Below are 55,182 nucleotides of genomic sequence, written 5' to 3'. Positions count from 1 at the left end.
CATACACTCGGCCGCACACCTTCTCGGAACGTGCGCCATGTCTTCCATCACCGCCGATGATCTACTCAAGGCCCGCCAGCGCATTGCCGGCCTGGTGCGCCAGACGCCGCTGGAGCATTCGCCCAGCCTGAGTCGCCTGGCCGGTGTGCCGGTGTGGTTGAAGCTGGAGTCGCAGCAGGCTACCGGTAGTTTCAAGCTGCGCGGCGCGAGCAACGCGGTCGCGCAGCTGGATGCCGAGCAGAAGCGCCTCGGCGTGGTCACGGCCTCCACCGGCAACCATGGCCGTGCGCTTGCCTTCGCCGCCTCGCAGCAGGGCGTGAAGGCCATTGTCTGCCTCTCCGAGCTTGTGCCGCAGAACAAGGTGCTTGCCATTCGCGAGTTGGGCGCTGAGGTGGTTATCAAAGGTCGCAGCCAGGACGATGCCCAGCTCGAAGCCCTGCGTATCGCCCGCGAGCAGGGCGCCGCATTTATCCCGCCCTTCGACCACCCGCATGTGATCGCCGGCCAGGGCAGCCTGGGCCTGGAGATTCTCGAACAATGCCCGGACGTCTGCGAAGTGCTGGTACCGCTTTCCGGCGGCGGCCTGTTCGCTGGCGTGGCGCTGGCGATCAAGGCGGCCAGCCCGGCGATTCGTACCCACGGCATCAGCATGCAGCTGGGCGCCGCCATGCATGCCAGCCTCGAGGCTGGTGAGCCAGTCGAGGTGGAGGAGCTGCCGACCCTGGCCGACTCGCTCGGCGGCGGCATCGGCCTGGACAACCGCTTCACCTATTCCATCACTCGCGATCTGTGCGATCAGGTTCACCTGCTCGACGAGGCCTCCATCGCCCGTGGCATCCGCCACGCCTACCGCGAAGAAAGGCTGGTGGTCGAGGGCGCCGCAGCGGTCGGCATCGCCGCTTTGCTCGATGGCCTGATCGAACCGCGTGGCCCGGTGGTGGTGGTGATCAGCGGCCGCAACATCGACATCGACCAGCACCTGCGCGTGCTCAATGGCGCCGACGCCTGAGGAGCTTCCATGGCCAAGACCCTGATTCTCAACCAGGCCGACCTGCGCGACTGCGTCGGCCTCGACAGCGACAGCCTCGAAGTGGTGGAAAACGCCTTCCGCCTGCTGGCCACTGCCGCCGTGGCGATGCCGCCGATCCTGCGTCTGGACGTGCCCGAGCATAACGGCGAGGTGGACGTGAAGACCGCCTACCTGCCCGGTGTGGCGCATTTCGCGATCAAGGTCAGCCCCGGTTTCTTCGACAACCCCAAGCTTGGCCTGCCCAGCCTCAACGGCCTGATGATGTTGTTCTCGGCACAGACCGGCCTGGCCGACGCGCTGCTTTTGGATAACGGCTACCTCACTGCCGTGCGCACCGCCGCCGCTGGCGCCATCGCCGCCAAATGGCTGGCCCGCGAGGACGCCAAGGTAGTCGCCATCCTCGGCGCCGGCGAGCAGGCGCGCCTGCAGTTGCAAGCCCTGCGCCTGGTGCGCGAGGTACGCGAGGTGCGTATCTGGGCGCGTGATCCCGCCAAGGCCCAGGTCATGGCTGCCGAGCTGGACGATGCGCGCATGGTGGACAGCGTCGACGCGGCGCTCGATGGTGCCGATATCGCCATCACCACCACGCCCAGTCGCGAGCCGCTGATCCAGCCGCAACACCTGCGCTCCGGCCTGCATATCACTGCCATGGGCTCGGATGCCGAGCACAAGAACGAGATCGCTCCAGCGGTGCTGGCGCGGGTCGATGCCTATGTCGCCGACCGCCTGAGTCAGACCCGCGTGCTCGGTGAGCTCAATCACGCCATCGCCGCCGGCCTGGTGCATGCCGAGGATGACTTCGCTGAGCTCGGCCAGGTGATCGCCGGCCAGCGCCCGGGGCGCACCGCCAATGACCAGATCACCCTGTGCGACCTGACCGGCACCGGCGCCCAGGACACCGCCATCGCCAGCCTCGCCTACCAGCGCGCCGTCGCGGCCGGCAAAGGCCTAAGTTTCGATTCCTGAAACCTGCGGGCGCGGCACGCCGCGCCTGAATAACCGTTCCATCACGAGGGCAACGCAATGTCCGAAATCGTCGTCAACCTCCCCTTCAGCCGGGAGGAATATGCCCAGCGCCTGGCCAAGACGCGCAGCGCCATGCAGGCCAGGGGCATCGAACTGCTGATCGTCACCGATCCGTCCAACATGGCCTGGCTCACCGGCTATGACGGCTGGTCGTTCTACGTGCACCAGTGCGTGCTGCTGGCGCTCGATGGCGAGCCGGTCTGGTACGGTCGTGGCCAGGACGCCAACGGCGCCAAGCGCACGGTGTTCATGCAGCAGAGCAATATCGTCGGCTACCCCGACCACTACGTGCAGTCCACCGAGCGCCACCCGATGGACTACCTGTCCAAGGAGGTCATCGCCGCGCGTGGCTGGGACAAGCTGACCATCGGCGTCGAGCTGGACAACTACTACTTCAGCGCCGCCGCCTATGGCTCGCTGCAGCGCAATCTGCCCAACGCGCGCTTCGTCGATTCGACTGCATTGGTCAACTGGCAGCGGGCGATCAAGTCGCTCACCGAGATCGGCTACATGCGCGTCGCGGCGAAGATCGTCGAGAAGATGCACGCGGCGATCTTCGACAAGATCGAACCGGGCCTGCGCAAGAACGAGCTGGTCGCCGAGATCTACCGTACCGGCATTCTCGGTGCAGACGGCCATGGCGGCGACTATCCGGCCATTGTCCCGCTGCTGCCCACCGGCGCCGATGCCAGCGCCCCGCACCTGACCTGGGATGACTCGCCGATGATCAGCGGCGCCGGCACCTTCTTCGAGATCGCCGGCTGCTACAAGCGCTACCACTGCCCGCTGTCGCGTACCATCTACCTGGGCAAGCCGCCGCAGCATTTCCTCGACGGCGAGAAGGCCGTGGTCGAAGGCATCGCCGCCGGCCTGGAGGCAGCCAAGCCGGGCAACACCACCGGCGACATCGCCCGCGCCTTCTTCAAGGTGCTGGAGAAGTTCGGCATCCACAAGGACAGCCGCTGCGGCTACCCCATCGGTATCAGTTATCCACCGGACTGGGGCGAGCGCACCATGAGCCTGCGCCCGAGCGACGAGAGCGTGCTGCAGCCGGGGATGACCTTCCACTTCATGCCGGGCTTGTGGTTGGACGACTGGGGGCTGGAGATCACCGAGTCGATCCTGATCACCGACAGCGGCGTGGAAACCTTCTGCGACGTGCCGCGCAAGCTGTTCGTGAAGGACTAATGCCATGACCGACATGCTGCGCGACAACCCCATCAGCCCCACGGTCGATTTCGACCGTGACGGCGTGCAACACGGCTTTCTCAAGCTGCCCTATTCCCGTGACGATTCGGCCTGGGGCGCGGTGATGATTCCGGTGACCGTGGTGAAGAACGGCAGCGGCCCCACGGCGCTGCTTACCGGCGGCAACCATGGCGACGAATACGAAGGCCCGCTAGCGCTGAGCAAGCTGGCCCAATGCCTGCGCGCCGAGGACGTCACTGGCCGGGTGATCATCGTGCCGTTCATGAACACCCCGGCGGTGCAGGCCGGCACCCGCACCTCGCCCATCGACAAGGGCAACCTCAACCGCAGCTTCCCCGGCAAGCCGGACGGTACGGTGACGCAGAAGATCGCCGACTATTTCCAGCGCAGCCTGCTGCCCATGGCCGACGTGGTGCTGGACATCCACTCCGGCGGCAAGACCCTGGACTTCCTGCCCTTCGCCGCCTGCCACATGCTGCCGGACAAGGCCCAGGACGCCGCCTGCGCCGCCGGCATGCGCGCGTTCGCCGCGCCCTACTGCATGCGCATGCTGGAACTGGACGCAGTGGGCATGTACGACACCGCGGCCGAGGAACAGGGCAAGGTATTCGTCACCACCGAACTGGGCGGCGGCGGCAGCAGCACGGCGAAAAGCCTGGCCATCGCCGAGCGTGGCGTGCGCAACCTGCTGATCCACTTCGGCCTGCTACAGGGTGAGATCGAGGCCGGCAAGTCGGTAATGCTGGATATGCCCGACGGCGACTGCTTCGTCGCCAGCGAAGACGATGGCCTGCTGGAAATGTGCCGCGACCTCGGTGATACCGTGGAGAAGGGCGAGGTGATCGCGCGGGTGCACAGTGCGCGTCGTACTGGCGCACCGGCCACCGAGTACCGTGCCAAACGCAGCGGCCTGCTCGCTGCGCGGCACTTCCCCGGGCTGGTGAAAAGTGGTGATACCCTCGCGGTCATTGCCGAGGTGGTGGACTAGAAACGGTCGCGGCTAAAGCCCCTCCCACAGTCTGAGTGTCTCGTGGGAGGGCTTTGGCCGCGATCTGGCCTCTACATCTTTAAACCCTTAGCCAACCGAGAAGCCGATGCACAAGCTCGACCGCTATGACCTGAAGATCCTGCGTATCCTCTCCGAGGATGGGCGGATCACCAAGTCGGCTCTGGCCGAGGCGATCAACCTCTCGGTGACGCCGGCCTGGGAGCGGGTGCGCAAGCTGGAAAGTGCAGGGTTGATCAAGGGCTACCGCGCGCAGATCGACTGGGCGGCGCTATTTCGCAGCCAGCAGGTACTGGTGGAAATCACCCTCGCCCGCCACACCGCGCAGGATATGCGCCGCTTCGAGCAGCGCCTGAGCGAGGCGCCGGAGGTGGGCTTCTGCTACGCCACCGGTGGCGGTGTCGACTACATCGCGATGATCCGCGCTCGCGATATCGATCACTACCAGCGCTTCATCGACCAACTGCTGCTCGAAGACCTGGGCATCGAGCGTTACTTCACTTACATCGTCACCAAGACCATCAAGGCGGACGCGCTGGGTGCGCCCACCGAGCTGGACGACTAGAGCTTGGCTTTCACCGCCGCGAGGCCATCGCCGCCATCGCGGGTTTTCACGCCGTCCAGCCAGCCATCGAGCACCTGCGGGTTGGCCTTGATCCAGTTCTTGATCGCCGTGGCATTGGCCACCTTGCGGTTGAGCACGTCATCCATGATGGTGTTCTCCATCTCCTGGGTGAACTTCAGATTGGTCAGCAGTTTGCCCACGTTTGGGCATTCGGCCACATAGCCTTTGCGCGCCAGGGTATTCACCGAGCCGGTGCTGCCGAAGAACTTCTCGCCGCCCTTGAGGTACTGCATGTCGAACTGCACGTTCATCGGGTGCGGCGTCCAGCCCAGGAACACCACGAATTCATCGCGCTTCACCGCGCGCCCGACCTGCACCAGCATCGCCTGCTCGCTGGATTCCACCAGCTGCCAATCGCCGAGGCCGAACTCGTTGCCGGTGATCATCTGGCGGATGTAGTCGTTGGCCGGCGAGCCCGAACCGATGCCGTAGATCTTCTTGCCGAACTTGTCGGCGAATTTGGCGAGGTCGTTGAAGTCCTTCACGCCGGCTTCATGGGCGTAGGTCGGTACGGCCAGGGTGTATTCGGTGCCGCCCAGGTTTTCCACCACCTTGTCGATCTGCCCGCTGGCCACGTAGCGGTCGTAGTCGTGCTGGCCGGCAGGCATCCAGTTGCCGAGGAACACATCGACCTGCCCTTTCTGCAGCCCGGCGAAGATGATCGGCACGGCCAGGGTGCGCGTCTGCGCTTTGTAGCCCAAGCCATCGAGCAGCAGGCTGGCGATGCCATTGGTCACGGCGATGTCGCTCCAACCGGGATCGGCCAGGGTCACCGTGGAGCAGCTGGAGTTTTCGGTCTGCGCCTGGGCGCCGTGGGCGAGTGCCAGGAGCGAGGCGCCGAGCAGGAAGGCTTTGAGCGTCATGAGTGAATCCTTTCCGAAGATGAGTCGCTCCGCGACCTTAACGGCCGAGGGCCGGAGGCTCAACCTCCGAGTCGTGATTGGACGCGATTGGTCGGGAATACGAAGGCATCAGCGGTAAACCGTTCGTCGGCTCGTCTACTTGGAAATGAACCAAAGACTTTTTCAGGCAGTCCGTCTCCGGGATGGGCAGGAGGCTCGTTTCCGATGCAATGCCTTGATTCGGAAGGGCTTCCGCGCAAAGGCCAATCACCAGGGTCACTGGGTTTGAATAAATTCTTCATGTCATTTTGCCTGGGAGGCGCTCTTTTACTGGGAATTTGTACCCAAGCCTCCGCCACCTTTCGTATCCACACCCTTCCTGCGACCGCGCCAGCGGTCGCGCCCAAACCGTCCAGCGAAGTGATCGACCGCGCCCTAGGCGCGTTGGGCACGCCTTACCGCTGGGGTGGTACCAGCCTGCGCCACGGTTTCGATTGCAGCGGCCTGGTGCAATACGCCTTCAAGACCCAGAACGACCTCGACCTGCCGCGCACCTCCCGCGCGCTGTCGCGCCTGGACGCGCCCTCGGTGAAACGCAGCGACCTGCAGCCGGGCGATTTGCTGTTCTTCCGCATTCGCAGCCGCTCGGTGGATCACGTGGCCATCTACATCGGTGAGGGCCGCTTCGTCCACGCGCCGCGCCGCGGCGCCAACGTGCGTATCGACTTCCTCAACAACTCGTATTGGCAGCGGCATTTCCAGCTGGCCAAGCGGGTGGTGCCGGAAGCCTGAGTCAGCGGCGGCGCGACCTTCCATCCGAGCGGTTTGGTCATCTGCGGGAAAACCTATCCCGCGGGTCAACAACGCGCTAGAATGCGCGCCGCTCGCGGCCATGTCGGCTGCGGCAGTGGGTTCCCTAACCCCACTCCATGAAAAAGGACATCGACATGACCCTGATTCCTGCGTCGGTCAGTCGGCCCGTGCTGGCCGGCCTGATCGCCTTCCATATCCTCATCATCATTGCCAGCAACTACCTGGTGCAGCTGCCGATCACCCTGTTCGGCTGGCATACCACCTGGGGCGCGTTCAGTTTTCCGTTCATCTTCCTGGCTACCGACCTGACCGTGCGCCTGATCGGCAAGCATTCCGCGCGGGTGGTGATTGCCCGCGTGATGCTGCCGGCGCTGGTGGCCTCCTACGTGGTGTCGGTGCTGTTCCACGAAGGCGCTTTTGGCGGTCTGGCGGCGCTGGGCGAATTCAATCTGTTCGTCTTCCGTATCGCCGTGGCCAGCTTCCTGGCCTACGCCTTCGGCCAGTTGCTCGATATTCAGGTGTTCGACCGCCTGCGCAAGATGCGCCAATGGTGGGTCGCGCCGACGGCCTCGACCATCTTCGGCAATCTGCTCGATACCTTCCTGTTCTTCTCGGTGGCCTTCTGGCGCAGCGATGATCCGTTCATGGCCGCCAACTGGGTGGAGATCGCCACCGTGGACTACGTGATCAAGCTGGCCATCAGCCTGATCCTCTTCGTGCCGCTGTACGGCATGTTGCTCAGCGCCATCGTGCGGGCGTTGCCGCAGCGTACTGCCACAGCCTGAGCTGAATCCGTAGCCCGGATGCAATCCGGGAATGTTCTGTGCCCTGCCCCGGATTTCATCCGGGCTACGCCACACGAGAATTCTCCTATTGCCCCGCCACCTTCAGAAAAAACTGCGGTAGCGCCTGCCCGGCTTGGAAAAAACGTCAAGCTGCCCTTCCCTAACATGTCTCCCATGTCCATCGGCCCGGAGACATCGCCATGCCCCTCGACCATCCCCTGCTGTTCAAATCGCTGTGCTATGTCGACGGTCACTGGCTGCACAGTGACGAGGGCGCCAGCATTGCCGTGCACAACCCGGCCGACCAGAGCGTGATCGGCCATGTGCCGATGCTTGGTGAGCAGCAGATCGTAGCCGCAGTGGACGCCGCCCAGCGCGCTTTCGCCGACTGGCGCGAGCAGAGCCTGGAAACCCGCGCGTCGCTGCTGCGGCGCTGGGCCGAGCTGATCCTGCAGCATCAGGAAGACCTGGCGCGCATCCTCAGCCAGGAACAGGGCAAGCCGCTGGCCGAAGCCCGTGGCGAGATCCGCTACGCCGCCAGCTTCCTTCCCTGGTTCGCCGAAGAGGCGCGCCGGCTCTACGGCCAGACCATTCCCAGTCATATCCCTGGTGCCCAGCTCGGTACGGTGAAAGAGCCGGTCGGTGTCTGTGCCCTGCTCACACCGTGGAATTTCCCCAGCGCGATGATCACCCGCAAGGCCGCCGCGGCGTTGGCCGCCGGTTGTACCGTGGTGGTCAAACCGGCACACGAGACGCCCTATTCCGCCTTTGCCCTGGCGCAACTGGCCGAGGAGGCCGGCTTGCCAGCCGGTGTGTTCAACGTGGTATTGGGTGAACCGCAGATGGCCATGGAAACCCTGGTCAAAGATACCCGTGTCCGTTCGGTGAGCTTCACCGGCTCGACTCGCGTCGGCAAGCTGGTGCTACAGGCGGCTGCTGAGGATGTGAAGAAGGTGGCGCTGGAACTGGGCGGCAATGCGCCGCTGATCGTTTGCGCCGATGCCGATCTCGATCACGCCGTGCAGGTGGCGCTGGATGCCAAGTTCCAGACCTCCGGCCAGGACTGCTGCGCCGCCAACCGTATTCTGGTCGAGCGCCCCATTTATGAAGAATTTCTACAGCGCTTCGCCAAGGCCGTGCGCGGCCTGCGCGTCGGCCCTGGGCATGACGCGCGCAACCAGATCGGTCCGCTGATGCACCAGGCTGCGCTGGACGTGACGGCCGCACGGGTTACCGATGCCATCGAACAGGGCGCGCGCCTGCTGGCCGGTGGCGAACCGCATGCGCTGGGCGGTTGGTTCTGGCAGCCGACGCTGCTGGCCGACGTCACTGACAGCATGCGCATCTACCGCGAGGAGAACTTCGCCCCCATCGCTGGCGTGCGCGCCTTCGACACGCTGGACGAAGCCGTGGCCATGGCCAATGACACCGAATACGGCCTGGCCGCCTACATTTGTTCCAACCGCGTGGATGTCGTTCATCCGCTCATCCGCCGCCTCGACCACGCTATGGTCGCGGTCAACGGCACCAAGTTCACCGGCCACCCGATCCCCTTCGGTGGCATGAAAGCTTCCGGTCTCGGCCGTGAGGGCGGTACGGAAGGCTTCGAGCCCTTCGTCGAAACCAAATACTTCTGCATTCATCATCAGGGCCAGCGCTACTGAGCCAAACCGGAGGATTTTCCATGAGCCATTACGACGAGTTGTTCGCCCAGGACCGTGCCCACTTCATGCACCCGTCCACCCACGCTCACGACCACGCCAGCGGCGCACTCAAGGGGCGTATCATCACCGGCGCTTCCGGCATCCGTATTCGCGACCACGAAGGCCGCGAGCTGCTCGATGCATTCGCTGGCCTGTACTGCGTGAACATCGGCTACGGGCGTACCGAAGTGGCCGAGGCCATCTACAAGCAGGCCAAGGAGCTGGCTTACTACCACACCTACGTCGGCCACTCGACAGAGGCCATCATCGAGCTGTCGGCGCGCATCATCGATTGGGCGCCCAAGGGGATGAAGAAGGTCTACTACGGCCTGTCCGGCTCGGACGCCAACGAGACCCAGATCAAGCTGGTGCGCTACTACAACAACGTGCTCGGCCGCCCGGCGAAGAAGAAGATCATCTCCCGCCAGCGCGGCTACCACGGCTCGGGCATCATGACTGGCAGCCTCACCGGCCTTGCCAGCTTTCATCAGCACTTCGACCTGCCTCACGCGGATATCAAACACGCCGTCTGCCCGCACTTTTACAAGGCGCCGGCCGGCATGGATGAAGCGGCTTTCGTGCGCCACTGCGCCGAGGATCTGGAGCGTCTGATCCTGGCTGAAGGCCCGGACACTGTTGCCGCCTTCATCGGTGAACCGGTGATGGGCACCGGCGGCATCATCGTGCCGCCCAAGGGCTACTGGCAGGCGATCCAGGCGGTACTAGCGAAGTACGACATCCTGCTGATCGCCGACGAAGTGGTCTGCGCCTTCGGCCGTCTGGGTACGCCGATGGGCAGCCAGATGTTCGGCATGCAGCCGGACCTGATCACCACCGCCAAGGGTCTGACCAGCGCCTACGCGCCGCTGTCGGCGGTGATCGTCGGCGAGAAGGTGTGGAACGTGATCGACGAGGCTTCCAGTCGCGATGGCGCAATGGGCCATGGCTGGACTTACTCAGGTCATCCGATCTGCGCTGCGGCTGCGCTGGCCAACCTGGATATTCTCGAAAAGGAAAATATCTCCGCCAACGCCGCCGATGTCGGCGCCTACCTCAACCAGCAACTGCGCCAGACCTTCGAAGGTCATCCCCTGGTGGGCGAAGTGCGCGGTGTCGGCATGCTCGCGGCGCTGGAGTTCATGGCTGACAAGGAGGCGCGCACGCCCTTCGATGCCGCGCTCAAGGTCGGCCCGCGCGTCTCTGCCGCCTGCCTGGAGCGCGGCATGATCGCCCGCGCCATGCCGCACGGCGACATCCTCGGCTTCGCCCCGCCGCTGGTGCTAACCAAGGCCGAGGCGGACGAGGTAGTGGGGATCGCCAAGGCGGCGGTGGATGCGGTGGCCAGCGAGGTGCTCTGAGATCTACCGCTGGAAGGACTTCAGCCATGAAGGCTGAAGTCCTTCTCCAGCAGGCTGTTTTTAACGACGGCCAGGCATCGCAGATAGTTTTTCAACAGCCTGCTAGCTCGGTGCGCACGGCGCACCCTACAAAACCGCTATGAACCGTAGGGTGCGCTGTGCGCACCGAGTCGATCAGCGTTGCTTGTCCTGCTTGCGCAGAAACACGCTCATTTCCTTCTCGGCCTGCTTGTCGCCCTTGGCCTGGGCGGCAGCGATGCCCTGCTGCCAGGTCTGGCGCGCGCCGTCGAGGTCGCCTTCGGCCTGCAGCGCCTTGCCCAGCAGCTTCCACGCCGCCGAATAGGTGGGGTCGAATTCCACGCAGCGTTGCAGGTGTTCTGCCGCCTGCGCCGCATTGCCGACATCCAGGTGGGCTTTGCCCAGCCCGAAACGCAGCAGGGCGTTGTCCATGCCCTTGGCCAGCATTTTTTCCAGCGCATCTGTACTCATGATCCTTCTCCGCGGGTGTAGCCCGGATTGCATCCGGCTACGGCTTTGTTCAGAAGAACGTCAGACCGGCCTGGAACAGGCGCTCGACGTCGCGGATGTACTTCTTGTCGACCAGGAACAGGATCACGTGGTCGCCGGACTCGATCACCGTGTCGTCGTGGGCGATCAGCACCTGTTCGTCGCGGATGATGGCGCCGATGGTGGTGCTCGGTGGCAGGGCAATGTCTTCGATGGCGCGGCCGATCACCTTGCTCGATTTAGCGTCGCCATGGGCGATCACTTCCAACGCCTCTGCCGCACCACGGCGCAGGCTGTGCACGCTTTCGATATCGCCGCGACGCACGTGGGTCAGCAGGGTGCCGATGGTAGCCAGCTGCGGGCTGATGGCGATGTCGATCTCACCGCCCTGCACCAGGTCGACATAGGCCGGGTTGTTGATGATGGTCATCACCTTGCGCGCACCCAGGCGCTTGGCCAGCAGCGACGACATGATGTTGGCCTCGTCGTCGTTGGTCAGGGCGAGGAAGATGTCGGCATCGTTGATGTTCTCTTCCACCAGCAGATCGCGATCCGAGGCGCTGCCCTGCAGCACGATGGTGCTGTCGAGGTTCTCCGACAGGTAGCGGCAGCGCGCCGGGTTCATCTCGATGATCTTCACCTGGTAGCGGCTTTCGATGGCTTCGGCCAGGCGTTCGCCGATATTGCCGCCACCGGCGATCACCACGCGCTTGTAGCTGTCCTCGAGGCGACGCATCTCGCTCATCACCGCGCGGATGTGCGCTTTGGCAGCGATGAAGAACACTTCGTCATCGGCCTCGATCACGGTGTCGCCCTTGGGCATGATCGGCCGGTTGCGGCGGAAGATCGCCGCGACGCGGGTGTCGACGTTGGGCATGTGCTGGCGCAACTGGCGCAGTTGCTGACCCACCAGCGGGCCGCCGTAGTAGGCCTTGACCGCGACCAGCTGAGCCTTGCCTTCGGCGAAGTCGATCACCTGCAGGGCGCCGGGATATTCGATCAGGCGCTTGATGTAGTTGGTTACCACCTGTTCGGGGCTGATCAGCACATCGACCGGGATCGCTTCGTTGTCGAACAACGCCTCGCGGGTCAGGTAGGCCGATTCGCGCACCCGGGCAATCTTCGTCGGGGTGTGGAACAGGGTGTAGGCCACCTGGCAGGCGATCATGTTGACTTCGTCGCTGTTGGTCACCGCCACCAGCATGTCGGCATCGTCGGCGCCGGCCTGGCGCAGCACGGTGGGAAAGGAGCCCTTGCCCTGCACGGTGCGGATGTCCAGGCGGTCGCCCAGATCGCGCAGGCGGTCGCCGTCGGTATCGACCACGGTGATGTCGTTGGCTTCGCTGGCGAGGTGTTCCGCCAGAGTGCCGCCCACCTGGCCGGCGCCGAGAATGATGATTTTCACTGATCGCTCCGTTAGCTGTGGTTGGTCACAGCCGTCTTTATCAGCTTGGCATAGTAGAAGCCGTCATGACCGTCCAGCTGCGGCAGCAACTGGCGACCGTGCACTGGTTGCAGGCCAAACTCGCCGGCGATGGTGACTTCCTGCGCGTCCGGGGTGCGAGTGAGGAATGCGGCGATGGTCTCGCTGTTTTCCGTGGGCAGCACCGAGCAGGTGGCGTAGAGGAGGATGCCGCCCGGCGCGAGGGTCGGCCACAGCGCGTCGAGCAGTTCGCCCTGCAACTGCGCCAGGGCGGGAATGTCTTCGGGCTGGCGGGTCAGCTTGATGTCCGGATGGCGGCGAATCACGCCGGTGGCCGAACAGGGCGCGTCGAGCAGGATGCGTTGGAACGGCTGGCCGTCCCACCAGGCCGCTGTATCGCGGCCATCGGCGGCGATCAGCGTGGCCTCCAGGCGCAGGCGCTCGAGGTTCTCGCGCACGCGTGCCAGGCGCTTGGCTTCCAGATCGACGGCGACCACTTCGCTGAGTCCCGGCTCGACTTCCAGCAGGTGGCAGGTCTTGCCGCCCGGTGCTGCGCAGGCATCCAGTACGCGTTGGCCTGGCGTCAGTTCGAGCAGATCGGCGGCCAGTTGCGCAGCTTCGTCCTGGACGCTGACGCGGCCTTCCTTGAAGCCGGGCAGGCTGGTCACATCGCACGGCTGCAGCAGGCGCGCGCCGTCACGGCTGAAAGCGCAGGGTTCGGCATCGATGCCGGCGCTGCGCAGTTCATCGAGATAGGCGTCGCGGCTGCCGTGGCGGCGGTTGACCCGCAGGATCAGTGGCGGATGTGCGTTGTTGGCGGCGCAGATGGTTTGCCAGTGCTCGGGCCAGAAGGCCTTGAGCTGTTTTTGCAGCCAGCGCGGGTGCGCGGTGTGTAGCACCGGGTCGCGATCCAGTTCGGCGAAAATCGCTTCATGCTCGCGTTGGGCGCGGCGCAGCACGGCGTTGAGCAAGCCCTTGGCCCAGGGCTTTTTCAGCGCTCCGGCGCAGCCTACTGTCTCGCCGATGGCGGCATGCTCCGGGATGCGGCTGTGCAGCAACTGATAGAGGCCGATCAGCAGCAGCGCTTCCACGTCCTTGTCGGCAGCCTTGAAGGGCTTTTCCAGCAGTTTGTCGGCCAGCAGTTGCAGGCGCGGTTGCCAGCGTGCGGCGCCGAAGGCCAGATCCTGTGCCAGGGCGCGGTCGTGGTGTTCGACCTTGTCCAGTTGCGGCGGCAGGCTGCTGCCCAGAGAAGCCTTGCCGGAGAGCACGGCAGTCAGGGCGCGGGCGGCGGCCAGGCGCGGGTTCATTGACCGAGTACCAGACCGGGGGCGAACTGCTCGCGGCGGCTGTTATACAGGTCGGCGAAGGCCAGCGGCTTGCCGCCGGGCAACTGCAGGCGGGTCAGGCGCAGTGCACCCTCGCCGCAGGCCACGGTCAGGCCCTGCTTGTCGGCGGCGAGGATGGTGCCCGGCTCGCCCTTGCCTTCTCCGATCTCGGCCGCATGCACTTTCAGCGCATCGCCGTTCAGCGTGGTGTGGCAAATCGGCCAGGGATGGAAGGCGCGCACCAGGCGCTCCAGCTCCACGGCCGGGCGGCTGAAGTCGAGGCGCGCCTCATCCTTGTTCAGTTTGTGTGCGTAGTTGGCCAGGGCATCGTCCTGCACTTCGCCCTTAAGCGTGCCGGCAGCCAGGCCATCGATGGCTTTCAATACGGCCTGCGGACCAAGCTCAGCCAGGCGGTCATGCAGGCTGCCGCCGGTGTCGTCAGCACTGATTGGCGTGTTGACCTTGAGCAGCATCGGCCCGGTATCGAGGCCGGCCTCCATCTGCATCACGGTGACGCCACTCTCGGCATCACCGGCCTGCACCGCGCGCTGGATCGGCGCTGCACCACGCCAGCGTGGCAGCAGGGAGGCGTGGCTATTGATGCAGCCAAGACGCGGGGTATCGAGCACCACCTGCGGAAGGATCAGGCCATAGGCGACCACCACCATCAGATCCGGCTTGAGAGCTGCCAGCTCGGCCTGTGCTTCTTCATTACGCAAGCTGGCCGGTTGGTAGACCGGGATACCGTGCTCGACGGCGAGTTGCTTGACCGGGCTCGGCATCAGCTTCTGGCCGCGACCTGCCGGGCGATCCGGCTGGGTGTAGACGGCAATGATCTCGTACGGGCCGGCCAGCAGGGCCTTGAGGTGTTCGGCGGCGAATTCCGGGGTGCCGGCGAAGACGATACGCAATGAGTCAGACATGAGAGCTCGCTAAAAGAAAAAGGCTTGCCGTGGCAAGCCTTCTGAATCGGGCGTCAAGCGCGCTGGCGATGCTGCTTTTCCAGCTTCTTCTTGATGCGGTCGCGCTTGAGGTTGGACAGGTAATCGACGAACAGCTTGCCGTTGAGGTGATCGCACTCGTGCTGGATGCACACGGCAAGCAAGCCTTCGGCGATCAGCTCGTAGGGCTGGCCATCGCGATCCAGCGCCTTGATCTTGACCTTTTGCGGGCGGTCGACGTTCTCGTAGAAGCCGGGCACCGACAGGCAGCCTTCCTGGTACTGGTCCATTTCATCGGTCAGCGACTCGAACTCGGGGTTGATGAACACCCGCGGTTCGGACTTGTCCTCGGACAGGTCCATGACCACCACGCGCTTGTGCACGTTGACCTGCGTCGCCGCCAGGCCGATACCGGGTGCGTCGTACATGGTCTCGAACATGTCGTCGACCAGTTGACGGATGGAGTCATCCACGACGTCCACCGGTTTGGCGATGGTACGCAGGCGTGGATCAGGAAATTCGAGGATATTCAGGATCGCCATATGCGTTTGTGATGCACTTGTGGAATAAAGTCAAAATCCGCTGCTAAGATGATGAACAGCATTGAAAAACGGCTTCACGCCGCGTATTCAGCGGGTTTGGCACGCGGCGCTAGGGCGCTTCACGTGAAGGCACATAATAAAGGGATTCACCGTATGAGGAAATCACTACTCGCCCTGCTCTTTGCAGCGGGCGGACTGGCCCTGACCAGCTTGGCTCAGGCCGCAGTGCAACTCAAGGACGGTCACCCGGACCGCTACACAGTGGTCAAGGGCGATACCCTCTGGGACATTTCCGGCAAGTTCCTGCGCCAGCCGTGGAAATGGCCGGAGATCTGGCACGCCAACCCGCAGGTGGCGAACCCGCACCTGATCTATCCCGGCGATACCCTCAATCTGGTCTACGTGGACGGTCAGCCGCGCCTGATGCTCAACCGCGGCGAGTCGCGCGGCACCATCAAGCTGTCGCCGCAGGTACGTAGCACGCCGATGGCCGAAGCGATCCCGACCATCCCGCTGGAGGCGATCAACAGCTTCCTGCTGAGCAACCGTATCGTCGACACCCCGGAAGAATTCAACGGCAAGCCTTATGTCGTTGCCGGCAACGCCGAGCGCGTGGTCAGCGGTGCCGGCGATCGCGTCTACGCCCGTGGCGAGTTCGACGAACAGAACCCTGTCTACGGTATCTTCCGTCAGGGCAAAACCTACGTGGACCCTGAAACTCAGGAATTCCTCGGCATCAACGCCGATGACGTCGGCTCTGGCGAGATCGTGGCCGAAGAAGGGGATGTGGGTACGCTGCTGCTCAAGCGCTCGACTCAGGAAGTACGCCTGGGAGATCGCCTGTTCCCCACCGAGGAGCGTGCGATCAACTCCACCTTCATGCCTAGCGAGCCGATCACCGACATCGATGGTTTGATTCTCGATGTACCGCGTGGCGTCAGCCAGATTGGTCAGTTCGATGTTGTCACCCTGAACAAGGGGATACGCGACGGCCTGGAGATCGGCAACGTGCTGGCGGTGTTCAAGACCGGCGAGACCGTACGTGACCGCGTTACTGGCGAAAACGTGAAAATCCCGGACGAGCGTTCCGGCCTGCTGATGGTGTTCCGCACCTATGACAAGCTCAGCTATGGCCTGGTACTGCAGGCCAGCCGCCAGCTGGCGGTGATGGACAAGGTCCGCAACCCATAATGCCCAACGAGCCCCGCACTAGCGGGGCTCGTGCTTTCAGGCCGCCAGGATGGCGGTGCAACTGCTCAGGGACGAATCGCCATGCCTGCATCCTCCTCGCTTTCCCCCGCCATCTCTCCTGCCGAACTTGAAGCTCGTCTGCGTCTGCATCTGTTGCCGGAGCTGGGACCGCGGCGTTTTCGCAAGCTCCTGAGTGCTTTCGACAGCGCCTCGGCTGCGCTCAGTGCGCCGGCCAGTGCCTGGCGCGCGTTAGGGTTGCCGGCGGCGTGCGCCGAGCCACGGCGTGATGCGGACATTCGCGAGCGAGCGGCTGCCGCCCTGCAATGGCTGGATGAGCCTGGTCAACATGTGCTGATGTGGGACGATCCAGGCTACCCGGCTCTGCTCGCCGAGTTGGCGGATGCGCCGCCGCTGTTGTTCGTAGCGGGCGAGCCGGGCGTGCTGGAGGCGCCGCAACTGGCCATGGTCGGCAGTCGGCGGGCCTCGCAGCCCGGGCTTGATAACGCGCGTGCTTTTGCCCGCAGCCTGGCGGGCGGCGGTTTCGTCATCACCAGTGGTCTTGCGTTGGGGATCGATGGCGCTGCACATCAGGGGGCGCTGGAAAGCGGCGGCAAAACGGTGGCCGTGCTGGGCACCGGCTTGCAGTGTCTGTATCCGCGGCGGCATGTGAGGCTGGCGGCACAGATCAGCGAGCAAGGCGGTGCGCTGGTCTCCGAGCTGCCGCTGGACTGTCCGCCGCAGGCGAGTAACTTCCCGCGGCGCAACAGGATCATCAGCGGGCTGTCGCTAGGTGTGCTGGTAGTCGAGGCCAGCCCGTCCAGTGGTTCGCTGATCACCGCACGCCTGGCTGCCGAGCAGGGGCGTGAGGTCTATGCCATCCCCGGATCGATCCATCATCCTGGCGCACGGGGCTGCCATCAACTGATCCGAGATGGTGCCACCCTGGTGGAAAGCATCGAGCATATCCTTGAAGCCTTGCGTGGCTGGCAGGCGCCAGCCATCCAGCCCACATCGACGCCGCTCGCTGGTGTCGAGCATCCATTGCTGGCCTTGTTGCATGCCGCGCCGCACAGCACCGAGGCGCTGATGCAGGCCAGCGGTTGGCCGCTGGCTGAGGTGCTGGGAGCTTTGACCGAACTGGAGCTCGATGGCCTGGTGTGCAACGAGTCCGGGCGTTGGATGGCGCGCAGTCGCTAGCAGGCCGTGGCGGGGCCTGATCGGCTTGGATAGACTGCCGCCCATTGATTCAGCGGGAGACAGGCGATGGCCAGCAACTGGCAGATACAGCAAACGGCGCGAGTGGTGCGCGAGGGTGGCGTGATCGCCTATCCGACCGAGGCAGTCTGGGGCCTGGGCTGTGATCCCTGGAACGAAGAGGCGGTGTATCGTCTTTTGGCGCTCAAGGAGCGGCCGATGCGCAAGGGGCTGATTCTGGTTGCCGATGACATAGAGCAGTTCGACTTCCTGCTCGATGATCTGCCAGAGGTCTGGCAGGAGCGCCTGGCCGGCAGTTGGCCAGGCCCGAATACCTGGCTGGTGCCGCATCAGAATCGTCTGCCCGAATGGGTCACGGGCGAGCATGACAGCGTTGCCCTGCGCGTCAGTGATCATCCACTGGTACGTGCGCTGTGCCGCTACACTGGGCCGCTGATTTCCACCTCGGCCAACCCGGCTGGGCGTCCTTCGGCGCGTTCGCGCCTGCGCGTCGAACAGTACTTCCCCGGTGAGCTGGATAAGGTACTCGGCGGCGCACTGGGCGGGCGCAAGAACCCCAGCCTGATTCGTGACCTGCGCACGGGCGATGTGATTCGCCCGTCCTGACTGGCCAAAGCTCGCGGCTAAAGCCCCTCCCACGATTGTGGCAGCTGTGGGAGGGGCTTTTGCCGCGACTGTTTTTACGGCAGCAAGATGGTCGAGCCAGTGGTCTGCCGTGAACTCAGTGCATCCTGCGCGGCGGCGGCGTCCTTAAGTGCGTAGCGGTTGCTGATTTCCACCTGCAGTTTGCCGCTGCTGATCATCGCGAACAGCTCGTCGGCCATGGCTTGCAGGTTCTGCGGCGTATTGGCGTAGCTCGCCAGGGTCGGCCGGGTGACGTACAGCGAGCCCTTCTGCGCCAGGATACCCAGGTTGACCCCGGTGACCGCGCCGGATGCATTGCCGAAGCTGACCAGCAGGCCGCGCGGTGCCACGCAGTCCAGCGAGGTTTCCCAGGTGTCCTTGCCGACGCCGTCGTAGACCACCGGGCACTTGGCGCCGTCAGTCAACTCCAGCACGCGCTGGACGACATTCTCATGGCTGTAGTCGATGGTCTCCCAGGCTCCCAGTTCCTTGGCGAGTGCGGCCTTTTTCGCCGAGCTGACAGTACCGATCAGTTTGACACCCAATGCCTTGGCCCACTGGCAGGCGAACGAGCCGACACCACCGGCTGCAGCGTGGAAAAGAACGGTTTCGCCACCCTTGAGTTCATAGGTCTGGCGCAGCAGGTACTGCACGGTCAGGCCCTTGAGGATGACAGCGGCAGCTTCCTCGAAACTGATGCTGTCCGGCAGGTGCACCAGGTTGTCTGCCGGCAACACATGCAGCTCGCCATAGGAGCCCAGCGGGCCGGTGGCGTAGGCCACACGGTCACCGACGGCGAAGCGGGTGACTTCGCTGCCTACCGCCTCGACCACGCCGGCTGCCTCGGTGCCCAGGCTCGACGGCAGGGCCGGCGGCACGTAGAGACCATTGCGGTAATAAGTGTCGATGAAGTTCAGGCCAATGGCCTTGTTGGCGACCCGTACCTCGCGTGGGCCCGGCGCTGCCGGCTGGTAGTCACGGTATTCCAGCACTTCGCTGCCGCCGTGCTGGCTGAACTGAATACGCTTGGCCATCTCGGATTCCTTATTGGTTTGGAGCCGCTGCATGCGGCGAAAGGCTCTATCCAATCGTCCTGATTGACCGACGTCAACTGCGGATGTGCCTGGGTGAATGCTATGCTGCCCGCCGATTCCGCCCTGCTCTCTGTTCAAGGTGCCGCCGTGACTGACCGTACCGAGGCCGTGAAGGCCTATCTGCTCGACCTGCAAGATCGCATCTGTTCCGCCCTGCAAGCCGAAGACGGCCAGGCCGTTTTCGCCGAGGATGCCTGGCAGCGCCCGGCCGGTGGTGGCGGGCGCACGCGGGTGATTGAGAACGGTGCACTGATCGAAAAAGGCGGCGTGAATTTCTCCCATGTATTCGGCGACAGCCTGCCGCCCTCGGCCAGCGCCCATCGTCCCGAACTCGCAGGGCGCGGCTTCCAGGCACTCGGTGTGTCGTTGGTGATCCACCCGGAAAGCCCCTACGTGCCGACCTCGCACGCCAACGTGCGTTTCTTCAGCGCCGAGAAGGAAGGCGAAGAGCCGGTGTGGTGGTTCGGTGGTGGTTTCGACCTCACGCCCTACTACGCCAATGAAGAAGACTGCGTGCACTGGCACCAGGTCGCGCACGACGCCTGCGCGCCGTTCGGTGCCGAGGTCTATCCCAAGTTCAAGGCCTGGTGCGACCGCTACTTCCACCTCAAGCATCGCGGTGAGCCGCGTGGCATCGGTGGGTTGTTCTTCGACGACCTCAACGAGTGGGATTTCGACACCAGCTTCGCCTTCATGCGTGCCATCGGCGATGCCTACATCCAGGCCTACCTGCCCATCGTCCAGCGCCGCAAACTGACCCCGTTCGGTGAGCGCGAGCGCGAGTTCCAGGCCTTCCGCCGTGGCCGCTACGTCGAGTTCAATCTGGTTTTCGACCGTGGCACGCTGTTCGGCTTGCAGTCTGGTGGGCGCACCGAGTCGATCCTCATGTCGCTGCCACCGCACGTGCGCTGGGGTTACGACTGGAAGCCCGAGCCGGGCAGCGAGGAAGCTCGCCTGACCGAGTATTTCCTGACCGATCGTGATTGGCTGGGGCAGGCCTAGCTTCCATTCTCTCTTGTAGGAGCTGCGCCTCGCAGCGAATGACGGCGGCGTGTGCTACCGCGGCGAAGCAAAGGCTTCGCCCCGAGGTGGGGCTTCTACAGGACGGCGTCAGTTTCGTAGATTTCTACCGTTACAGGACTTTCCATGGACCGCTACTGCGTCTTCGGCAACCCCATCGGCCACAGCAAATCACCGCTGATCCACCGCCTGTTCGCCGAGCAGACTGGCCAGGTGCTCGACTACCAGGCACGCCTGGCTCCGCTGGACGACTTCACTGGCAATGCCCGCGCCTTTTTCGCCGACGGCCTGGGCGGCAACGTCACTGTGCCGTTCAAGGAGGAGGCTTTCCGCCTCTGCGACGCACTCACCGAGCGTGCGCGCCGCGCCGGCGCGGTGAATACCCTGAAGAAACTCGAGGACGGTCGCCTGCTGGGTGACAACACCGATGGTGCCGGCCTCACCCGCGACCTGCAGGACAACGCCGGCTTCAGCCTGGCCGGCAAGCGCATTCTGATCCTCGGCGCCGGTGGCGCCGTGCGTGGCGTGCTCGAGCCCTTCCTGGCGCAGAAGCCTGCGGTGCTGGTGATCGCCAACCGTACCGTGGCCAAGGCCGAGCAACTGGTGCGTGAATTCGCTGATCTCGGCCTGCTGGTCGCCGCTGGCTTCGACTGGATCGATGCGCCGGTGGACCTGATCGTCAACGGTACTTCCGCCAGTCTCGGTGGTGAGTTGCCGCCGATTGCACCAAGCCTGATCCAGCCCGGTCATACCCTCTGCTACGACATGATGTATGGCCGTGAAGCGACCGCCTTCAATCGCTGGGCCGCCGAGCAAGGTGCGGCGCGCTGCCTGGACGGCCTGGGCATGCTGGTCGAGCAGGCCGCCGAGGCGTTCGAGCTGTGGCGCGGCGTACGCCCGGACACCGCGCCGGTGCTGGCCGAGCTGCGTCGTCAACTGGCGGGCTGAACTTCCCGAAGTTCGTGCAGAGCGCCGCTGCGCGCGTGGGTTAGGCGCATGTCGTAGATACCGATGACCCCGCAAGTTCCGATGCGCCGTAACCCACCATTAGTGTCACGCGGGAAGATCGCCTGGTGGGTTACGCGGCGCGCCATCATCGCGCTGTCAGGTCGTTCGTGTATTGCGCTGCTAACCCACGAGTTCGAGGCCGCTCACTCAATCTTCGAACAACACCGGGCAGCTCTCGGCGCCCTCCAGTTTGAGGATTTCCTCCACCACCTGCGGCCGTGCCTGACGCAGCACCAGGCTGCGTTTTAGCGCCTGCAGGCGGCGCGCCTCCTGGTGCAGCATCTCCACGCCTGCGTAGTCGATGAAGTTGATGTGCCGCGCGTCGATTACCAGGCGCTGCCCGCGGCTGCGCTGCAGCAATTGCTGGATGTACTGGCAGGCGCCGAAGAAGATCGAACCGTCGATGCGCAGCACCTCGTCATCACCGTCATGCCACAGGCGCACGCGTGGCTGCGAGGTGCGCTTGAGGTAGAAGAACAGCGAGGCCAGCACGCCGGCATAAATCGCCGTCTGCAACTCCAGCACCAGGGTGGCGGCGAAGGTCAGCAGCATCACCATGAACTCGGCGCGACTGACCCGACGCAGTGCACGGATCGCCGGCAGATCCACCAGCCCCCAGCAGATCAGCAGGATACCGGCCGCCATCACTGGCAGCGGGATATGCGTCAGCAGCGCGGCGCCGAACACCGCGAACAGCGCCACCAGCAGTGCCGAGAACACCCCGGCCAGCGGCGTGCGTGCGCCGGCCTGCAGGTTCAGCGCCGAGCGGGTGAAGGAGCCGGCCGACAGCGAGGCGGAAAACCACGGCCCGAGCATGTTCGACAAGCCCTGGGCGCGTACTTCCTGGTTGGCATCGAGGAACTGGTGCGATTTCACCGCCAGCGCGCGGGCGATGGACAGGCTGGTGACCAGCCCGAGCATGCCGCAGGCTACCGCTGCCGGTAGCAGGCGCAGCACGTCGTCGAGGTCGAAGCTCAGCAGGGTCAAAGGCGGCAGGCCCCCTTCGAACGGCGCCACCAGGGCGATGTCAGCGGTGAAGTGTGCCGGCAGTAACCAGGTCAGCAGGCTGCCGCAGACCAGGCCGATCAGCAGTGCAGGCGCCTTTGGCCAGAGCTTGCGCACGGCCACGCTGAGCAGCAGGGTGAAGGCCGCCAGGGCCAGACTCGGCCAGTGCGCTTCGGGCAGGTGTTGGCCGATCTGCAGCAGGCTGGTCAGGGCCGTGGGTTGGCTGGCGACTTCCACGCCGAGCAGATTGGGCATCTGCCCGATGGCAATCACCAGTGCTGCGCCGAGGGTGAAGCCGAGCACCACCGACTGCGAGATGAAATTCACCAGGGCGCCGAAGCGCAGCAGGCCGAGCAGCCACTGGAACAGCCCGGCAAGAAAGGTCAGCAGCAGGATCAGGGCAATGAATTCGTCGCTACCGATGCGCGCCATGGGACTGACGCTGGTGAACAGGACGATGGAGATGGCTGCGGTCGGTCCGCAGATCAGGTGCCAGGAGGAGCCCCACAGGCAGGCGATGATCACCGGTACGATGGCCGCGTACAGGCCGTATTCAGCCGGCAATCCGGCGATCAGCGCGTAGGCCAGCGATTGCGGCAGAGCCAGGATGGCGCCGGTCAGTCCCACCAGCAGGTCATTGCCGAGGGTCTTGCGGCTGGTGCCAGGCAACCAGCGGAGAAACGGCAGCAGGGTCTGTCGGTCAGGTAGGCGCATGGTTCGGGTCGAGGGTGGGCCGCGTGCGACTCCACCCTACTCATTTGCCGCGGTTAATTCAAAGCCGCGCCTTCACGGCGGCCAGGCCGTCGCCACCGTCGCGGGTGGTCACGCCGTCCAGCCAGCCATCGAGCACCTGCGGGTTGGCCTGCAGCCAGGCCTTGATCGCAGCGTCGTTGCTGGCCTGCTTGCTCAGCACCTGGTCCATGATGCTGTTCTCCATTTCCTGGGTGAAGGCGAGGTTGCTCAGCAGCTTGCCGACGTTGGGGCACTGCGCGGCATAACCCTTGCGCGCCAGGGTGTTGACCTCGCCGCTGTCGCCGAAATATTTCTCGCCGCCTTTCAGATACTTCATGTCGTACTGCACGTTCATCGGGTGCGGGGTCCAGCCGAGGAAGACCACGAACTGATCGCGTTTCACTGCGCGGCCGACCTGCACTAGCATCGCCTGTTCGCTGGACTCCACCAGCTTCCAGTCACCCAGGCCGAACTCGTCGGCGGCGATCATCTGCTTGATCGACTCGTTGGCCGGCGAGCCGGAGGCGATGCCGTAGAGTTTCTTGCCGAATTTGTCGGCGTGCTTGTCCAGATCGGCGAAGGTCTTCACCCCGGCCTCATAGGCATAGGTCGGGACCGCCAGGGTGTACTCGGTGCCTGCGAGGTTCTGCGCCAGTTTGTCCACCTCGCCGCTGGCGACGAACTTGTCGTAGTTGCTCTGCTGCGCCGGCATCCAGTTGCCGAGGAAGACGTCGACCTGGCCCTTCTGCAGGCCGGCAAAGATGATCGGCACGGCCAGGGTCTGGCTTTCCGCTTTGTAGCCCAGGCCGTCGAGCAGGAAGCTGGCGATGCCGTTGGTCACGGCGATGTCGCTCCAGCCCGGGTCACCCAGCTTGACCGTGGAACAGGCGGCGTCTTCGGCCCAGACGTTGCCGGCACTGGTGAGCGCTGCGGTGAGTAGTAGCACGCTGAATCGGTTCATGGCGTCTCTCCTTTTTTCTTCTGTTTTGGGGGCGGCAGTAGGCAAAGGTTCATACCTGAGGAAAACGGGCGCGGCGTTCCAGGTCATCGAGATCGATATGGTTGCGCATGTACTGTTGGCTGGCGTCGACCATTGGCTGGTGATCCCAACTGGTCAGTTTGCCCTGGCTCAGGGCCTCAGCCACCAGGCGGCGGCGGCGCTGGCTGGCCAGGGTGGCGGCGTGGATCGCCGGGATGTCCCAGCGCTCGCGGGCCTCGGCCAGGAAGCCGGCGAGGATGCCTTTGTGCTCGCTGCAGTTGGTGAGGTTGCGGCGCTCCTGCGGGTCGCTGTCGAGATTGAACAGCAGCAGCGGGTCCTGCTCGGAATAGACGAATTTCCAGGGGCCGCGGCGGATCATCATCAGCGGGCTGACCGTGCCTTCGGCCATGTACTCGCCGAGCACTTCGTCGTGGCCGCCCTTGCCTTGCAGGTGTGGCAGCAGCGAGTGGCCCTCCAGCTCCAGGCCATGATCGATCTGGCCACCGGCCAACTCCACCAGCGTCGGCAAGAGATCTAGGGTCGAAACGGACTGGCTGACCCGATGCGCGGCGAAGCGCTTCGGCGCGTGCACCAGCAGCGGCACGCGGGCGGACATCTCGAACCAGTGCATCTTGTACCAGAGTCCGCGCTCACCCAGCATGTCGCCGTGGTCGCCGGAGAAGACGATCAGGGTGTCCTCCGCCAGGCCGCACTCTTCCAGGGTCTTCAACAGCTTGCCGATGTTGTCGTCGATGTAGCTGCAAGCGCCGAAATAGGCGCGACGGGCGTCGCGAATCTTGTCCTCGGGCAGCGGCTTGTCCCACAGGTCGATGACCTTGAGGATGCGCTGCGAGTGCGGGTCCTGCTCGGCCTGCTCGAGGTGTTGGCGCGGTAGAGGAATGTCCACGTCTTCGTAGCGATCCCAGTATTCGCGCGGGATGGTGTAGGGATCGTGCGGGTGCGTCATCGACACGGTCAGACAGAACGGCTGATCCGGTGTCATGCGCACATGGTCGTAGAGGTACTGGCGCGCCTTGAACACCACCTCCTCGTCGAAATCCAGCTGGTTGCTGCGCACGCACGGGCCGGCCTGCAGCACTGAGGACATGTTGTGGTACCAACTGGCGCGCACGTCCGGCTCGTCCCAGTTCACCGCCCAGCCGTAGTCGGCCGGGTAGATGTCGCTGGTCAGGCGTTCCTCGTAACCGTGCAGCTGGTCCGGGCCGCAGAAGTGCATCTTGCCCGACAGCGCGGTGCGGTAGCCGAGGCGGCGCAGGTAATGGGCATAGGTCGGTACATCGGCCGGGAAGTCGGCGGCGTTGTCATAGGCGCCGATCTTTGAAGGCAGCCGCCCGCTGACCAGGGTGAAGCGCGACGGCGCGCAGAGCGGGCTGTTGCAGTAGGCCGAGTCGAACACCACGGCCTGTTCGGCCAGTTTCATCAGGTTGGGCATCTGCACTGGCGAGGCGGCATCGTGCAGCGGCAGGATCGGCGCGGCCATCTGGTCGGCCATGATGAAGAGGATGTTCGGGCGCTTCATGGTGGCGGGTATTCCATACTGTTGGTTTATGCGACAGTGCTGGCTCCATGATTCCGGTAGAACGACAGCAGGGTAAACCCAGCTGCGAGACATGCCTCGGATAAGCAGGGCTTATGTTTAAAGCCATCGATGGGTTGTCGCTCGACGCGCTGCGGGTGTTCGAGTCGGCCGCGCGCCAGCTCAGTTTCACCGCCGCCGCCAGTGAATTGGGCAGCAGCCAGCCCGCCATCAGTCAGCAGATCAAGCGTCTGGAGCAGCAACTGGCCACGCGCCTGTTCGACCGCGTCTATCGCGGCATCGTGCTGACCGAGGCCGGCGAGCTGTTGCTGGCGCATGTGCAGGAGGGACTGGCCAGCCTCGATGCCGGGCTCGTCGCCGTCACCGCGCGCCAGCAGCATGAAGTGCTGCAGGTGGCCACCGACTTCGCCTTCGCTGCTTACTGGTTGATGCCGCGCCTGCAGCGCTTCAACCGCCTGTACCCGGAGGTGGACGTCAGCCTGATCACCAGCGAGCGCGACCCGGCCACGGTACCCAGCGACATCGACGTGGCGATCCGCTTCGGTGACGGCCGTTTCAAGCACGGCGAGGCACACTTGCTGTTTCGCGAGGAGGTGTTCCCGGTGTGCAGCCCGCGCCTGCTCGGCGAGCGTCAGCCGCCGTTGCCGGTTTCAGCGCTGGTCGACCTGCCGCTGCTGCACCTGCGGCCCGAGCACCGTTCGCGCTGGTTTGACTGGGATGGTCTGTTTCGCGCGCTGGGTATCGCCAGCCTGCCAACGCCCTGCGCGCTGCGTTTCGACAACTACACCCTACTGATCCAGGCGGCCATCGCCGGTCAAGGCGTGGCCATCGGCTGGCGCCATCTGGTGGATGAACTTCTGGCTCAGGGGCTGCTCTGTCGTCTGGGTGATGCCGAGGCGCATTCGGCACTTGGCTATTACCTGGTACTACCCGAGCGCAAGCGTCGTCAGCGCCTGACCGCGCGTTTCGTCGACTGGTTGCAGGCTGAGCTGGATTCGTCGGCAGCGAGCGTTTGATCGGGCCATACTGCAACAGCGAGACGTGAGTCTCTATACTGTTCGCCGCCGCTCTAGCCGGTCGTTTTTATCACCTGCCAGCGGCCCCCACACTCCAACCGGTGAAGTGAACCGTGAAACTCCGTCATTCGATTTTGGGCCTGCTGCTGTGCGGCAGCCTTGTTGTTTCGACCCTCCAGGCCGCGCCGGCCCAGCCGAAGCAGGAGCTGGCCGCTGGTAGCGCATTGCTGATCGACCTGAAGACTGGCCAGGAGCTCTATTCCAGTAATCCGGATCTGCGCCTGCCGGTCGCCTCGGTCACCAAGCTGATGACCGCCATGGTGGTGCTCGATGCCAAGCTGCCGCTGGACGAGGTGCTGCCAATCACCATCCGCGACACCCAGGAAATGCAGGGCGTGTTCTCCCGCGTGCGAATCGGCAGCGAGATCACCCGCCGCGAGATGCTGCACCTGGCGCTGATGTCCTCGGAGAACCGCGCCGCCGCCAGCCTCGCTCACCATTATCCGGGCGGCCATGGCGCCTTCGTTGCGGCGATGAACGCCAAGGCCAAGGCACTGGGCATGCGCAACAGCCATTTCGTCGAGCCCACCGGCCTGTCCGAACTGAATGTCGCCACCGCGCGCGACCTGGCGCTGATGGTCAAGGCAGCCAACCAGTATGCGTTGATTCACCAGTTCAGCACCGACTCCGAAGCCACCGTGGCCTTCCGCAAGCCCAACTACACCCTGGGCTTTCGCAACACCAACGCACTGGTGCGCAAGGCGGACTGGAACATCAACCTGAGCAAGACCGGCTTCACCAACGCTGCCGGCCGTTGCCTGGTGATGGCCACCACCATCGCCAACCGTCCGGTAGCGTTCGTCGTGCTCGGCGCCTTCGGCAAGTACACCCACATGGCCGACGCCAACCGTCTCAAGCGCTGGATGGAGACTGGCAAGGTCACTCCGGTGCCGGCTGCGGCACTCAGCTACAAGCAGCAGAAGCTGGCCGAGTGGAGCCTGCAGGCCGCACAGTGACCTCAGGCTGATGATGCAAAAAGGCGACTCGATGAGTCGCCCTTTTTCGTTGTGCTGTCGTGCTGCGTCAGTGCGGGCAGCCCAGCCGTTCGCTGAGAAAATCGAGAAAGCAGGTGATGCGCGACGCCAGCGCGGTGTTGCGGTAGTACACCGCGTTGATCGGCTGACGCACCTCCACGCGCTGCTCGGCCAGCACCTCCACCAGTGCGCCGCTGGCGCGGGTGGCATCGGTCATGAAGTCCGACAGACACACCAGGCCTTCGCCGGCCAGGGCCAGTTCGAGAAGCGTGTCGCCACTGGAGGCCCGCAGGCTCGGGGTGATGCGCCAGCGCTCGCCGAGGGCGTGGCGTAGCGGCCATTCGTTGAGGCTGTCCGGTTCGGTGAAGCCGATAAGGCTGTGTCCGGCCAGGTCTTCGGTGCGCGCCGGGTTGCCGTGTTGGCGCAGGTAGTCGGGGCTGGCCAGTACGCGTCGGCGGCTGTGGTAAAGCGGCCGGGCGTGCAGGCTGGAGTCTGGCAGGTTGCCGATGCGAATGGCCAGGTCGGTGCGGCGTTCCAGCAGGTCGATGATGCGGTCGTCGCTGTTCAGCTCCAGTTCGATCTGTGGATAGAGCGCACGGAAATCGCCAATCAGCGGCACGATCACGTGCAGCATGAAGGGCGAGGCGGTGTTGATGCGCAAGCGCCCGGACGGTGCCTGGCGACGCAGGGTCATCTGCTCCTCGGCTTCCTCGACGCTGGCCAGGATGCGCCGCGCCTGAGCCAGGAACACCTCACCCTCCTCGGTCAGCTCCAGGCGCCGGGTGGTGCGGCGTAGCAAGGTGACGGCGAGTTTTTCCTCCAGCCGGCTGAGGGCACGGCTGACGCCGGACGCGGTTTGCTCCAGCTGCTCGGCGGCGGCACTGATCGAGCCGCAGTCGACCACGCTGATGAAGGCGAGCATTTCTTCCAGGCTGGTCTTCATTGTTGATCTTCAGTCAAAGGTGTTTACTGGCTTGGTAGGCTTTTCCGCATGAGTCTGGCGCGGATACTGCTCCCTCTCAACCCCCGCTCGCCGTTAGACAGAGGGCTGCAACTTTTTCGCGAACCACGAGGCCGAATCTTTCCGTACCCGTTCCGAGCCGATGCTCGGCCAGCGCTTCGCAAGCTATGACGAGATCTTCATGAAGTTCATTCCCCCCTTCGGTCTTGGCACTTTCCGCCTCAAGGATCAAGTCGCCATCGACTCGGTACGCACCGGCCTCGAGCTGGGTTACCGGCATTTCGACACGGCGCAGATCTACGGCAACGAGGCTGCTGTCGGCCAGGCTCTCGCCGACAGCGGCGTGGCCCGTGACGAGTTGTTCGTCACCACCAAGGTCTGGACCGATAACCTCGGCAGTGGCCAAGTTATCCCCAGCCTGCGTGAGAGCCTGCAGCGGCTGGGCCTGGAACGGGTCGATCTGACCCTGATCCACTGGCCGTCGCCGAACGACGAGATTCCCGTGGAGCAGTATCTGGGCGAGTTGCTCGAGGCCAAACGCCAGGGGCTGACCGCGGCCATCGGTGTGTCCAACTTCACCATCGCCCATCTACGCGAGGCCATCGATGCGTTGGGTGTGGAAGAGATCACCACCAATCAGGTGGAAATCCATCCGCTGCTGCAGAATCGCAAGCTGGTGGAATTCGCCCGGCAGCAGGGCATCCACCTCACTGCCTACATGCCGCTGGCCTACGGCAAGGTGCTGGCCGAGCCGGAGATCCAGCGCATTGCCGCTAGCCATGGCGTCAGCCCTGCGCAGGTGGCCCTGGCCTGGTCGCTGCAGCAGGGTTATGCGGTGATTCCGTCCTCGACCAAGCGGGAGAATCTGGCGGCCAATCTGGCTGCTGCCGAGCTGCGCCTGAGCACCGAAGACATGACAGCCATCGAGGCGCTAGATCGTGGCGAACGCGTTGCCAATCCAGGCTTCGCGCCGCGCTGGGATTGAGTACTGCGAGTGTGGCAGGGGCTTTAGCCGCGACCTTGGGCTCTATCGGCCGCCGGCGATATCGATCAGCGCGCCGGTGGTGTAGCTGGCTTTGTCACCGAGTAGCCAGACGATGGCTTCGGCGACTTCCTCGGCGCGGCCGGCGCGGCCCAGCGGTGTCGCCTTGCCCAGGCGTTCGGCGCGATCCGGCTGGCCGCCGCTGGCGTGAATCTCGGTATCGATCAGCCCCGGGCGCACGGCATTGACCCGTACACCCTCGCCGCCCAATTCCTTGGCCAGGCCGCGAGTCAGCACGTCCATCGCGCCCTTGGCGCCGGCATAGTCGACGTACTCGAAGGGCGCGCCTAGACTGGCGGCCACCGACGACACCAGCACCATCGAACCACCCTCGCCACCACGACTACGGGCCATGCGCCGGGCACCTTCGCGAGCGGTGAGATAGCTGCCCAGCACGTTGACGTCGAACATCCGTTGTAGACGCTCGCCGCTCATCTCCAGCAACGGCATGGGCGGGGCGACGATGCCGGCATTGACCACCAGGCCGTGCAGCGGGCCGAACTTGCCCATGGCCGCGAACAGGCGCTGTACATCCTCTTCAACCGCCACATCGCCGGGCAGGGCGATGGCCGTGCCGCCCATGGCCTCGATCTGCGCCACCACCTTATCGGCGGCGTCACGGTCACTGCGATAGTTGATGCCGACCGTCCAGCCGCCAGCGGCGGCCAGCAGGGCAGTGGCGCGGCCGATGCCGCGGCTGGCGCCGGTAATCAGCAGGTTCTTGCGCATTGGGCCTGGCTCCCTGTAATGGTGCCTGCTAAGGCTGCCCGCTTTTCGTCGTCTGCGCTACATCCACCCCAGCCAACGCCACCAGGTCAGGGCGAACACCAGCATCAGCCCGTAGCCAGCCAGCGTCAGCCAGATGCCGGTGCGCAGGAATTGCCGGGCGGTGAAGGTATCGGTGCCGATACAGACCATGTTCTGTGGCGCGTTGATCGGCAACAGGAAGCCGAAGCTGACCACGTAGCCGAGCAGCATGCTCATGCCCAGCGGGTTGATGTCTCCGCCAAGCTGCAGCAGCAGGGCAATCATGATCGGCAGCATCGCCGAGGTCAGCGCCGTGGCGCTGGCAAAACCGAGGTGAATGATGATCAGAAAGCCACCGAGTACGGCGAACACCCAGAATGGCGACAGCCCATCCATGCCCAGATGGGTTACCAGCAGTTTGGCCAGCCAGGTGCCGGCGCCCGTGGCCAGCACCGCACCACCGAGGCTGATGCCAACGCCGAAGACGATCACCGTGCCCCATGGAATGCGTGGCTGTGCCTGCTTCCAGCTCATTACGCCGAGCCCTGGCATCAGCAACGCCGCCAGGCCCACCAGGGTGGTGGAAGCGGTGTCGAAGCTGTGCAGCTTGCCCTCGGTGGCCCAGAAACCGAGCAAGGTGAGGACGATGGCCAGCAGCTTGCGCTCATCGAAGGTCATCGGCCCGAGTTCACTGAGCGCCTTGCGCACGGCCTCCTTGCCGCCTTCGATACGATCGGTTTCCGGTGGCATGACGCGTAGGATCACCCAGTAAAGCACCGCTGACATCAGCAGACTCCAGGGTGCGCCGGCGATCAGCCAGTCAGTCCAGGTCACCGATTGGCCGAGCAGCTTCTGCATGAAGCCGGCGGTAAGTAGATTCTGCGCCGCCGAAGTCTGGATGCCGACGTTCCAGATGCTGGTGGCCTGCGCCACCAGAATCATGATGCCACCAGCGAAGGCCGAGCGCTTGTCCACGCCGAAGGCGGCGATCACCCCCATCATGATCGGCACCATGCAGGCCACCCGCGCCGTTGCGCTGGGTACGATGAAGCTGAGCAGAATGGTCACCACGATGGCACCGAGCAGCACGCGATGGGTGCTGGCGCCGACCTTGGACAGAGTCAGCAGGGCAATGCGTTTGTCCAGCCCGGTCTGGGTCATCGCGGCGGCGATGAACAGTGCCGAAGCCACCAGCGCCAGTGCCGAGTTGGCAAAACCGCTGAGGGCCATGTTCAGGGCATCCTTGGTGCCGATGAGCTTGTCCGGGTCGGCCAGGGTCGGTGCGCTGCCGAGCAGAAAGGCCATCAGCGCCAGGATCATGATGGCGCTGACCTCGTAACTCACCGCCTCGCTGATCCAGACGATCACCGCGAAAGCGAGAATTGCCAGCATGCGCTGCCCGGCCAGCGGTAATCCGGCCTGTTCCGGCAGGAAGATGATCGCCAGGCCGGCAAGCAGCGCGAGCACCAGCCCCCAGGGTAGGCGCAAGGACGGGGAAGCAGCGTTAGCGGACATGCTGGCGAGACTCCGACGAATGGCAAATCCAGACTATGCACCGCTGACGCGGGTCATCCATTGCCTCGGGTCAGTGTTCTGGCCTGATGGGTGTTCGTCAGCGGAGTCGGGGGTTACCATGCCTGCCCTTTCGCTTGACCACACGCTGCTCGCTCATGAAACCCGCCTCCCTACGTGCCGACCTGCTGGCCGGCCTGACCTCGTCCTTCGCCCTGGTGCCCGAGTGCATCGCCTTCGCCCTGGTAGCGCAGGTCAATCCGCTGATGGGACTGTATGGCGCCTTCATCATCTGCACCCTCACTGCGCTGTTCGGTGGCCGGCCAGGGATGATTTCCGGTGCGGCCGGTTCGATGGCGGTGGTGATCGTCGCCCTGGTGGTGCAACACGGCGTGCAATACCTGCTGGCCACGGTGCTGCTCGGCGGCCTGATCATGCTGGCGTTCGGCCTGCTGCGCCTGGGCAAGCTGATCCGCATGGTGCCGCACCCGGTGATGCTGGGTTTCGTCAACGGCCTGGCCATCATCATCGCTCTGGCCCAGCTCGAGCATTTCCAGCACGACGGCCACTGGTTGCAGGGCAAGGCGCTGTACCTGATGCTCGGTCTGGTGGCGCTGACCATGGTCATCGTCTACCTGCTGCCACGCCTGACCCGCGCAGTGCCGCCAGCGCTGGTGGCGATCCTCGGCATCGGCGCACTGGTCTACCTGCTGGACCTGCCGACCCATACCCTCGGTGATATGGCGCATATCGCCGGCGGGTTGCCGAGCCTGATGCTCCCGGACATTCCCTGGAACCTGGAAACCCTCGCCATCATTGCCCCCTACGCCATCCTGATGGCCCTGGTCGGCCTGCTGGAAACCCTGCTGACCCTGAACCTCACCGACGAGATCACCGCCACCCGCGGCCACCCGGATCGTGAATGCGTGGCGCTTGGCGTGGCCAACATGACCTCCGGCCTGTTCGGCGGCATGGGCGGCTGCGCGATGATTGGCCAGACCGTGATCAACCTCAGCTCGGGCGGCCGCGGGCGATTGTCCGGGGTGGTCGCCGGGGTGATGATCCTGCTCTTCGTGTTGTTCCTCTCGCCGCTGATCGAGCGCATCCCGCTGGCGGCGCTGGTTGGGGTGATGTTCGTGGTGGCGCAGCAGACCTTCGCCTGGGGCTCGCTGCGCGTGGCCGGCAAGGTACCGGCCAATGACGTGCTGGTAATCGTCGCGGTGACCGCCATCACGGTCGCCACCGACCTGGCCACCGCCGTACTCTGCGGTATCGTCATCGCCGCGCTCAACTTCGCCTGGCAGCACGCCCGCGAACTGTACGCCGACAGCGATATGCAGGCCGACGGCAGCAAGCTCTACCGCGCCCACGGCACCCTGTTCTTCGCCTCCTGCACTACCTTCCTGACGCAGTTCGAACCGGCGGACGACCCGCAGCAGGTAACCCTGGACTGCCGCCACCTGAGCTTCGTCGACTACTCGGCCATCGCCGCGCTGAAGACCCTGCGTGAGCGTTACGAGCGCGCCGGCAAGCACCTGCGCGTGGTGCATCTGTCCGAGCGTTGCAAGCAGTTGCTCAAGCGGGCTGGCTCAGAACACTGATCGCGTAGGGTGGGTAGAACAACGCGAAATCCAGGCGATAAACCATGAAAAAGCCGCTGACGGATCGCTCCGTCAGCGGCTTTCGCGTATGCCAGAGAGGGTATCAGCGCCGCGCGCCACGCACCCCTTCGGCCAGCTCGCGGCACAGGCCGAGCACGCCGTCGATGGCCTGCTGCGGGCTCTTCGCCTCGGCAATCTTGTCGATCAGCGCCGAGCCAACCACCGCGCCTTCGGCGCGCTTGGCCACTTCGGTGGCGTGCTCCGGAGTGCGGATGCCGAAACCGATGCACACGGGCAGGTCGGTATGGCGACGCAGGCGCGCCACGGCTTCCTCGACGTGATCCATGGTTGCCGCGCCGGCACCGGTGACGCCGGCCACCGACACGTAGTAGACGAAGCCGGAGCTGCCGGCCAGGACGGTGGGCAGGCGGTCGTCGTCGGTGGTCGGCGTGGTCAGGCGGATGAAATCGATACCCGCGCTTTGCGCTGGCTCGCACAGCTCGTCGTTATGTTCCGGCGGCAGGTCGACCACGATCAGGCCGTCGACACCGGCCTCTTTGGCGTCACTGATGAAGCGTTCGACACCGTAAACGAAGATCGGGTTGTAGTAGCCCATCAGCACCAGCGGCGTGCTCTGGTTGCCTTGGCGGAATTCACGAACCATCTGCAGTGTCTGCTGCATGCCCTGCTTGCCGGCCAGCGCGCGGATGTTGGCGAGCTGAATGGCTGGGCCATCGGCCATCGGATCGGTGAACGGCATGCCCAGTTCGATCACGTCGGCGCCAGCGTCCGGCAGGCCCTTGAGGATGCTCAGCGAGGTGGCGTAGTCGGGGTCACCGGCTGTGATGAAGGTCACCAGCGCGGCGCGGTTTTCCGCTTTCAGTTCGGCGAAACGGTTCTGCAGGCGGCTCATGCGTGCTTCTCCTGGTTGTCCTGCATGTGGTGCATCACGGTCTGCATGTCCTTGTCGCCACGACCGGACAGGTTGATCACCATCAGGTGATCCTTGGGCAGCTTCGGCGCACGTTTGAAGGCTTCGGCCAGCGCGTGGGCGCTTTCCAGGGCCGGGATGATGCCTTCCAGGCGGCAGCAGTGGTGGAAGGCTTCGAGGGCTTCGTCATCGCTGATCGGCACGTATTCGACGCGCTTGATCTCGTGCAACCAGGCGTGCTCGGGGCCGACGCCGGGGTAGTCGAGGCCGGCGGAAATCGAGTGGGCATCGGTGATCTGGCCGTCCTCGTCCTGCAGCAGGAAGGTGCGGTTGCCGTGCAGCACGCCCGGCGCGCCACCGGCCATGCTCGCCGCATGCTTGCCGGTGTCGATGCCATGACCGGCTGCCTCGACGCCGACGATCTGCACGCCAGCATCGTCGAGGAAGGGGTGGAACAAGCCGATGGCGTTGGAGCCGCCGCCGATGCAGGCCACCAGCGAGTCGGGCAGGCGCCCTTCCTTCTCGAGGATCTGCTCACGCACTTCGTTGCCGATCACCGACTGGAAGTCGCGCACCATGGCCGGGTACGGGTGCGGGCCGGCGGCGGTGCCGATCAGGTAGAAGGTGTTGTGGACGTTGGTCACCCAGTCGCGCAGGGCCTCGTTCATGGCGTCCTTGAGGGTGCCGGTGCCGGCGGTGACCGGGATCACCTCGGCGCCGAGCAGCTTCATGCGGAAGACGTTGGCCTGCTGGCGGTCGATGTCGGTGGTACCCATGTACACCACGCACTGCATGCCGAAGCGCGCGGCCACGGTGGCGGTGGCCACGCCGTGCATGCCGGCGCCGGTCTCGGCGATGATGCGCTGCTTGCCCATGCGCTTGGCCAGCAGGATCTGGCCGATGCAGTTGTTGATCTTGTGCGCGCCGGTGTGGTTCAGGTCTTCGCGCTTGAGGTAGATCTTCGCCCCGCCGAAGTGCTCGCTCAGGCGCTCGGCGAAATACAGCGGGCTGGCGCGGCCAATGTAGTCGCGCTGGAAGTAGGCGAGTTCTTCGAGGAAGGCCGGATCGCTCTTGGCCTTCTCGTATTCGGCGGCCAGCGAGTTGATCAGCGGCATCAGGGTTTCGGCGACGAACTGACCGCCGAAGCGGCCGAACAGGCCGCGAGCGTCGGGGCCGGTGCGAAATGAGGTCATGGCGTGCTCCTGAGATTTGATGGGCTGGCCGCCAGTTGACGGGCATGGCCGAAGCGTCTGTCGATGGCCGCAGACTAACGCCGCAGGGGGCGTGAGAAAAGCGATAGCTTCGCTCTGACCTGTGAGGAAATATCACGCGTCGATGCCGCGGCCCCTTGGCGGTGGCGCGCACCATGGCAGTCCATGCATGCACTCCTTTGCTCGCCGATGGTGCGTAATGACCCTCCCGTGCTGTGCATTTCTTGCGTCTGGCGGCCTTTTGAAGGGTTGGCATGCTTCATGCCTTTGTAAATTTATTCAAGTCAATTGAATAAATATCCATCTCTTCAAGAAGAGGCCTCGCCATGCATCGCCGTGCCGTGAAAAACCTGACATTCGCCTTGGTCACCCTGCTTGCCAGTTCCCTGGCCCAGGCCGATGACCTGCTGCAACGCATCCAGCAGGCAAAACAGATCACCATCGCTACCGAAGCCCGCTTCGCACCGTTCGAGTCGGTGGAGAACGGCAAGATCGTCGGTTACGGCGTCGATCTTATGAATTACGTGCTCAAGGATCTGCCAGACGTCAAGGTCAAGCAACTGGATCTGCCCTTCCAGGGCATTCTGCCGGGCCTGGATACCGGCAAGTTCGATTTCGTGGTTACCTCGGTCACGGTGAACAAGGCGCGCTTCGATCAGTTCGCCTTCACCGCGCCGATTGCGGAGTCGACCGTGGCGCTGCTCAAGCGTGCCGACGATGCTTCGGTCAGCAGCCTGAGCGACCTCAATGGCAAGATCGTCGGCTCGCAGAGCGGTTCCGGCCAGCTGCAGGTGTTGATGGCTTATGACGCCAAGCTCAAGGCCGAAGGCCAGCCGGGCCTCAGAGGTATTCGTGAGTACGTCAGCTTCGATGAAGCCTATGCCGACCTGGCGCTCGGCCGTCTCGATGGTGTGGCGCAGTCGTTGTCCAACCTGGGGCCGCTGATCAAGTCGCGCCCGGGCCTGTTCGTCACCCTGAATGAAATGCTCGGGCCGAAGACCTACTACGGCTGGGTCGGCCGCAAGGGCGAGGACAGCGCCAGTCTGGTCAAACTGTTCAGCGAAGGGATCGGCCGCGCCAACCGCGACGGCACGATGAAGGCCCTGCAGGAAAAATGGTTCGGTTTCAGCATGGACGTGCCTGCTGACGCCATGCCTGAACCGAGCATCTGAGTCGCCGCTGATGAATGATTTTGGCGCTCGCTTCGCGCTCTACTGGCCGGCTTTGCTTGATGGCGCACTGACGACCTTGTGGTTGTGCCTGGCCGGTATGCTACTGGGCTTCGTGCTCGGCGTGCTGATCTACCTGCTGGGCAATAGCCGCAGCCGTGGCTGCGTGGCGTTCGCCAGGGTCTACGTCAGTTTCTTTCGTGGTACGCCAATGCTGGCGCAGCTGCTATTGCTGTTCTATCTGCCCGCCGGGCTGGGGCTGGACGTTCCGGCGCTGGTCGCGGCAGGCCTGGCCTTGGCGATGAATACCGCGGCCTACCAGTCGCAGATTCTGCGCAGCGGTTTCGCCGCCATCCCGGCCGGGCAACTGGAAGCCGCGGCGGTGTTCAGCATCAGCCGCTGGCGCATGTTGCTGCATATCCAGTTGCCGCAGGTGCTGCGCCTGACCCTGCCGGCGCTGATCTCCGAGCTGATCGACGTGATCAAGGTCTCGGCGGTGGTCTCGGTGATCTCCATCACCGACCTGATGCGGGTCAGCCAGCAGCTGGTATCGCAGACCTACCGACCGCTCGAGGTCTACCTGGTAGCGGCGCTGTTTTACCTGGCGTTGACCAGCCTGCTGGCCCTGCTCGGGCGTGAGCTGGAACGACGCTGGCAGGCCCGCAACTGATGGAGAACTGGATGAACTACCTCCCCGATTTCGGTCAGGCGTTGCTGGTCACCCTGGGCATCAGCTTTGCCGGCGCGGCCTTCGGTCTGCTGCTGGGCTTCGTGCTCAATGCCCTGCGCCTGGCCGTGCCCGGTTTCATCGGCCTGTATCGGCTGTACGTCTGGCTGGTGCGCGGAACACCGTTCCTGGCCCAACTGCTGCTGATCTACTTTGGCCTGCCGGTGCTGGGCCTGACCCTCGATGCGGTGCAGGCCAGCATCCTGGCGCTGGGGTTGTACAGCGCGGCCTATTTCGCCGAACTGCTGCGTTCGGCCTGGGCCAGCGTGCCCAACGGGCAGCTGGAGGCGGCGCGCGTGCACGGCCTCAGTGGCGTGCAGACCTTCTGGCATATCCAGGCGCCGCAGGCCATGGCCTTCGCACTGCCGCTGCTGGGCAACCAGGTGATCCTGACCATCAAGGAAAGCGCGGTGGCGTCGATCATCACCGTGCCGGAACTGACCATGACCGCCGGACAGATCGTGTCCAGCACCTTTTCCTATGTCGTGCCCTATGTGCTGCTGGTGCTTTCGTACTGGCTGCTGACGCTGCTGGTCGGTTTCGTTGCCGCCGGGCTTGGCCGGCGTGCCACGCGCTACCTGCGAGGATGAATCGATGAGCAACCTCCCCCTTCTTGAACTGCGCGGCGTGGGCAAGTCCTACGGCGCCAACCGCGTGCTGCAGGGGTTCGACCTCAGTGTGCACGCGGGCGAGATCGTCTCGCTGATCGGCCCGTCCGGTTCGGGCAAGACCACCGCGCTGCGCTGCATGAATTTTCTCGAGGCCTATGACGAAGGCGAGGTGTGGATCGACGGCCAACTGCTCGGTTACAGCGGCCCGGGTCGCAAACCGCGGGATCAGGACAGCCCCGCGGCCATCGCCGAGGTGCGTCGGCCGCTGTCCATGGTGTTCCAGCAATTCAACCTGTGGCCGCACATGACCGTGCTGGAGAATGTCATGGCGCCCCTGCTGCTGGGCAAGGGCATGAACAAGGGCGAAGCGCGTGCCCTGGCCGAAAGCGCGTTGCAGCGTGTCGGCCTGGCGGCCAAGGCCGATGCCTACCCCGCGCGGCTTTCCGGTGGTCAGCAGCAACGTGTCGGTATCGCCCGGGCGCTGGCGGTGAAACCGCGACTGATGCTGCTCGACGAGCCGACCTCGGCGCTCGACCCGGAGTTGGTCGAGGAAGTGCTGCAGGTGATCCGCAGCCTGGCCGACGATGGCATGACCATGGTCATGGTCACCCACGAGATGAGCTTTGCCGCGCAGATTTCCAGCCAGGTGGTGTTCATGGAGGCCGGGCGCATCGTCGAGACCGGCGCGCCGGGCGAGATGTTCCAGCAACCGGCCACTGAGCGCCTGAAACAGTTTCTCAAGCCCTGGTTCAACCGCAGCCTCAGCCCGCGTGCGGAGGTGACGGCATGACGGCTGTAAGGGTGATGAATGCCGTGCGTGGTGAACGCCTGCAGGGTTTGCTGGCAACCCTGGCCGACTTCGGCGGCCTTGAGGGCGGCGGGATGAATCGCCAGGCGCTTTCGGCGGAGGATCTCGACGCCCGCGCCTGGCTGATCGGCGAAGCCCGGCGCATCGGTTGCCGGGTGTGGACGGATGCCTGCGCCAACCTGTTCATTCGCCGCGACGGCTTGCAAGACCTGCCGCCGGTGATGACCGGCAGCCATATCGATACCCAGCCCAACGGCGGCCGTTATGACGGCTGCTACGGCGTTATGGCCGGGCTGGAATGCCTGCTGGCCCTGCATGACCAGAATCTGCGTACGCGCCGGCCTATCGAGCTGGTGGTCTGGACCAACGAGGAAGGTAGCCGTTTCAGCCCGGGGGCCATGGGCTCCAGTGCCTTCGTCGAGCCACAGCGCATGGGTGCCTATCGCGGCAGCCTCGATGCCAATGGCATCAGCCTGGCGCAGGCGCTGGACGCCCATGCCGAGCGTTTCGCCGACCTGCCGCTGCGCGAGAAGATCGCCGCCCATGCCTTCGTCGAGCTGCATATCGAACAGGGCCCGGTGCTGGAGCGAGCCGAGGTGCCACTGGGGGTGGTGTCCGGTATCCAGGGCGTGCGCTGGTATCAGATTCGCTGCCAGGGCGCCTCGGCCCACGCCGGTACCACGCCGATGGACATGCGCCGTGACGCCATGCTGGAGGCCACGCGTTGCCTGCCGGCCATTGAGGCCTTGGCCGAGCGCCTGGCCGGTGCCCAACAGCGACTGACCTTCGGTCGCTGGCAGGTGAAACCCAATTCGATCAATACCGTGGCGGGCGACGTGACCTTCAGCATCGACTTCCGCCATGCCGACCCGGCCGTGCTGGAGGCTTTCGACGCCGAGTTGCCGAACTGCCTGCCCGAAGGCGCCGAGCTGCAGCCATTGTTCAGCCATCCGCCGGTGGCCTTCGAGGCCGGCATCGTCGAGCTGCTGCAGCAGGCCGCCGATGCCACGGGTGAGGCGTCCCTGAGCCTGCGCTCCGGTGCCTTCCACGATGCCATGTACCTGGCTGGGCATTGCCCCACCGGCATGCTTTTCGTGCCCAGCCGCGATGGCATCAGCCACAACCCCAACGAATACACCGAACCTTCCCAGCTCGAAGCCGGCGCCCGTGCGCTGGCTTGGAGCCTCGTCCAACTGGCCGAACAAGCCTGACCTGCCATTGCCCATCTAGGAGCGACCATGAGCCATTCCAACCACGCCCACGACTATCCCAGCTGCTGCCAGCCCGACAACGGCGCCGCGCTAGGCATCAACGCCACCCTCAACGAGCCGTTGTCTGCCGACGGCACGCCTGAGCTGGGCAAGACCTACACCGTGCCGGCGCGCTGCGGCCGCGCCGTGCGCCTGAAGGCCGGTGAGGTGATCAAGATCATCAACACCCACGGCACCCAGGTCTGCGACACCTGGCTGTTCAACAGCGAAGACCTCAGCGAATTCCTATCCATGGAACACGCCCGTGCGCACATCGACCGCGTCATTCCCAAGCCAGGTGACGAGCTGTTCAGCAACCGTCGCCGCACCATCGGCACCTTGCTGACCGACACCTCGCCGGGCGTGCACGACACCCTGATCGCCGCCTGCGACCTGCATCGCTACACCAACCTCGGTGTCGAGGGATATCACGACAGCTGCGCCGACAACATGCGCCTTGCCTTGCAGGCCATCGGCCTGCGCGCCCGCGAAGTGCCACAGCCGTTCAACCTGTGGATGAATATCCCGGTCAAGGCGGACTACAGCATCGAGTGGCTGCCGCCGGTTTCCAAGGCCGGTGACTACGTCGAGATCCAGGCAGCCATGGACTGCGTGGTGGTGATGTCCGCCTGCCCGCAGGACATCGTGCCGATCAACGACCTGAACCCGGTGGAAGTGCACTTCGTGGTCAGCGCCGGCTGACCTGCTGCCAGGCCTGTACCTCGCTGGCATGGGTCTGGCATAACGTACAAAGTCGCGCCAAGGCCGTGCACGGCTTAATTCCGTGAGCGCCTTGCGCGATACTGTGCCGTTCGTGGCTGTACCCGTTGTCATCCATTGATCGAGATGTACATGCGCAAACCCAGTCCTACCCCTTCGACCAAGGCTCACCACACCGATGGCCTGCCCAGCCTGGGCATGCGCCTGCGCCATGCGCGCAAGGTCGCCGGGCTGACGCTCAAGCAGGTGGCGGTTGCCGCTGGCTGCTCGGAAAGCCTGATCTCCAAGCTGGAGAACGATGCGGCCTCGCCTTCGCTGGCCATGCTGCACCGTTTGGCGGGCGCGCTGGGCAGCAACGTGTCGACGCTCACGTCCGAGGAATGGGTCTCCGACGAGCCCGTGCTGCGTGCCGGCGACAGGCCGGTGAAGCGTTTCGTCAAACGCAACAAGGACGGCGATATCGGCCTGGAGCGCATCACGCATCTGCAGAAGGGTGGACTGCTGCAGGGCAATATCCATATCGTTGCGCCCGGCGTGGCCAGTGATGGTCTGATCGAACACCCAGGCGAGGAAATGGGCTACGTGCTGACCGGCAGCATCGAGCTGACCATCGGCGAGCAGACCTACAGCCTGACGGCTGGCGATGCCTTCCATTTCCCCAGCAACCTGCCTCACGGCTACCGCAACGGTGGCGATAGCGAGGCCCGCATTCTCTGGGTCAATACGCCGGTCACCTTCTGATCGGGGCCGATGCATCGGCTGCCAGGCGGCCATGGTCAGGCCGCAGAAAAATCATTAGAGTTTTCCGACTTGTCAGGAAAATTCACTCGATATGAGCCGAGACCTTCCACAACTCAATGCCCTGCGCGCTTTCGAGGCCGCCGCTCGCCTGCAGAGCGTCAGCCGTGCCGGCGATGAGCTGCATGTCACCCACGGCGCGATCAGCCGGCAGATTCGTGCACTGGAGGAACAGCTCGGGGTCAGTTTGTTCGACAAGGACGGGCGCGGCGTAAAACTCACCGATGCCGGTTTGCGCCTGCGCGATGTCACCTCGGAAAGCTTCGAGCGCTTGCGTGGCGTGTGCGCCGATCTGCGCCGTCAGCAGGAAGAGCGGCCCTTCGTGCTCGGCTGCCCCGGCAGCCTGCTGGCGCGCTGGTTCATCCCGCGCCTGGATCGCCTGCAGCGCGAGTTGCCGGAGCTCAACCTGCAACTGTCGGCCAGCGAGGGCGAGCTGGACCCACGCCGCCCGGGTATCGACGCCACGCTGCTGTTCGCCGAGCCGCCCTGGCCGGCTGACATGCAGGTATACGCGCTGGCGCCCGAGCGCATCGGGCCGGTGCTCAGCCCTCGTTATGCGCGGCATGCCGAGCTTGCCGGGCAGGCACCTGCGGCGCTGCTCGGCGAGCCCTTGCTGCACACCGCTTCGCGCCCGCAAGCCTGGCCTCAGTGGGCGCATGCGCAAGGGTTGGCACCGGCTGCGCTAAGGCATGGGCAGGGCTTCGAGCACCTCTACTACCTGCTCGAAGCGGCCGCTGCCGGCCTCGGCGTGGCCATCGCGCCACAGTTGCTGGTGGCCGACGACCTCGCGGCAGGCCGTCTGGTTGCGCCCTGGGGCTTTACCGACACCGCGGCGCAACTGGCGCTCTGGTCGCGCCCCGGCGATAGCCGCAGCGAGCGCCTGGCCGACTGGTTGCGGCGCGAATTGCGGAGAGCGGGCTGAACCGGTAAATCGATGGTGATAAGTATTCGCAATAGCAGGTATGCTTGCCGGCCCTTTCCATCGCCCGTCAGTCGGTCGGTTCTCGAGAGATTCGCGATTTACATGCGCCGCCGCTTTTCCTCGCCCTTGCTCAAGAGCTTCCAGATCCACTATGAGGATCTGTTGCGCTTTCTTGCCAGGCGCCTGGGCGACTCGCAACGCGCCGCCGATGTCGCCCAGGACACCTGGCTGCGTCTGGCCCATCAGGATGACGGCGATGCGGTGCGCGATCCGCGCGCCTATGTCTTTCGCGTGGCCGGCAACCTGGCCATCGACAACCTGCGGCGTGACCAGCGCCTGGCCGAACAACAGGACGACGGCGAGATTCTCGAGCAGCTCAGCGATCCGCTGGCCGAGCCGGAGTCGCGTCTGCTCGCCCAAGAAGATCTGGCGCGCCTCGACGCCGCGCTGGCCAGCCTGCCGGCCAAGGTCCGCGAAGCCCTACTGCTCAATCGCCTCGACGGCCTGACCTACGCGCAGATCGCCACGCGCCTTGGGGTCTCCGAGAGCATGGTCGGCAAGTACCTGATCCAGGCCATGCGCCATTGCCGGCAGTGGCGCAGCGAAGAGGAGGCCGACGCATGAGCGAGCTCGACGATCAGGCCAGCGAACTGCTGCTGCGCCTGCATGCCGGTGGCGAGCAGGCCGCTGCGCGCGCCGAATGGCAGCGCTGGCGTCGACAGAGCCTGGCGCATGCGCGCGCCGCCCGCGACGCCGAGGCGCTGTGGGCCGCGCTGGAACACACCGACACCGCCCGCCGCCATCGTCAGCGCAACCGCCCCATCCGCCGCTGGCGCCTGCCGGCGATGGCTGCGGCGTTCTGCCTGGGCCTGTTGCTGATGCTACTCGGTCGTCCGCAACTGCTGGAGAACCTCAGCGCCGACTATTACACCGCAGTCGGGGAACGCCGCCTGATCGAGCTGGAGGACGGCAGCCGGGTTTGGCTCAACAGCGACAGCGCGCTGTCGGTGCGCTACTCCGCCGACGCCCGGGACCTGGAGTTGCAGCGCGGCCAGGCGCTGTTCGAGGTGGTCAAGGATGCCCAGCGGCCGTTCGTGGTGCAGGCAGCCGACGGGCAGGTCCGCGCTGTGGGCACGCGGTTTGATGTTGCCCTGCGCGCCGATCGGGTGCAGGTGGAGGTCAGCGAAGGCGTGGTGCAGGTGCGCAGCGGCGCGGCGCCGGGCGTGAACGTCGACGCCGGCCAGCGGCTCGACTATCGCCAGCAGCAGGCGCCCGGGCCGTTGCAGGTGCTGGACCTGGATAACGCCAGTACCTGGCAGCGCGGCAAGCTGATCTTCAATCAGCGTCCGCTCGGCGAAGTGCTGGCAGAACTGGAGCGCTACCTGCCGGGGCGCATCCTCATCGAGGATGCCGCGCTTCGCGAACAGCGCATCAGCGGCGTGGTCGACCTCGACCAGCCAGAAGCCCTGCTGGCCAATCTGGAGCGCCTGCAGCCGCTGCGCATCACCCGCCTGCCCTGGCTGGTGCTGGTGCAGCCGCGCTGAGGTTCGGCCGCCGTCTTGAGGGAGGTGTTATTCAGTGGCGAGCCTTTCGAAGCGTGAATCGCGGCTGAAGCCGCTCCTACAGTTGTCTGGCCAGTCGGCAGCCCGGATGCAATCCGGGGCCGAGGCTGAGCCATAGCTGGCCCGGCAAAAATAATTTTCATCCGGCACTGCAGGATCGTGTCGGGCGTTTCGTCGTAGAAGGGAACGCGACTTATTCCCAAAAACGAAACTGCCCCACGACACGGATAACCCGCCATGCGCCATCCCGTTTCCGCCCTGCACCGCGCCCTCGCCTTCGCGACCCTGATCGGCACTGCCTGGCCGTTGGCCCAGGCCGCCGAGCCGACCCGCTATGACTTGCACATCAGCGCCAGCGACCTGGATGGTGCCATGACCCAGTTCGCCGATCAGGCCGGGCTGCACCTGCTGTTCAACTCCAGCGACCTGCAGGGCCTGCCCAACCCCGGCCTGCAGGGCAGCTTCACCGCCCGCGAGGCGCTGCAGCGGCTGCTCGAAGGCAGCGGCGTGAGCTGGACCTTCACCGATGAGCACAGCGTGCTGTTGCAGCGCAACGCCGCGCCGAGCGGCGAGGCGCAGAGCAACCGCGAGCGGGTGCGTCTGGACGCTATGCAGATCCAGGTGGCGTCGCGCACGCAGACGCAGATCAGCGCTATTCCCGGCACCGTCTGGGTAGTCGAGCAGAAGCAGCTGCGCGAGCAGCTCGACACCGGCGTCAGCCTCAAGGAGGCACTTGGCAAGCTGGTGCCAGGCCTCGACCTGGGCCCGGAAGGCCGCACCAACTACGGCCAGAATATGCGCGGGCGCGGCGTGCTGGTGATGATCGACGGCGTCAGCCAGAACAGTTCGCGCGGCCTCTCGCGCCAGTTCGACAGCATCGCCCCGTTCAACGTCGAGCGCGTCGAGGTGCTCTCCGGCGCCAGCGCTCTGTACGGCGGCGGCGCCACTGGCGGCATCATCAATATCGTCACGCGTAAAGGCGAAGCCGGCCCGGCGCGCTTTCAAAGCAACGCCAGCGTCACCAGCGGCTTCAACAATAGCGATGACCTGTCCACGCGCCTGGCGCAGGCGGTCAGCGGCGGCAACGAGCGCGTGCAGGGCCGTGTCGGCGTCTCCCTGGAGAAGAACGAAGCCTTCTACGATGCCGACGGCGAGCAGGTGTTCCTCGACAACACGCAGACCGACCTGCAGTACAACCGCTCCGTGGACGTGCTCGGCAACCTCGCCGTGCGCCTCGACGACACTCAGCAGCTCGACCTGCTGGCGCAGTACTACGACTCCGGCAACGACGGCAGCACCGGCATCTACTTCCCCAACCTCAACGCCAACGCGCCCTCGGACCTCGATGATGCCGAGATTCGCAACGGTCTCGACACCGACCTCAAGCCGCGCACCCGCCGCACCCTGATCAACGCCAGCTACCGCAACAGCGAGCTGCTCGGCCAGGACTTCTACCTGCAGGGCTACTACCGCCGCGAGGACAACAACTTTCACCCCTTCCCCTACTACAACGCCGGCAGTCCGCGGGGTAGCAACGGCATCTACTTCGCCGGCTCGCAGCAGAACTTCGAGGTCAGCGGCCTCAAGGGGCTGTTCAGCAAGCAGTGGGACGATATCAAGCTGACCTATGGTCTGGATCTCGATCATGAGCGTTTCAACGCTACGCAGAAGGTTTTCGATGCACAGCGCTCTTCGGACAGCGGCGGCCTGGAACTGGACACCCAGAGCAGCGCTGCGCGCTACCCCAGCTATGTGGTCGACGGGCTGTCGGCCTACGCCCAGCTGGACTGGCAACTGACCCAGCACCTGAGCCTGTCCGCCGGCGCCCGCCAGCAGCACATGGATGTCGAGGTCGGAGATTTTCGCGGCGTACCCGGCGGCAGCAACGACTATGAAGTCGGCCTGTACAACTTCGGCGCGCTCTATGACTTCGCCAACGGTCACCAACTGTGGAGCAACTACAGCGAAGGTTTCGAGCTGGCCGATCCGGCCAAGTACTACGGCCGCGCCGGACTGTCGGTGGCGGACAATCCGCTGGCCGGCATCAAGAGCCGCCAGGTGGAGGTGGGCTGGCGCTTCAACGATGCCTACTGGCAGGCTCAGGCGGCGTTCTACTACATCTGGTCGGACAAGGTGATCAATACCGACAGCGCCACCCTGACCATCAATGTCGACGAACAGAAGAGCCGCGACTTCGGTTTCGAGGCCGCGCTGAGCCGCGACTTCGACAGCGGCTGGCAGGCCGGCACCACCCTGCACCTGGTGCGCTCCGAAGAGGAGGACGACGACGGCGACTGGATCAAACGCGATGCGCGCTACGCTTCGCTGTCCAAGACCACCGCATTCGTGGGCTGGAGCGACGAGCGGCGCAGCCTGCGCCTGCAGGGCAACCACGCAATGGACCTGAGCGACGACGCCGGACATCGCATCGAGGGTTACACCACCTTCGACCTCAGCGCGCGTCAGGACACCGACTTCGGTACCTTCAGCGCCGGTATCCAGAACCTGCTGGACAGGCGCTACAGCACCGTCTGGGGTCAGCGCGCCGCGCTGTTCTATTCGCCAGCGTACGGTCCGGCCTACCTGTACGACTATCAAGGCCGCGGGCGCACCTTCACCCTAGGTTACGAAGTGGAGTTCTGAGCCGGACGCTGCGGCGAGGTTGCCAAGCACCACGGGACGAATGACAATGCGATTCATTGTTATTTGTTAAGAAATCCTGCGCATGCCCGCCGACGCTCAGCTGCTGCACTCCCTCTACCGCGATCATCACAGCTGGCTGCAGGGCTGGCTGCGTCGGCGCCTGGGCAACGGCTGCGATGCCGCCGACCTGGCGCAGGACACCTTCGTGCGCCTACTGCGCGCCGGTAATGCAGCGAGCATTCGCGAGCCACGTGATTACCTGGCCACCGTGGCGCGGGGGTTGATGGTCGACTTTCTGCGGCGGCGCTCGCTGGAGCAAGCCTATCTCGATGCGCTGGCCAATCAGCCGCAGGCCGAACACCCCAGCGCCGAGCAGCAGGCGCTGCTCCTCGAAGCGCTGATGGAGGTCGACCGCCTGCTCGTCGGCCTCGGCCGCACGGTGCGCGAGGTATTCATCCTGTCCCAGCTCGACGGCCTCACCTATGCGCAGATTGCCGCGCGGCTGGGCATTTCCCTGCGCAGCGTGAACAGCTACATGGCCCGCGCCGTGGAGCATTGCTGCCTGCTGCAGGCAGGCTGGCAGCCGTGACCGAGGCGCAGCGCGCGGCGCTCAAGGCGGCCAGCGGTTGGTACGCGCGGCTCTGTTCCGGTCATGGCGATGCCCGAGAGCAGCAGGCCTGGCAGCACTGGTACGACGCCGACGAGCTTCATCGTCAGGCCTGGCAGCAGATCGAGAAGCTGCGAGAACAACTGGGCCTGCTGCCCGGTCCCATTGCTTCGTCGACCCTGCGTGGCGTCGACCATGGCCGACGCCGCCTGCTAGGCAGCCTGGCGTTGGTCGGCCTGGCGCTGCCGCTGGGCTGGTTCGCCTGGCACAGCGATACGCGGCGCTACTGGATGGCCGACTACCGCAGTGGTGTGGGTGAGCGCCGCCAATGGCAGTTGAGCGATGGCAGCCAGCTGATGCTGGGCACGGCCAGCGCCGCGCAATGGCATGTCGATGGGCAGCGCCGCCTGTTGCGCCTGGTCAGCGGCGAGGCGCTGATCCACAGCCTCGACGAAGCCCGCCCCTTGCTGGTGGAAACCCGTCACGGCGTGGTGCGCAGCGAGGGCGCGCGGTTCTGCGTGCGCAGCGATGAGCAGGGCTGCCGCGTCGCGGTGCTGGAGCAGCGGGTGGAGGTTGCGCCGCTGCGGCATCTGCAAGCCGTGCAGCCGCTGCTTGCCGGGCAGCAATTGCATTTCGATGCCGAACGACTCGGGGCGTCGCGTGCCAACGATGCCGCCACGACGGCCTGGACGCAGGGCAGCCTGATCGCCCTCGATCAGCCGCTGGGTGAGGTGATCGCCGAACTGGCGCGCTATCGCCATGGCGTGCTGCGTATCGACCCGTCCCTGGCCGGGTTGACGGTGTCCGGCAGCTTCCCGTTGGCCGATACCGACCGTGCCCTGGCGGCACTTGAACACAGCTTCCCGCTACGTGTGGTGCGGCGCAGCGATTACTGGGTGACGCTGGTGCCAAAGGTTTAATTAGCAAAAATATTCATTGTTGTTTGCACTTTTTTCTCGACTGGATCGGCCCTCCTGACATCTCGGCTACAGGCCTTTCGTTCTCAGGGGAAAACCATGCGTCAACCTCGCTGCAACCTGCATTCGCTAACCCTCGCTGTGCAAACCGCCCTGCTCTGTTCCGGCCTGGCGCTGGCCGTGCCGCTGACCAGCGCTGCACCCGCCGAGCCTGCCGTGCAGACACAGGTTTTCGACATCGCTGCCGGCCCGCTGGCCGAGGTGCTCAACCGTTATGCCAGTGCCGCCGGCGTGGCGCTGTCGTTCGATGCCAGTGCGTTGCAGGGGCAAAGCAGCCCGGGTCTGCGGGGCTCCTATCAGGTCGAGGATGGCTTTGCCCGTCTGCTGCAGGGCAGCGGCTTGCGCGCGGTGCGCCAGGCCGAGGGGGTCTATGGCCTCGATGCGCTGCCCGCGCCCAGTAAGCTGGGCAGTGATGTGCTGCAGCTGGAAGCGATGACCGTCAGCACCCTGCGCAGTGACAGTGCAGTGGGCGAGACCACCCAGCGCGTGACCGTCATAGACCGCCAGCAGATTGAGCAGCAGCTGGCGCTGAGCAGCGACCCGGGCCAGGTGCTGAGCAACCTGATTCCGTCTTACTCGCCGAGTCGGCAGAAGATGTCCAACGCCGGTGAGACGCTGCGTGGGCGCACCCCGCAATTTCTTGTCGACGGCGTGCCGCAAGCCAGTTCGATCCGCAACGACGGGCGCAGCAGCTACACCATCGACCTGGCACAGATCGAGCGCATCGAGGTGATTCATGGCGCCTCGGCCGAGCACGGCGGCGGCGCCACCGGCGGCATCGTCAACTTCATCAGCCGTCGGCCCGAAGGTAACGGCGTCAGCCAGCACGCCGGGGTCAGCCTGGAGAGCGACGACCGCTTCAGCAAGGATGGCCTGAGCTACAAGATGAACTACCGGCTCAGCGCCCAGCAGGGTGACTGGGAGACGCTGTTCGGTGCCACCTGGCAGGAGCGCGGTGTGTTCTACGATGCCAACGATGAGCTGATTGGCGTCGCCTATCCGGGCGAGATCCAGGACACCCGCGACCACGATCTGATGTTCAAGCTCGGCTACTGGATCGACGACGTGCAGCACCTGCAATTCAGTGCCAACCATTACGAGCTCAGGGGCAACAACGACTACGTGCCGGTGCTCGGCGACCGCGCCGCCGGTATTCCCACCACCGCGCGCAAGGGTGATCCGCAGGGCGACCCGGCGTTCAACGAGAACCGCCAGTACACCTTCAGCTACAGCAATCAGGACCTGTACGGCAACGTGCTCGATATGCAGCTCTATCACCAGCGCTACCGTGGCCAGTTCGGCGCGTTGATCTCAGCGACCTTCCAGGACCCCAGCATCGCGCCGGTCGGCACCCTGTGGGAGCAAAGCCGCAGTGACTCGGAGAAGTGGGGCGGCAAGCTGACCCTGCGCCGCAAAGGCCTGTTCGACGGTCTGCTGGATCTGACCGGTGGCCTCGACCTGATGCGTGACAAGGGTGAGCAGGTGCTGGTGCAGACCAATCGTAGCTACGTGCCGCCGTCTACCTACGACAACCAGGCCGGCTTCCTTCAGGGCGACCTGCACCTGACCGACAAGTTGACCCTGATGGCTGGCGTGCGCCGCGAGCATTCCGAGCTCGACGTGGATGACTTCCGCACCGTGTGGGGCACCAACAACGCCGGTGGGGTCAGCGTCACCGGCGGCAAGGTGTCGTTCGGCAAAACTCTGAGCAACTACGGCTTCACCTACCAGGCCACCGACTGGGCGCAGCTCTACGGCGGCTACTCCGAAGGCTTCGGCATGCCTGACATCGGCCGTGTGCTGCGCGGGCTGGACGAACCGGGGCTGGAGGTGGAAAGCCTGCTGGAGCTGGAGCCGATCGTCACCCGTTCGCGTGAAGTGGGCCTGCGTCTGAACTTCGACCGCGTGGACATGGAGCTGAGCTATTACGAGTCCTTCTCCAGCGTCGGCGAGCGCCTGTCGGTGAACAGCGACGGCAACTACATCGCCAACCGCGAGCGAGTGGAGATCCAGGGGTACGAGCTGACCGGCAACTGGCATATCGATGACCGCCACAGTCTGCGCGGCAGCTACGCCCACAGCCAGGGCGAATCCGATACCGATGGCGACGGCAAGGTGGATACTCGCCTGACCGGCCTGAACATCTCGCCGGACCAGTACAGCCTGGGCTGGCAGGCCAACTGGAACGACGACTGGTCGAGCTACCTGCAATACAACTACTACGTCAGCCGCAGCTTCGACGACCCGCGCCTGGAATTCGACGGCTACGCCCTGCTCTCGGCCAGCGTCAGCCGCCGCCTGCCGGTGGGCAGCCTGTCGCTGGGCATCGACAACCTGCTCGACGAGGACTATTTCACCTACTACTCGCAGTCGGCACGTATCGCCAACGACTACAACTTCAAGGGTCGTGGGCGCACCTTCACCCTGGGCTACCAGGTGGACTTCTAACGTCAGCCCAGGCGCTGGAAAGCCCGTGGTGGCTTTCCAGCAGGCCGGATAAGGGTGCGAGAGATGACACTTCTACGGGGCGAGCTAGTCTGAACGAGAACCTTCACCACTCAGGAGTCCGTCATGTCCACTCACCACACCTACAAGAAGATCGAGATCGTCGGCTCGTCGCGCACCAGCATCGAGGAAGCCATCGAAAATGCCTTGGCCGAATGCGCCAAGAGCGTGCGCAACATGGATTGGTTCGAGGTGATCGACACCCGTGGCCACATCGAGAACGGCAAGGTGGGGCACTACCAGGTCACGCTCAAGGTTGGCTTTCGCCTGAGCGGTAGCTGACAGGTACTCAGACGCAAGGCTGTGGCACCGCGCACAGCGACGAGGGCTGTCGCTGGCGAGCTGTGCTCGGTTCGGGCAAGCTGCGCGGGCCAATTCAGGGAGGAATGCCATGTTCAGACTCGTGCTGCTGCTCAGCCTGCTCGCACTCGCGGGCTGCGTCGACAACGAACCGCCTCTCGCCGAGGAGCGCCGACTACTGCTCAGTGGCGAGGATTTCGCCGCCTACGAGGCCCCGGACGAGGGGCGCTACGAGAAGCTGGTGACCTACGCTGCGCGCAGCATCGACCTCAGTTTCGAGAGCGAGGGCAGCGACTGGTTCTACCTCTACAGCGGTGTCTCCCTCTACCCGCGCGCCGGTGATGCCTTGATGACCAGCTACGCCGAGACGTTCGGGGCCTCGTTCGGCCTGCGTGACAGCGGGCTGGTGCAACAGGATCTACCGCTGGACACCAAGCTGGCCAGCCGCGCCAGCCTCAAGCTGCTGACCCAGTACGGTGAGCCGGTGGGCAACCTGTTCTATGCCACGGTCGGCAACAAATCGATGTTCACCATTTTCACCGGCGTGTACTTCGAACAGGCCGAGGACTTCGAGGCATTCATCGCGCCCAAGCTGCTGGCGTTGCGCGAATACCAGCACAGCGATCCGCTGCTGAGCTGGGCGAGCGACAAACTGGGGATTGGCGCCGACTGAGCGGCCCTGACTTCGGAGCGATCAGCCGAAGAACCAGTAGCACACGCCGATGGCGGCGATGATCCCGGCCGCATCGGCGACCAGGGCGCAGCCCACGGCATGGCGGGCGCGCTGCAGGCCGACCGCACCGAAGTACACCGCCAGCACGTAGAACGTCGTTTCGGTACTGCCCTGCACCGTCGCCGCAACCAGCGCCGGGAAGCTGTCGACGCCGAAGTTCTCCATGGTTTCGATCAGCATGGCGCGAGCGGCACCGCCGGAGAAGGGTTTGATCAGCGCAGTGGGCAGGGCATCGACGAAGCGGGTATCCCAGCCCAGCGCTTCGATCAGCCAGCGAATGCCATCGAGGCCGAAATCCAGCGCGCCGGATGCGCGTAGAACGCCGATGGCGCAGAGCATGGCGACCAGATACGGCAGCAGGCTCTTGGCCACGTCGAAGCCTTCCTTGGCACCGTCGATGAAGCTCTCGTACACCGCCACCTTGCGCAGCGCGCCGACCACCAGAAACATCAGGATCAAGCCGAACAGGGTGAGGTTACCGAGCAGCGATGACAGCGCCGCCAGCGCCGTGGCGCTCATGCCGGCGAGCAGGGCCATGAAACCGCCGAGCAGCAGCGCGGTGGGAATCAGGTAGGCCAGCACCACCGGGTCCCACAAACGCAGGCGTTGCATCACCGATACCGCCAGCAGGCCTGCCAGGGTCGACGCGCTGGTCGCCAGCAGGATCGGCAGAAATACCAGCGTGGGATCTTCAGCACCTTGCTGCACGCGGTACATGAAGATCGATACCGGCAGCAGGGTCAGCGAGGAGGTGTTGAGTACCAGGAACAGGATCTGTGCATTGCTCGCCGTGGTGGCGCTGGGGTTGAGATCCTGCAATGCGCGCATGGCCTTGAGGCCGATGGGCGTGGCAGCGTTGTCCAGACCCAAGCCGTTGGCGGCGAAGTTCATGCTGATCAGCCCCAACGCTGGATGGCCGCGTGGCACTTCCGGCATCAGGCGGGCGAACAATGGGCCCAGCATGCGTGCGAGCAGATCCACCAGCCCGGCCTTCTCGGCGATGCGCAGTAGCCCCAGCCAGAGTGTCAGGGTGCCGAACAGCACCACCATCAGCTCCACCGAGAGCTTGGCCATGGCAAACAGGCTTTCGACCATTGCGCCGAACACGGCTGCATCACCGCCAATCAGCCAGCGTGCCAGAGCGGCAGCGGCTCCCAGCAGAAAAAAGCTCAGCCACAGGCCATTGAGCATTGCGATCCCCCTAGATTGGCAGGCGACGCCTTCCCTGATCGCCTTCTCCCTGAGGAAGAAGATGGCGCGAAGCGCCAGATGAAGGAGGGCATGCCGTTATGGCGGGGGATGATAACGTGCCGGCGGTGTCTGTGGGACAGCCGGCAAACTGCCGTCACTCAATACCAGTTGGGATCGCTGCGCAGCTGTTCCATCAGCACCTGCTGGATCTCCTCGTCCGGCTCGCCCAGCCAACGCAGGCTGGCATGCTCGCTTGGCGCGCGGTCTTCCGGCAGGCCATCCGGTACCTGCACATACAGCGCGTAGGCATCGTCGTCTTCCCATTCGAAGGCGACATAGGCGCGCTGATTGAAGCATCTGTTCGCTTCGCAGATCTGGCCAACCAGATAGCGATCACTATCGGCTTCCACTGCCTGCATGGGAGTGGACAGACCGCTGAGGTTGATCAGCCAGTCCGGCAAGCGCTCTTCGTTCTTTACCAGATCCTGCCAGGCTTCACGGTACTCGGTGTTGCTGGTGAGCAGCTCGCCTGGATGGAAACTGGCGTCTCGGTCGGCGGCCTGAGCCGCCAGGGCGCCGCCCATCAGCAGGGCGGCGGCAATGGCGTGGATCGATTGCATCTATGTCTCCCTAGAGGCGCGGGCGGCGGCCCATGACAAACGAGACGATGAACAGCACCAGGAACACCACGAATAGAATCTTGGCGATACCTGCAGCGGTGCCGGCGATACCACCGAAGCCCAGTACTGCGGCGATGATGGCGATGATCAGGAAAGTGACTGCCCAACTAAGCATGGTGTTTCTCCTTGATGGATCAGTGGGTAATGGCCCAGGCAGGCCAGGGGTCTTGCGCGTTACTCGGGACCGAAGGCTGGGGCGCGGCGCCCGTGGGCAGCTCCAGCTCGGCGGTATTGCGGCTTGCGCACAGGGTCTGGCCAATCAGTGAAACGCTGGTGAGCGTCAGACTGAGCAGAAGCAGCAAGGTGGCGAGCACCAGAGCAACTATCCATACGGCGGTTCTCCTGTTGCGTGGGAGGCGGATGGCTCGGGTTTGTGGCATATCCGTCTCTTCCGTATTTCTGCATTGCAACCGGTACATGACCAGTTGCGTACTGGGACTAGTGCAGCACCCGTGCCAGACTTTTTGTTTATTAAAAATCCTTTAAAATCATTCATTTACAATTGAGTGATGACATTTTGTGGTAGGCATACTGCCCGAATGAGGTTTGTCGGGTCGTGCGTTTTGCCCGACCGGGCATGGGATGTGGCGTTTTGCGCCCTGCCAGAGTGGTCGCCCGTCGACTGCACAGTCGGTATACTCGTTGCGCCCGTGTGCCATGCGGGTTCCGCGCCCAGAACAACAACCGCGCCGCGAGTCTCGAACCGATGAACGACTACGAACAGGAAGACCCGATTCCCCAGGGCGACCTCGCTCTGCAGATCACCGCGTTGCCGCGCGAGACCAATGGTTTCGGTGATATCTACGGTGGCTGGCTGGTGTCGCAGATGGACCTCGCTGGTACCGCGATGGCGAGCAAGGTTGCAGGTGGCCGCGTGGCGACCGTTGCCATCGATCGCATGGCCTTTCTGGTGCCGGTATCGGTGGGCGCGCAGCTCTCGTTCTACACCCAGGCGCTGGAGATCGGCCGCAGTTCGATTCAGATGATGGTCGAGGTGTGGAGCGACGATCCGCTGTCCAACGAGTGGCGCAAGGTCACCGAAGCGGTATTCGTGTTCGTCGCCATCGACGGCAGTGGCCGCACTCGTCCGGTGCCGCCACGTCGAGGCTGACCGCCTGCTGAATTGCAGTAACGAAAACGCCGGCTAGAACAGACTGTGTGAAAACCTAGCAGCCTGAGAGCAAGCTGAAGACAATGCCTCTATCGGTCGATAGGGGCATTGTCGTTTATGGGCTATATCCAAGGTGAAGACCGGCAACAAAGCAGCCTGTTTCCGCCGACATTGGAAGAGCTGGTTCCTGAGGATCATCTAGTTCGAGTCATCGAGGCCTATGTGGCTCGTCTGGATCTGAAGGTACTGGGG

At 64.6% G+C, this 55,182-nt stretch carries 54 protein-coding genes; 35 read left to right on the top strand and 19 right to left on the bottom strand.

Features of this window, described 5'->3' with window-relative positions:
• Window positions 1-37: 37 nt before the first annotated feature.
• From eutB to ACNFCJ_RS17105, 5 genes are all read left to right on the top strand, one after another.
• A complete protein-coding gene (gene eutB, locus ACNFCJ_RS17125) occupies window positions 38-1,009 on the top strand; it encodes a hydroxyectoine utilization dehydratase EutB (protein WP_416772611.1) in 972 nt (323 codons plus the stop codon).
• A 9-nt stretch (window positions 1,010-1,018) separates the two neighbouring features.
• Complete coding sequence (eutC, locus tag ACNFCJ_RS17120; protein ID WP_416772610.1) at window positions 1,019-1,996, top strand: ectoine utilization protein EutC; 978 nt, start codon at window positions 1,019-1,021, stop codon at window positions 1,994-1,996.
• Between the two features lie 57 nt (window positions 1,997-2,053).
• Window positions 2,054-3,244 (top strand): ectoine hydrolase DoeA, encoded by a 1,191-nt coding sequence (gene doeA / locus ACNFCJ_RS17115; protein WP_416772608.1) that lies wholly within the window; start codon window positions 2,054-2,056, stop codon window positions 3,242-3,244.
• A gap of 4 nt (window positions 3,245-3,248) precedes the next feature.
• Window positions 3,249-4,253, top strand: coding sequence for a N(2)-acetyl-L-2,4-diaminobutanoate deacetylase DoeB (gene doeB, locus ACNFCJ_RS17110; RefSeq protein ID WP_416772606.1), 1,005 nt, complete (start codon window positions 3,249-3,251; stop codon window positions 4,251-4,253).
• 106 nt (window positions 4,254-4,359) lie between these two features.
• Window positions 4,360-4,836, top strand: coding sequence for an Lrp/AsnC family transcriptional regulator (locus tag ACNFCJ_RS17105; protein WP_416772605.1), 477 nt, complete (start codon window positions 4,360-4,362; stop codon window positions 4,834-4,836).
• On the opposite strand, the gene choX (ACNFCJ_RS17100) is transcribed toward ACNFCJ_RS17105, so the two are convergent.
• Window positions 4,833-5,759, bottom strand: a complete 927-nt coding sequence (gene choX, locus ACNFCJ_RS17100; protein WP_416772603.1) for a choline ABC transporter substrate-binding protein — start codon at window positions 5,757-5,759, stop codon at window positions 4,833-4,835. The two genes, ACNFCJ_RS17105 and choX (ACNFCJ_RS17100), sit on opposite strands and share 4 nt — an antisense overlap.
• 399 nt (window positions 5,760-6,158) lie before the next feature.
• On the opposite strand from choX (ACNFCJ_RS17100), the gene ACNFCJ_RS17095 reads away from it, so the two are divergent.
• The 4 genes from ACNFCJ_RS17095 (at window position 6,159) to ACNFCJ_RS17080 (ending at window position 10,397) form a co-directional block, all read left to right on the top strand.
• Window positions 6,159-6,530 carry a C40 family peptidase gene (locus tag ACNFCJ_RS17095; protein WP_416772601.1) on the top strand — a complete coding sequence of 124 codons (372 nt, stop codon included), beginning with the start codon at window positions 6,159-6,161 and terminating at the stop codon, window positions 6,528-6,530.
• A gap of 155 nt (window positions 6,531-6,685) precedes the next feature.
• A complete protein-coding gene (locus ACNFCJ_RS17090) occupies window positions 6,686-7,336 on the top strand; it encodes a 7-cyano-7-deazaguanine/7-aminomethyl-7-deazaguanine transporter (protein WP_416772600.1) in 651 nt (216 codons plus the stop codon).
• A 200-nt stretch (window positions 7,337-7,536) separates the two neighbouring features.
• The gene (locus ACNFCJ_RS17085) at window positions 7,537-9,000 is read left to right on the top strand and encodes an NAD-dependent succinate-semialdehyde dehydrogenase (protein WP_416772598.1); all 1,464 of its coding nucleotides are present in this window, start codon (window positions 7,537-7,539) and stop codon (window positions 8,998-9,000) included.
• 20 nt (window positions 9,001-9,020) lie between these two features.
• On the top strand, window positions 9,021-10,397 hold the full coding sequence (locus tag ACNFCJ_RS17080; RefSeq protein WP_256836468.1) for an aspartate aminotransferase family protein: 1,377 nt from the start codon (window positions 9,021-9,023) through the stop codon (window positions 10,395-10,397).
• Window positions 10,398-10,571: 174 nt separating this feature from the next.
• Here the strand turns inward: ACNFCJ_RS17080 and ACNFCJ_RS17075 are convergent, their stop codons facing one another.
• The 5 genes from ACNFCJ_RS17075 to def are packed head-to-tail and all read right to left on the bottom strand — an operon-like array spanning window position 10,572 to window position 15,135.
• Window positions 10,572-10,886, bottom strand: a complete 315-nt coding sequence (locus ACNFCJ_RS17075; RefSeq protein WP_416772596.1) for a tetratricopeptide repeat protein — start codon at window positions 10,884-10,886, stop codon at window positions 10,572-10,574.
• A 49-nt stretch (window positions 10,887-10,935) separates the two neighbouring features.
• Window positions 10,936-12,309 (bottom strand): Trk system potassium transporter TrkA, encoded by a 1,374-nt coding sequence (trkA, locus tag ACNFCJ_RS17070; protein ID WP_416772595.1) that lies wholly within the window; start codon window positions 12,307-12,309, stop codon window positions 10,936-10,938.
• A gap of 11 nt (window positions 12,310-12,320) precedes the next feature.
• Entirely contained in the window at window positions 12,321-13,634 is a 1,314-nt protein-coding gene (rsmB, locus tag ACNFCJ_RS17065) for a 16S rRNA (cytosine(967)-C(5))-methyltransferase RsmB (protein WP_416772594.1), read from the bottom strand.
• The gene (fmt, locus tag ACNFCJ_RS17060; protein ID WP_416772593.1) at window positions 13,631-14,575 is read right to left on the bottom strand and encodes a methionyl-tRNA formyltransferase; all 945 of its coding nucleotides are present in this window, start codon (window positions 14,573-14,575) and stop codon (window positions 13,631-13,633) included. Before fmt ends, rsmB begins: the two co-directional genes overlap by 4 nt.
• A 53-nt stretch (window positions 14,576-14,628) precedes the next feature.
• Window positions 14,629-15,135, bottom strand: a complete 507-nt coding sequence (gene def, locus ACNFCJ_RS17055; RefSeq protein WP_013713230.1) for a peptide deformylase — start codon at window positions 15,133-15,135, stop codon at window positions 14,629-14,631.
• A gap of 153 nt (window positions 15,136-15,288) precedes the next feature.
• Between def and ACNFCJ_RS17050 the strand changes: the two genes are divergently transcribed.
• The 3 genes from ACNFCJ_RS17050 (at window position 15,289) to ACNFCJ_RS17040 (ending at window position 18,147) form a co-directional block, all read left to right on the top strand.
• Entirely contained in the window at window positions 15,289-16,326 is a 1,038-nt protein-coding gene (locus ACNFCJ_RS17050; protein WP_416772592.1) for a LysM peptidoglycan-binding domain-containing protein, read from the top strand.
• Between the two features lie 81 nt (window positions 16,327-16,407).
• Window positions 16,408-17,523 carry a DNA-processing protein DprA gene (gene dprA, locus ACNFCJ_RS17045; RefSeq protein WP_416772590.1) on the top strand — a complete coding sequence of 372 codons (1,116 nt, stop codon included), beginning with the start codon at window positions 16,408-16,410 and terminating at the stop codon, window positions 17,521-17,523.
• A gap of 66 nt (window positions 17,524-17,589) precedes the next feature.
• Window positions 17,590-18,147, top strand: a complete 558-nt coding sequence (locus ACNFCJ_RS17040) for an L-threonylcarbamoyladenylate synthase (protein ID WP_106734777.1) — start codon at window positions 17,590-17,592, stop codon at window positions 18,145-18,147.
• A gap of 74 nt (window positions 18,148-18,221) precedes the next feature.
• On the opposite strand, the gene ACNFCJ_RS17035 is transcribed toward ACNFCJ_RS17040, so the two are convergent.
• Complete coding sequence (locus tag ACNFCJ_RS17035; protein ID WP_416772588.1) at window positions 18,222-19,199, bottom strand: NADPH:quinone reductase; 978 nt, start codon at window positions 19,197-19,199, stop codon at window positions 18,222-18,224.
• Window positions 19,200-19,346: 147 nt separating this feature from the next.
• Here ACNFCJ_RS17035 and hemF point away from each other — a divergent pair, with 147 nt between their 5' ends.
• Both hemF and aroE read left to right on the top strand, forming a co-directional pair.
• Window positions 19,347-20,261 carry an oxygen-dependent coproporphyrinogen oxidase gene (hemF, locus tag ACNFCJ_RS17030; RefSeq protein ID WP_416772587.1) on the top strand — a complete coding sequence of 305 codons (915 nt, stop codon included), beginning with the start codon at window positions 19,347-19,349 and terminating at the stop codon, window positions 20,259-20,261.
• A gap of 144 nt (window positions 20,262-20,405) precedes the next feature.
• Entirely contained in the window at window positions 20,406-21,227 is an 822-nt protein-coding gene (gene aroE / locus ACNFCJ_RS17025) for a shikimate dehydrogenase (RefSeq protein ID WP_416772585.1), read from the top strand.
• Window positions 21,228-21,434: 207 nt separating this feature from the next.
• On the opposite strand, the gene ACNFCJ_RS17020 is transcribed toward aroE, so the two are convergent.
• Genes ACNFCJ_RS17020 through betC form a run of 3 tightly spaced genes read right to left on the bottom strand, consistent with a single transcriptional unit; the run spans window position 21,435 to window position 25,543 of the window.
• Entirely contained in the window at window positions 21,435-23,006 is a 1,572-nt protein-coding gene (locus tag ACNFCJ_RS17020) for a SulP family inorganic anion transporter (protein WP_416772583.1), read from the bottom strand.
• 58 nt (window positions 23,007-23,064) lie between these two features.
• A complete protein-coding gene (choX, locus tag ACNFCJ_RS17015; RefSeq protein ID WP_416772581.1) occupies window positions 23,065-23,985 on the bottom strand; it encodes a choline ABC transporter substrate-binding protein in 921 nt (306 codons plus the stop codon).
• A gap of 49 nt (window positions 23,986-24,034) precedes the next feature.
• On the bottom strand, window positions 24,035-25,543 hold the full coding sequence (gene betC, locus ACNFCJ_RS17010) for a choline-sulfatase (RefSeq protein ID WP_416772579.1): 1,509 nt from the start codon (window positions 25,541-25,543) through the stop codon (window positions 24,035-24,037).
• 113 nt (window positions 25,544-25,656) lie between these two features.
• On the opposite strand from betC, the gene ACNFCJ_RS17005 reads away from it, so the two are divergent.
• Together ACNFCJ_RS17005 and pbpG are read left to right on the top strand one after the other, a co-directional pair.
• Complete coding sequence (locus tag ACNFCJ_RS17005) at window positions 25,657-26,577, top strand: choline sulfate utilization transcriptional regulator (RefSeq protein ID WP_416772577.1); 921 nt, start codon at window positions 25,657-25,659, stop codon at window positions 26,575-26,577.
• A 113-nt stretch (window positions 26,578-26,690) separates the two neighbouring features.
• A complete protein-coding gene (gene pbpG / locus ACNFCJ_RS17000) occupies window positions 26,691-27,593 on the top strand; it encodes a D-alanyl-D-alanine endopeptidase (protein ID WP_106734770.1) in 903 nt (300 codons plus the stop codon).
• A 67-nt stretch (window positions 27,594-27,660) separates the two neighbouring features.
• Here pbpG and ACNFCJ_RS16995 read toward each other — a convergent pair whose 3' ends face one another.
• Window positions 27,661-28,554, bottom strand: coding sequence for a LysR substrate-binding domain-containing protein (locus ACNFCJ_RS16995; RefSeq protein WP_416772575.1), 894 nt, complete (start codon window positions 28,552-28,554; stop codon window positions 27,661-27,663).
• 199 nt (window positions 28,555-28,753) lie between these two features.
• Between ACNFCJ_RS16995 and dkgB the strand changes: the two genes are divergently transcribed.
• The gene (gene dkgB / locus ACNFCJ_RS16990; protein ID WP_416772574.1) at window positions 28,754-29,557 is read left to right on the top strand and encodes a 2,5-didehydrogluconate reductase DkgB; all 804 of its coding nucleotides are present in this window, start codon (window positions 28,754-28,756) and stop codon (window positions 29,555-29,557) included.
• 42 nt (window positions 29,558-29,599) lie between these two features.
• On the opposite strand, the gene ACNFCJ_RS16985 is transcribed toward dkgB, so the two are convergent.
• Both ACNFCJ_RS16985 and ACNFCJ_RS16980 read right to left on the bottom strand, forming a co-directional pair.
• Window positions 29,600-30,343, bottom strand: coding sequence for an SDR family oxidoreductase (locus ACNFCJ_RS16985; protein ID WP_416772572.1), 744 nt, complete (start codon window positions 30,341-30,343; stop codon window positions 29,600-29,602).
• A gap of 57 nt (window positions 30,344-30,400) precedes the next feature.
• Window positions 30,401-31,876 (bottom strand): DASS family sodium-coupled anion symporter, encoded by a 1,476-nt coding sequence (locus ACNFCJ_RS16980; RefSeq protein ID WP_416772571.1) that lies wholly within the window; start codon window positions 31,874-31,876, stop codon window positions 30,401-30,403.
• 155 nt (window positions 31,877-32,031) lie between these two features.
• Here ACNFCJ_RS16980 and ACNFCJ_RS16975 point away from each other — a divergent pair, with 155 nt between their 5' ends.
• On the top strand, window positions 32,032-33,474 hold the full coding sequence (locus ACNFCJ_RS16975) for a SulP family inorganic anion transporter (RefSeq protein WP_416772570.1): 1,443 nt from the start codon (window positions 32,032-32,034) through the stop codon (window positions 33,472-33,474).
• 103 nt (window positions 33,475-33,577) lie between these two features.
• Here ACNFCJ_RS16975 and trpA read toward each other — a convergent pair whose 3' ends face one another.
• Together trpA and trpB are read right to left on the bottom strand one after the other, a co-directional pair.
• Entirely contained in the window at window positions 33,578-34,387 is an 810-nt protein-coding gene (gene trpA / locus ACNFCJ_RS16970) for a tryptophan synthase subunit alpha (protein ID WP_416772568.1), read from the bottom strand.
• Window positions 34,384-35,598, bottom strand: a complete 1,215-nt coding sequence (trpB, locus tag ACNFCJ_RS16965; protein ID WP_416772567.1) for a tryptophan synthase subunit beta — start codon at window positions 35,596-35,598, stop codon at window positions 34,384-34,386. The genes trpA and trpB overlap by 4 nt, the downstream gene beginning before the upstream one ends.
• A 344-nt stretch (window positions 35,599-35,942) precedes the next feature.
• Between trpB and ACNFCJ_RS16960 the strand changes: the two genes are divergently transcribed.
• From ACNFCJ_RS16960 to ACNFCJ_RS16885, 16 genes are all read left to right on the top strand, one after another.
• A complete protein-coding gene (locus ACNFCJ_RS16960; protein WP_143505018.1) occupies window positions 35,943-36,788 on the top strand; it encodes a transporter substrate-binding domain-containing protein in 846 nt (281 codons plus the stop codon).
• Window positions 36,789-36,798: 10 nt separating this feature from the next.
• A complete protein-coding gene (locus tag ACNFCJ_RS16955; RefSeq protein ID WP_143505017.1) occupies window positions 36,799-37,455 on the top strand; it encodes an amino acid ABC transporter permease in 657 nt (218 codons plus the stop codon).
• A gap of 11 nt (window positions 37,456-37,466) precedes the next feature.
• Window positions 37,467-38,102, top strand: coding sequence for an amino acid ABC transporter permease (locus ACNFCJ_RS16950; protein WP_234035902.1), 636 nt, complete (start codon window positions 37,467-37,469; stop codon window positions 38,100-38,102).
• A 4-nt stretch (window positions 38,103-38,106) separates the two neighbouring features.
• Window positions 38,107-38,913 (top strand): amino acid ABC transporter ATP-binding protein, encoded by an 807-nt coding sequence (locus tag ACNFCJ_RS16945; RefSeq protein ID WP_106737890.1) that lies wholly within the window; start codon window positions 38,107-38,109, stop codon window positions 38,911-38,913.
• On the top strand, window positions 38,910-40,142 hold the full coding sequence (locus ACNFCJ_RS16940) for a M20 family metallo-hydrolase (RefSeq protein ID WP_143505015.1): 1,233 nt from the start codon (window positions 38,910-38,912) through the stop codon (window positions 40,140-40,142). Before ACNFCJ_RS16945 ends, ACNFCJ_RS16940 begins: the two co-directional genes overlap by 4 nt.
• A 27-nt stretch (window positions 40,143-40,169) precedes the next feature.
• Window positions 40,170-40,883: a DUF1989 domain-containing protein gene (locus tag ACNFCJ_RS16935; RefSeq protein WP_143505014.1), complete on the top strand. Its 714-nt coding sequence runs from the start codon at window positions 40,170-40,172 to the stop codon at window positions 40,881-40,883.
• Window positions 40,884-41,033: 150 nt separating this feature from the next.
• On the top strand, window positions 41,034-41,642 hold the full coding sequence (locus ACNFCJ_RS16930) for a cupin domain-containing protein (protein ID WP_256836505.1): 609 nt from the start codon (window positions 41,034-41,036) through the stop codon (window positions 41,640-41,642).
• A 91-nt stretch (window positions 41,643-41,733) separates the two neighbouring features.
• The gene (locus ACNFCJ_RS16925; RefSeq protein WP_416772562.1) at window positions 41,734-42,621 is read left to right on the top strand and encodes a LysR family transcriptional regulator; all 888 of its coding nucleotides are present in this window, start codon (window positions 41,734-41,736) and stop codon (window positions 42,619-42,621) included.
• 102 nt (window positions 42,622-42,723) lie between these two features.
• The gene (locus ACNFCJ_RS16920; RefSeq protein ID WP_143505011.1) at window positions 42,724-43,245 is read left to right on the top strand and encodes an RNA polymerase sigma factor; all 522 of its coding nucleotides are present in this window, start codon (window positions 42,724-42,726) and stop codon (window positions 43,243-43,245) included.
• Window positions 43,242-44,165 carry a FecR family protein gene (locus tag ACNFCJ_RS16915; protein ID WP_416772560.1) on the top strand — a complete coding sequence of 308 codons (924 nt, stop codon included), beginning with the start codon at window positions 43,242-43,244 and terminating at the stop codon, window positions 44,163-44,165. The genes ACNFCJ_RS16920 and ACNFCJ_RS16915 overlap by 4 nt, the downstream gene beginning before the upstream one ends.
• Window positions 44,166-44,420: 255 nt before the next feature.
• Window positions 44,421-46,826: a TonB-dependent receptor gene (locus tag ACNFCJ_RS16910; RefSeq protein WP_416772558.1), complete on the top strand. Its 2,406-nt coding sequence runs from the start codon at window positions 44,421-44,423 to the stop codon at window positions 46,824-46,826.
• An 82-nt stretch (window positions 46,827-46,908) separates the two neighbouring features.
• The gene (locus ACNFCJ_RS16905; RefSeq protein ID WP_416772556.1) at window positions 46,909-47,415 is read left to right on the top strand and encodes a sigma-70 family RNA polymerase sigma factor; all 507 of its coding nucleotides are present in this window, start codon (window positions 46,909-46,911) and stop codon (window positions 47,413-47,415) included.
• Window positions 47,412-48,353, top strand: a complete 942-nt coding sequence (locus tag ACNFCJ_RS16900) for a FecR domain-containing protein (RefSeq protein ID WP_416772554.1) — start codon at window positions 47,412-47,414, stop codon at window positions 48,351-48,353. Before ACNFCJ_RS16905 ends, ACNFCJ_RS16900 begins: the two co-directional genes overlap by 4 nt.
• Window positions 48,354-48,449: 96 nt before the next feature.
• The gene (locus ACNFCJ_RS16895) at window positions 48,450-50,858 is read left to right on the top strand and encodes a TonB-dependent receptor domain-containing protein (RefSeq protein WP_416772552.1); all 2,409 of its coding nucleotides are present in this window, start codon (window positions 48,450-48,452) and stop codon (window positions 50,856-50,858) included.
• Window positions 50,859-50,981: 123 nt separating this feature from the next.
• Complete coding sequence (locus ACNFCJ_RS16890; protein ID WP_099524991.1) at window positions 50,982-51,197, top strand: dodecin; 216 nt, start codon at window positions 50,982-50,984, stop codon at window positions 51,195-51,197.
• Between the two features lie 109 nt (window positions 51,198-51,306).
• The gene (locus ACNFCJ_RS16885) at window positions 51,307-51,888 is read left to right on the top strand and encodes a hypothetical protein (RefSeq protein WP_416772551.1); all 582 of its coding nucleotides are present in this window, start codon (window positions 51,307-51,309) and stop codon (window positions 51,886-51,888) included.
• Window positions 51,889-51,909: 21 nt separating this feature from the next.
• Here the strand turns inward: ACNFCJ_RS16885 and ACNFCJ_RS16880 are convergent, their stop codons facing one another.
• From ACNFCJ_RS16880 to ACNFCJ_RS16865, 4 genes are all read right to left on the bottom strand, one after another.
• Window positions 51,910-53,139, bottom strand: a complete 1,230-nt coding sequence (locus tag ACNFCJ_RS16880; RefSeq protein ID WP_147810078.1) for a nucleoside recognition domain-containing protein — start codon at window positions 53,137-53,139, stop codon at window positions 51,910-51,912.
• Window positions 53,140-53,297: 158 nt separating this feature from the next.
• Window positions 53,298-53,759, bottom strand: coding sequence for an inhibitor of vertebrate lysozyme family protein (locus ACNFCJ_RS16875; protein ID WP_280064882.1), 462 nt, complete (start codon window positions 53,757-53,759; stop codon window positions 53,298-53,300).
• A 10-nt stretch (window positions 53,760-53,769) separates the two neighbouring features.
• Window positions 53,770-53,934: a DUF1328 domain-containing protein gene (locus tag ACNFCJ_RS16870; protein WP_017676339.1), complete on the bottom strand. Its 165-nt coding sequence runs from the start codon at window positions 53,932-53,934 to the stop codon at window positions 53,770-53,772.
• Between the two features lie 19 nt (window positions 53,935-53,953).
• A complete protein-coding gene (locus ACNFCJ_RS16865; RefSeq protein ID WP_416772549.1) occupies window positions 53,954-54,199 on the bottom strand; it encodes a hypothetical protein in 246 nt (81 codons plus the stop codon).
• Between the two features lie 326 nt (window positions 54,200-54,525).
• Here ACNFCJ_RS16865 and ACNFCJ_RS16860 point away from each other — a divergent pair, with 326 nt between their 5' ends.
• Window positions 54,526-54,930, top strand: coding sequence for an acyl-CoA thioesterase (locus ACNFCJ_RS16860; RefSeq protein WP_017676341.1), 405 nt, complete (start codon window positions 54,526-54,528; stop codon window positions 54,928-54,930).
• Window positions 54,931-55,182: the final 252 nt, after the last annotated feature.

The sequence above is a fragment of the Pseudomonas sp. NY15364 genome (assembly GCF_048068235.1).
GTDB classification, from domain to species: Bacteria; Pseudomonadota; Gammaproteobacteria; order Pseudomonadales; family Pseudomonadaceae; genus Aquipseudomonas; species Aquipseudomonas mendocina_D.
Note: the sequence above shows the minus strand (reverse complement) of the source record. Positions and strands in the feature narration are given on the sequence as shown.

Excerpts from the sequence above, each read along its gene's own strand:
- ACNFCJ_RS17105 (WP_416772605.1), top strand. The coding sequence starts at position 4,360 with ATGCACAAGCTCGACCGCTATGACCTGAAGATCCTGCGTATCCTCTCC.
- betC (WP_416772579.1), bottom strand. The coding sequence starts at position 25,543 with ATGAAGCGCCCGAACATCCTCTTCATCATGGCCGACCAGATGGCCGCG.
- ACNFCJ_RS16940 (WP_143505015.1), top strand. The coding sequence starts at position 38,910 with ATGACGGCTGTAAGGGTGATGAATGCCGTGCGTGGTGAACGCCTGCAG.
- ACNFCJ_RS17050 (WP_416772592.1), top strand. The coding sequence starts at position 15,289 with ATGAGGAAATCACTACTCGCCCTGCTCTTTGCAGCGGGCGGACTGGCC.
- ACNFCJ_RS16905 (WP_416772556.1), top strand. The coding sequence starts at position 46,909 with ATGCCCGCCGACGCTCAGCTGCTGCACTCCCTCTACCGCGATCATCAC.
- doeA (WP_416772608.1), top strand. The coding sequence starts at position 2,054 with ATGTCCGAAATCGTCGTCAACCTCCCCTTCAGCCGGGAGGAATATGCC.
- doeB (WP_416772606.1), top strand. The coding sequence starts at position 3,249 with ATGACCGACATGCTGCGCGACAACCCCATCAGCCCCACGGTCGATTTC.
- ACNFCJ_RS17005 (WP_416772577.1), top strand. The coding sequence starts at position 25,657 with ATGTTTAAAGCCATCGATGGGTTGTCGCTCGACGCGCTGCGGGTGTTC.
- choX (WP_416772581.1), bottom strand. The coding sequence starts at position 23,985 with ATGAACCGATTCAGCGTGCTACTACTCACCGCAGCGCTCACCAGTGCC.
- rsmB (WP_416772594.1), bottom strand. The coding sequence starts at position 13,634 with ATGAACCCGCGCCTGGCCGCCGCCCGCGCCCTGACTGCCGTGCTCTCC.
- ACNFCJ_RS16890 (WP_099524991.1), top strand. The coding sequence starts at position 50,982 with ATGTCCACTCACCACACCTACAAGAAGATCGAGATCGTCGGCTCGTCG.
- ACNFCJ_RS16960 (WP_143505018.1), top strand. The coding sequence starts at position 35,943 with ATGCATCGCCGTGCCGTGAAAAACCTGACATTCGCCTTGGTCACCCTG.
- ACNFCJ_RS17035 (WP_416772588.1), bottom strand. The coding sequence starts at position 19,199 with ATGGCCAAGCGTATTCAGTTCAGCCAGCACGGCGGCAGCGAAGTGCTG.
- ACNFCJ_RS17080 (WP_256836468.1), top strand. The coding sequence starts at position 9,021 with ATGAGCCATTACGACGAGTTGTTCGCCCAGGACCGTGCCCACTTCATG.
- def (WP_013713230.1), bottom strand. The coding sequence starts at position 15,135 with ATGGCGATCCTGAATATCCTCGAATTTCCTGATCCACGCCTGCGTACC.
- ACNFCJ_RS16920 (WP_143505011.1), top strand. The coding sequence starts at position 42,724 with ATGCGCCGCCGCTTTTCCTCGCCCTTGCTCAAGAGCTTCCAGATCCAC.
- ACNFCJ_RS16955 (WP_143505017.1), top strand. The coding sequence starts at position 36,799 with ATGAATGATTTTGGCGCTCGCTTCGCGCTCTACTGGCCGGCTTTGCTT.
- ACNFCJ_RS16980 (WP_416772571.1), bottom strand. The coding sequence starts at position 31,876 with ATGTCCGCTAACGCTGCTTCCCCGTCCTTGCGCCTACCCTGGGGGCTG.
- ACNFCJ_RS16860 (WP_017676341.1), top strand. The coding sequence starts at position 54,526 with ATGAACGACTACGAACAGGAAGACCCGATTCCCCAGGGCGACCTCGCT.
- ACNFCJ_RS16875 (WP_280064882.1), bottom strand. The coding sequence starts at position 53,759 with ATGCAATCGATCCACGCCATTGCCGCCGCCCTGCTGATGGGCGGCGCC.
- ACNFCJ_RS17020 (WP_416772583.1), bottom strand. The coding sequence starts at position 23,006 with ATGCGCCTACCTGACCGACAGACCCTGCTGCCGTTTCTCCGCTGGTTG.
- trpB (WP_416772567.1), bottom strand. The coding sequence starts at position 35,598 with ATGACCTCATTTCGCACCGGCCCCGACGCTCGCGGCCTGTTCGGCCGC.
- ACNFCJ_RS17085 (WP_416772598.1), top strand. The coding sequence starts at position 7,537 with ATGCCCCTCGACCATCCCCTGCTGTTCAAATCGCTGTGCTATGTCGAC.
- choX (WP_416772603.1), bottom strand. The coding sequence starts at position 5,759 with ATGACGCTCAAAGCCTTCCTGCTCGGCGCCTCGCTCCTGGCACTCGCC.
- ACNFCJ_RS16865 (WP_416772549.1), bottom strand. The coding sequence starts at position 54,199 with ATGCCACAAACCCGAGCCATCCGCCTCCCACGCAACAGGAGAACCGCC.
- dprA (WP_416772590.1), top strand. The coding sequence starts at position 16,408 with ATGCCTGCATCCTCCTCGCTTTCCCCCGCCATCTCTCCTGCCGAACTT.
- ACNFCJ_RS16895 (WP_416772552.1), top strand. The coding sequence starts at position 48,450 with ATGCGTCAACCTCGCTGCAACCTGCATTCGCTAACCCTCGCTGTGCAA.
- ACNFCJ_RS17090 (WP_416772600.1), top strand. The coding sequence starts at position 6,686 with ATGACCCTGATTCCTGCGTCGGTCAGTCGGCCCGTGCTGGCCGGCCTG.
- ACNFCJ_RS16995 (WP_416772575.1), bottom strand. The coding sequence starts at position 28,554 with ATGAAGACCAGCCTGGAAGAAATGCTCGCCTTCATCAGCGTGGTCGAC.
- ACNFCJ_RS16935 (WP_143505014.1), top strand. The coding sequence starts at position 40,170 with ATGAGCCATTCCAACCACGCCCACGACTATCCCAGCTGCTGCCAGCCC.
- eutC (WP_416772610.1), top strand. The coding sequence starts at position 1,019 with ATGGCCAAGACCCTGATTCTCAACCAGGCCGACCTGCGCGACTGCGTC.
- ACNFCJ_RS16910 (WP_416772558.1), top strand. The coding sequence starts at position 44,421 with ATGCGCCATCCCGTTTCCGCCCTGCACCGCGCCCTCGCCTTCGCGACC.
- ACNFCJ_RS16880 (WP_147810078.1), bottom strand. The coding sequence starts at position 53,139 with ATGCTCAATGGCCTGTGGCTGAGCTTTTTTCTGCTGGGAGCCGCTGCC.
- ACNFCJ_RS16950 (WP_234035902.1), top strand. The coding sequence starts at position 37,467 with ATGAACTACCTCCCCGATTTCGGTCAGGCGTTGCTGGTCACCCTGGGC.
- ACNFCJ_RS16925 (WP_416772562.1), top strand. The coding sequence starts at position 41,734 with ATGAGCCGAGACCTTCCACAACTCAATGCCCTGCGCGCTTTCGAGGCC.
- fmt (WP_416772593.1), bottom strand. The coding sequence starts at position 14,575 with ATGTCTGACTCATTGCGTATCGTCTTCGCCGGCACCCCGGAATTCGCC.
- ACNFCJ_RS17075 (WP_416772596.1), bottom strand. The coding sequence starts at position 10,886 with ATGAGTACAGATGCGCTGGAAAAAATGCTGGCCAAGGGCATGGACAAC.
- ACNFCJ_RS16915 (WP_416772560.1), top strand. The coding sequence starts at position 43,242 with ATGAGCGAGCTCGACGATCAGGCCAGCGAACTGCTGCTGCGCCTGCAT.
- dkgB (WP_416772574.1), top strand. The coding sequence starts at position 28,754 with ATGAAGTTCATTCCCCCCTTCGGTCTTGGCACTTTCCGCCTCAAGGAT.
- ACNFCJ_RS16885 (WP_416772551.1), top strand. The coding sequence starts at position 51,307 with ATGTTCAGACTCGTGCTGCTGCTCAGCCTGCTCGCACTCGCGGGCTGC.
- trpA (WP_416772568.1), bottom strand. The coding sequence starts at position 34,387 with ATGAGCCGCCTGCAGAACCGTTTCGCCGAACTGAAAGCGGAAAACCGC.
- eutB (WP_416772611.1), top strand. The coding sequence starts at position 38 with ATGTCTTCCATCACCGCCGATGATCTACTCAAGGCCCGCCAGCGCATT.
- ACNFCJ_RS16930 (WP_256836505.1), top strand. The coding sequence starts at position 41,034 with ATGCGCAAACCCAGTCCTACCCCTTCGACCAAGGCTCACCACACCGAT.
- aroE (WP_416772585.1), top strand. The coding sequence starts at position 20,406 with ATGGACCGCTACTGCGTCTTCGGCAACCCCATCGGCCACAGCAAATCA.
- ACNFCJ_RS16985 (WP_416772572.1), bottom strand. The coding sequence starts at position 30,343 with ATGCGCAAGAACCTGCTGATTACCGGCGCCAGCCGCGGCATCGGCCGC.
- ACNFCJ_RS16870 (WP_017676339.1), bottom strand. The coding sequence starts at position 53,934 with ATGCTTAGTTGGGCAGTCACTTTCCTGATCATCGCCATCATCGCCGCA.
- ACNFCJ_RS16975 (WP_416772570.1), top strand. The coding sequence starts at position 32,032 with ATGAAACCCGCCTCCCTACGTGCCGACCTGCTGGCCGGCCTGACCTCG.
- ACNFCJ_RS17040 (WP_106734777.1), top strand. The coding sequence starts at position 17,590 with ATGGCCAGCAACTGGCAGATACAGCAAACGGCGCGAGTGGTGCGCGAG.
- ACNFCJ_RS16945 (WP_106737890.1), top strand. The coding sequence starts at position 38,107 with ATGAGCAACCTCCCCCTTCTTGAACTGCGCGGCGTGGGCAAGTCCTAC.